53 protein-coding genes, 1 tRNA gene and 1 pseudogene (1 of these 55 running past the window's edge) are annotated in these 57,671 nt (G+C 45.9%); 26 read left to right on the top strand and 29 right to left on the bottom strand.

The features are described from left to right. The first annotated feature begins 389 nt into the window (after positions 1-389). Genes ACPEPR_RS09655 through ACPEPR_RS09630 form a run of 6 tightly spaced genes read left to right on the top strand, consistent with a single transcriptional unit; the run spans position 390 to position 5,063 of the window. On the top strand, positions 390-680 hold the full coding sequence (locus ACPEPR_RS09655) for a phenol hydroxylase subunit (protein ID WP_104489758.1): 291 nt from the start codon (positions 390-392) through the stop codon (positions 678-680). Positions 681-698: 18 nt separating this feature from the next. Beyond that, positions 699-1,703: an aromatic/alkene monooxygenase hydroxylase subunit beta gene (locus ACPEPR_RS09650; protein ID WP_104490776.1), complete on the top strand. Its 1,005-nt coding sequence runs from the start codon at positions 699-701 to the stop codon at positions 1,701-1,703. 11 nt (positions 1,704-1,714) lie between these two features. Continuing rightward, the gene (locus tag ACPEPR_RS09645) at positions 1,715-1,984 is read left to right on the top strand and encodes an MmoB/DmpM family protein (RefSeq protein WP_075168171.1); all 270 of its coding nucleotides are present in this window, start codon (positions 1,715-1,717) and stop codon (positions 1,982-1,984) included. Between the two features lie 59 nt (positions 1,985-2,043). Next, positions 2,044-3,570, top strand: a complete 1,527-nt coding sequence (locus ACPEPR_RS09640; protein WP_075168172.1) for an aromatic/alkene/methane monooxygenase hydroxylase/oxygenase subunit alpha — start codon at positions 2,044-2,046, stop codon at positions 3,568-3,570. 57 nt (positions 3,571-3,627) lie between these two features. Beyond that, positions 3,628-3,990: a phenol hydroxylase subunit P4 gene (locus ACPEPR_RS09635; RefSeq protein ID WP_104511304.1), complete on the top strand. Its 363-nt coding sequence runs from the start codon at positions 3,628-3,630 to the stop codon at positions 3,988-3,990. A gap of 11 nt (positions 3,991-4,001) precedes the next feature. Beyond that, positions 4,002-5,063 carry an NADH:ubiquinone reductase (Na(+)-transporting) subunit F gene (locus tag ACPEPR_RS09630; protein WP_160241156.1) on the top strand — a complete coding sequence of 354 codons (1,062 nt, stop codon included), beginning with the start codon at positions 4,002-4,004 and terminating at the stop codon, positions 5,061-5,063. 171 nt (positions 5,064-5,234) lie between these two features. Here ACPEPR_RS09630 and ACPEPR_RS09625 read toward each other — a convergent pair whose 3' ends face one another. Continuing rightward, entirely contained in the window at positions 5,235-5,429 is a 195-nt protein-coding gene (locus tag ACPEPR_RS09625) for a heavy-metal-associated domain-containing protein (RefSeq protein ID WP_005179178.1), read from the bottom strand. 152 nt (positions 5,430-5,581) lie between these two features. Between ACPEPR_RS09625 and ACPEPR_RS09620 the strand changes: the two genes are divergently transcribed. Both ACPEPR_RS09620 and cueR read left to right on the top strand, forming a co-directional pair. Then, on the top strand, positions 5,582-8,050 hold the full coding sequence (locus tag ACPEPR_RS09620) for a heavy metal translocating P-type ATPase (protein WP_005179175.1): 2,469 nt from the start codon (positions 5,582-5,584) through the stop codon (positions 8,048-8,050). Between the two features lie 72 nt (positions 8,051-8,122). Next, the gene (gene cueR, locus ACPEPR_RS09615) at positions 8,123-8,515 is read left to right on the top strand and encodes a Cu(I)-responsive transcriptional regulator (RefSeq protein ID WP_005179173.1); all 393 of its coding nucleotides are present in this window, start codon (positions 8,123-8,125) and stop codon (positions 8,513-8,515) included. Positions 8,516-8,584: 69 nt separating this feature from the next. Here the strand turns inward: cueR and ACPEPR_RS09610 are convergent, their stop codons facing one another. Then, a complete protein-coding gene (locus tag ACPEPR_RS09610; protein WP_005179171.1) occupies positions 8,585-9,217 on the bottom strand; it encodes a class I SAM-dependent methyltransferase in 633 nt (210 codons plus the stop codon). A gap of 233 nt (positions 9,218-9,450) precedes the next feature. Here ACPEPR_RS09610 and ACPEPR_RS09605 point away from each other — a divergent pair, with 233 nt between their 5' ends. Beyond that, the gene (locus ACPEPR_RS09605) at positions 9,451-10,518 is read left to right on the top strand and encodes a 4-phosphoerythronate dehydrogenase (RefSeq protein ID WP_423562363.1); all 1,068 of its coding nucleotides are present in this window, start codon (positions 9,451-9,453) and stop codon (positions 10,516-10,518) included. Next, positions 10,515-11,489 carry an EF-P lysine aminoacylase EpmA gene (epmA, locus tag ACPEPR_RS09600; protein WP_168406358.1) on the top strand — a complete coding sequence of 325 codons (975 nt, stop codon included), beginning with the start codon at positions 10,515-10,517 and terminating at the stop codon, positions 11,487-11,489. The genes ACPEPR_RS09605 and epmA overlap by 4 nt, the downstream gene beginning before the upstream one ends. Positions 11,490-11,586: 97 nt before the next feature. On the opposite strand, the gene ACPEPR_RS09595 is transcribed toward epmA, so the two are convergent. From ACPEPR_RS09595 to ACPEPR_RS09565, 7 genes are all read right to left on the bottom strand, one after another. Next, positions 11,587-12,819 carry a multifunctional CCA addition/repair protein gene (locus ACPEPR_RS09595; protein ID WP_104488290.1) on the bottom strand — a complete coding sequence of 411 codons (1,233 nt, stop codon included), beginning with the start codon at positions 12,817-12,819 and terminating at the stop codon, positions 11,587-11,589. 89 nt (positions 12,820-12,908) lie between these two features. Beyond that, a complete protein-coding gene (locus tag ACPEPR_RS09590; RefSeq protein WP_104488292.1) occupies positions 12,909-15,188 on the bottom strand; it encodes an NADP-dependent malic enzyme in 2,280 nt (759 codons plus the stop codon). Positions 15,189-15,323: 135 nt separating this feature from the next. Further along, positions 15,324-18,200: an EAL domain-containing protein gene (locus tag ACPEPR_RS09585; RefSeq protein WP_168398776.1), complete on the bottom strand. Its 2,877-nt coding sequence runs from the start codon at positions 18,198-18,200 to the stop codon at positions 15,324-15,326. A 160-nt stretch (positions 18,201-18,360) separates the two neighbouring features. Continuing rightward, the gene (locus tag ACPEPR_RS09580) at positions 18,361-19,077 is read right to left on the bottom strand and encodes a 16S rRNA (uracil(1498)-N(3))-methyltransferase (RefSeq protein ID WP_177155848.1); all 717 of its coding nucleotides are present in this window, start codon (positions 19,075-19,077) and stop codon (positions 18,361-18,363) included. Positions 19,078-19,101: 24 nt separating this feature from the next. Next, complete coding sequence (gene metF / locus ACPEPR_RS09575; protein ID WP_016659212.1) at positions 19,102-19,938, bottom strand: methylenetetrahydrofolate reductase [NAD(P)H]; 837 nt, start codon at positions 19,936-19,938, stop codon at positions 19,102-19,104. A 190-nt stretch (positions 19,939-20,128) separates the two neighbouring features. Further along, positions 20,129-21,511 (bottom strand): adenosylhomocysteinase, encoded by a 1,383-nt coding sequence (gene ahcY, locus ACPEPR_RS09570; protein ID WP_005179150.1) that lies wholly within the window; start codon positions 21,509-21,511, stop codon positions 20,129-20,131. 333 nt (positions 21,512-21,844) lie between these two features. Beyond that, entirely contained in the window at positions 21,845-22,357 is a 513-nt protein-coding gene (locus ACPEPR_RS09565) for a tetratricopeptide repeat protein (RefSeq protein WP_156189256.1), read from the bottom strand. A 236-nt stretch (positions 22,358-22,593) separates the two neighbouring features. On the opposite strand from ACPEPR_RS09565, the gene ACPEPR_RS09560 reads away from it, so the two are divergent. After that, positions 22,594-23,937: an amidohydrolase gene (locus ACPEPR_RS09560; RefSeq protein WP_160241160.1), complete on the top strand. Its 1,344-nt coding sequence runs from the start codon at positions 22,594-22,596 to the stop codon at positions 23,935-23,937. 434 nt (positions 23,938-24,371) lie between these two features. Then, positions 24,372-24,632, top strand: a complete 261-nt coding sequence (locus tag ACPEPR_RS09555) for a hypothetical protein (protein WP_005179143.1) — start codon at positions 24,372-24,374, stop codon at positions 24,630-24,632. 13 nt (positions 24,633-24,645) lie between these two features. Here the strand turns inward: ACPEPR_RS09555 and ACPEPR_RS09550 are convergent, their stop codons facing one another. The 3 genes from ACPEPR_RS09550 to lipA form a co-directional block, all read right to left on the bottom strand. Then, positions 24,646-25,032, bottom strand: a complete 387-nt coding sequence (locus ACPEPR_RS09550; protein ID WP_104484600.1) for a carboxymuconolactone decarboxylase family protein — start codon at positions 25,030-25,032, stop codon at positions 24,646-24,648. Between the two features lie 152 nt (positions 25,033-25,184). Beyond that, positions 25,185-27,758: an acyl-CoA dehydrogenase gene (locus ACPEPR_RS09545; protein ID WP_423562362.1), complete on the bottom strand. Its 2,574-nt coding sequence runs from the start codon at positions 27,756-27,758 to the stop codon at positions 25,185-25,187. Between the two features lie 453 nt (positions 27,759-28,211). After that, the gene (gene lipA / locus ACPEPR_RS09540; RefSeq protein WP_005179140.1) at positions 28,212-29,225 is read right to left on the bottom strand and encodes a lipoyl synthase; all 1,014 of its coding nucleotides are present in this window, start codon (positions 29,223-29,225) and stop codon (positions 28,212-28,214) included. Positions 29,226-29,438: 213 nt separating this feature from the next. Here lipA and sthA point away from each other — a divergent pair, with 213 nt between their 5' ends. Beyond that, entirely contained in the window at positions 29,439-30,854 is a 1,416-nt protein-coding gene (gene sthA / locus ACPEPR_RS09535; RefSeq protein ID WP_005179136.1) for a Si-specific NAD(P)(+) transhydrogenase, read from the top strand. Positions 30,855-30,985: 131 nt separating this feature from the next. Here sthA and ACPEPR_RS09530 read toward each other — a convergent pair whose 3' ends face one another. The 5 genes from ACPEPR_RS09530 to map form a co-directional block, all read right to left on the bottom strand. Further along, the gene (locus ACPEPR_RS09530; protein WP_423562361.1) at positions 30,986-31,951 is read right to left on the bottom strand and encodes a TauD/TfdA dioxygenase family protein; all 966 of its coding nucleotides are present in this window, start codon (positions 31,949-31,951) and stop codon (positions 30,986-30,988) included. A 205-nt stretch (positions 31,952-32,156) separates the two neighbouring features. After that, a complete protein-coding gene (locus ACPEPR_RS09525) occupies positions 32,157-32,291 on the bottom strand; it encodes a hypothetical protein (protein ID WP_005179131.1) in 135 nt (44 codons plus the stop codon). Next, positions 32,284-33,498, bottom strand: a complete 1,215-nt coding sequence (locus ACPEPR_RS09520; protein WP_423562360.1) for an MFS transporter — start codon at positions 33,496-33,498, stop codon at positions 32,284-32,286. Before ACPEPR_RS09520 ends, ACPEPR_RS09525 begins: the two co-directional genes overlap by 8 nt. 156 nt (positions 33,499-33,654) lie before the next feature. After that, the gene (locus ACPEPR_RS09515) at positions 33,655-34,713 is read right to left on the bottom strand and encodes an OmpW/AlkL family protein (protein WP_104473685.1); all 1,059 of its coding nucleotides are present in this window, start codon (positions 34,711-34,713) and stop codon (positions 33,655-33,657) included. A 319-nt stretch (positions 34,714-35,032) separates the two neighbouring features. Further along, on the bottom strand, positions 35,033-35,854 hold the full coding sequence (gene map / locus ACPEPR_RS09510) for a type I methionyl aminopeptidase (protein ID WP_075175260.1): 822 nt from the start codon (positions 35,852-35,854) through the stop codon (positions 35,033-35,035). 207 nt (positions 35,855-36,061) lie between these two features. Here map and rpsB point away from each other — a divergent pair, with 207 nt between their 5' ends. The 3 genes from rpsB to ACPEPR_RS09495 all read left to right on the top strand — a co-directional run bounded on the left by rpsB (position 36,062) and on the right by ACPEPR_RS09495 (position 38,374). Continuing rightward, the gene (gene rpsB / locus ACPEPR_RS09505) at positions 36,062-36,808 is read left to right on the top strand and encodes a 30S ribosomal protein S2 (protein ID WP_005179120.1); all 747 of its coding nucleotides are present in this window, start codon (positions 36,062-36,064) and stop codon (positions 36,806-36,808) included. Positions 36,809-36,950: 142 nt separating this feature from the next. Beyond that, positions 36,951-37,826, top strand: a complete 876-nt coding sequence (tsf, locus tag ACPEPR_RS09500) for a translation elongation factor Ts (RefSeq protein WP_005179118.1) — start codon at positions 36,951-36,953, stop codon at positions 37,824-37,826. Between the two features lie 65 nt (positions 37,827-37,891). Next, positions 37,892-38,374: a DUF3465 domain-containing protein gene (locus tag ACPEPR_RS09495; protein ID WP_075175261.1), complete on the top strand. Its 483-nt coding sequence runs from the start codon at positions 37,892-37,894 to the stop codon at positions 38,372-38,374. Positions 38,375-38,419: 45 nt separating this feature from the next. Here ACPEPR_RS09495 and ACPEPR_RS09490 read toward each other — a convergent pair whose 3' ends face one another. From ACPEPR_RS09490 to ACPEPR_RS09460, 7 genes are all read right to left on the bottom strand, one after another. Next, positions 38,420-38,881 (bottom strand): DUF962 domain-containing protein, encoded by a 462-nt coding sequence (locus ACPEPR_RS09490; RefSeq protein ID WP_423562359.1) that lies wholly within the window; start codon positions 38,879-38,881, stop codon positions 38,420-38,422. A 410-nt stretch (positions 38,882-39,291) separates the two neighbouring features. Further along, positions 39,292-39,903, bottom strand: a complete 612-nt coding sequence (locus tag ACPEPR_RS09485; RefSeq protein ID WP_005179113.1) for a septal ring lytic transglycosylase RlpA family protein — start codon at positions 39,901-39,903, stop codon at positions 39,292-39,294. A 292-nt stretch (positions 39,904-40,195) separates the two neighbouring features. Beyond that, entirely contained in the window at positions 40,196-41,197 is a 1,002-nt protein-coding gene (mltB, locus tag ACPEPR_RS09480; protein ID WP_423562358.1) for a lytic murein transglycosylase B, read from the bottom strand. A gap of 306 nt (positions 41,198-41,503) precedes the next feature. Further along, positions 41,504-42,154 carry a hypothetical protein gene (locus ACPEPR_RS09475; protein ID WP_163145606.1) on the bottom strand — a complete coding sequence of 217 codons (651 nt, stop codon included), beginning with the start codon at positions 42,152-42,154 and terminating at the stop codon, positions 41,504-41,506. Positions 42,155-42,174: 20 nt separating this feature from the next. Further along, on the bottom strand, positions 42,175-42,990 hold the full coding sequence (gene queF, locus ACPEPR_RS09470) for an NADPH-dependent 7-cyano-7-deazaguanine reductase QueF (protein WP_127799578.1): 816 nt from the start codon (positions 42,988-42,990) through the stop codon (positions 42,175-42,177). Continuing rightward, positions 42,990-43,763, bottom strand: coding sequence for an ABC transporter permease (locus ACPEPR_RS09465; protein ID WP_005179108.1), 774 nt, complete (start codon positions 43,761-43,763; stop codon positions 42,990-42,992). The genes queF and ACPEPR_RS09465 overlap by 1 nt, the downstream gene beginning before the upstream one ends. Then, the gene (locus tag ACPEPR_RS09460; RefSeq protein ID WP_005179107.1) at positions 43,760-44,695 is read right to left on the bottom strand and encodes an ABC transporter ATP-binding protein; all 936 of its coding nucleotides are present in this window, start codon (positions 44,693-44,695) and stop codon (positions 43,760-43,762) included. Before ACPEPR_RS09460 ends, ACPEPR_RS09465 begins: the two co-directional genes overlap by 4 nt. Before the next feature lie 180 nt (positions 44,696-44,875). Between ACPEPR_RS09460 and ACPEPR_RS09455 the strand changes: the two genes are divergently transcribed. Both ACPEPR_RS09455 and ACPEPR_RS09450 read left to right on the top strand, forming a co-directional pair. Then, positions 44,876-44,952: transfer RNA gene (locus ACPEPR_RS09455), tRNA-Arg, on the top strand. A gap of 548 nt (positions 44,953-45,500) precedes the next feature. Next, the gene (locus ACPEPR_RS09450; RefSeq protein ID WP_423562357.1) at positions 45,501-45,719 is read left to right on the top strand and encodes a hypothetical protein; all 219 of its coding nucleotides are present in this window, start codon (positions 45,501-45,503) and stop codon (positions 45,717-45,719) included. A gap of 101 nt (positions 45,720-45,820) precedes the next feature. Here the strand turns inward: ACPEPR_RS09450 and ACPEPR_RS09445 are convergent, their stop codons facing one another. Next, complete coding sequence (locus ACPEPR_RS09445) at positions 45,821-46,003, bottom strand: hypothetical protein (protein ID WP_005179103.1); 183 nt, start codon at positions 46,001-46,003, stop codon at positions 45,821-45,823. Between the two features lie 660 nt (positions 46,004-46,663). Between ACPEPR_RS09445 and ACPEPR_RS09440 the strand changes: the two genes are divergently transcribed. Next, on the top strand, positions 46,664-46,882 hold the full coding sequence (locus ACPEPR_RS09440; RefSeq protein WP_005179101.1) for a hypothetical protein: 219 nt from the start codon (positions 46,664-46,666) through the stop codon (positions 46,880-46,882). Positions 46,883-46,924: 42 nt separating this feature from the next. On the opposite strand, the gene ACPEPR_RS09435 is transcribed toward ACPEPR_RS09440, so the two are convergent. The 4 genes from ACPEPR_RS09435 to ACPEPR_RS09420 form a co-directional block, all read right to left on the bottom strand. Next, a complete protein-coding gene (locus ACPEPR_RS09435) occupies positions 46,925-47,215 on the bottom strand; it encodes a hypothetical protein (RefSeq protein ID WP_005179099.1) in 291 nt (96 codons plus the stop codon). 132 nt (positions 47,216-47,347) lie between these two features. After that, the gene (locus tag ACPEPR_RS09430; protein ID WP_423562356.1) at positions 47,348-47,698 is read right to left on the bottom strand and encodes a hypothetical protein; all 351 of its coding nucleotides are present in this window, start codon (positions 47,696-47,698) and stop codon (positions 47,348-47,350) included. 216 nt (positions 47,699-47,914) lie between these two features. Further along, entirely contained in the window at positions 47,915-48,610 is a 696-nt protein-coding gene (locus ACPEPR_RS09425) for a hypothetical protein (protein ID WP_016659195.1), read from the bottom strand. An 86-nt stretch (positions 48,611-48,696) separates the two neighbouring features. After that, positions 48,697-49,395: a putative quorum-sensing-regulated virulence factor gene (locus ACPEPR_RS09420; protein WP_005179094.1), complete on the bottom strand. Its 699-nt coding sequence runs from the start codon at positions 49,393-49,395 to the stop codon at positions 48,697-48,699. A 250-nt stretch (positions 49,396-49,645) separates the two neighbouring features. Between ACPEPR_RS09420 and ACPEPR_RS09415 the strand changes: the two are divergent. From ACPEPR_RS09415 to ahpF, 7 genes and pseudogenes are all read left to right on the top strand, one after another. Further along, positions 49,646-50,905 (top strand): annotated as a pseudogene (locus ACPEPR_RS09415) (alpha/beta hydrolase). Positions 50,906-51,080: 175 nt separating this feature from the next. After that, on the top strand, positions 51,081-52,334 hold the full coding sequence (gene glyA, locus ACPEPR_RS09410; protein ID WP_005179092.1) for a serine hydroxymethyltransferase: 1,254 nt from the start codon (positions 51,081-51,083) through the stop codon (positions 52,332-52,334). Positions 52,335-52,498: 164 nt separating this feature from the next. Continuing rightward, positions 52,499-52,903, top strand: a complete 405-nt coding sequence (gene rnk, locus ACPEPR_RS09405) for a nucleoside diphosphate kinase regulator (RefSeq protein ID WP_005179090.1) — start codon at positions 52,499-52,501, stop codon at positions 52,901-52,903. 231 nt (positions 52,904-53,134) lie between these two features. Continuing rightward, complete coding sequence (locus ACPEPR_RS09400; protein WP_423562355.1) at positions 53,135-53,923, top strand: tellurium resistance protein; 789 nt, start codon at positions 53,135-53,137, stop codon at positions 53,921-53,923. Positions 53,924-53,943: 20 nt separating this feature from the next. After that, positions 53,944-55,077: a toxic anion resistance protein gene (locus tag ACPEPR_RS09395; RefSeq protein WP_045794839.1), complete on the top strand. Its 1,134-nt coding sequence runs from the start codon at positions 53,944-53,946 to the stop codon at positions 55,075-55,077. Positions 55,078-55,120: 43 nt separating this feature from the next. Then, positions 55,121-56,035, top strand: coding sequence for a hypothetical protein (locus ACPEPR_RS09390; protein WP_180006399.1), 915 nt, complete (start codon positions 55,121-55,123; stop codon positions 56,033-56,035). 200 nt (positions 56,036-56,235) lie between these two features. Then, a protein-coding gene (gene ahpF / locus ACPEPR_RS09385) for an alkyl hydroperoxide reductase subunit F (protein WP_005179083.1) crosses the window boundary here: on the top strand, positions 56,236-57,671 show its 5' portion. 130 nt of this gene lie beyond the right edge of the window; only the first 1,436 of its 1,566 coding nucleotides appear in the window; the start codon lies at positions 56,236-56,238; its stop codon lies off the right edge, out of view.

Here is a 57,671-nt window from a genome sequence, read left to right as displayed (position 1 = left end):
ATCATCCATTTTGGCAAGTCACAAGCATGGATTGATCTTAACCAATTCCGACCATCGAGGTGAGGATTTAAAGTGCATAATCTTATACCTTTTAAATATAGTGCTCATAAATCAATAAGTTGAAATTTTAGCAATATACAAATGTCTAAAACTTCAGTATGCGTTTAAGTTCATCAAATGCTGAAATTCAGCAAAATATCTTTCAGCAAAACATGAAATTTCTCGTCCATCTCATCTCTGTATTTTTAAGCCAATTTAAATAAAAATATAAATATCAATTATTTATAAAAGTTGGCACGCCTTTTGAAATGCTTTAAGTAAATAAAGCTGCAAGCTCCGTGCTTGCCACACTGAAATGATTTTGGTGGCAATGAAAAAGGAAGGTCATGATGACGCACACTGCACGCCCAACGGCATTGACCAAATACATCCGGATTACCGGTGATCCACAGGCCAAATTTGTCGAATTTGATTTTGCCATTCAGGACCCGACGCTATTTGTCGAGCTGGTTCTGCCCCAGCAGGCTTTCCAGGAATTTTGTGCCATGCATCAGGTGGTGGAAATGAGCGCCGCACAACAGGCCTGGAATGATGCCCAGGAAGATAAATGGCGTTATGGCGTAGAACCGAGCATGGTGCGCCCGACACAGTATCTGTCAGATCAAGAAGATCAGTCTTAAGTCGATAAGGAGATAATGATGACTTTAGAAATTAAAACGTCCAGCGTTGAACCCATCCGCCAGACCTATGCCTATATTGAACGCCGTTTTGGCAACAAGCCGGCCACACGTTATCAGGAAGTCAGCTTTGATGTGCAGGCGGCGGCCAATTTCCATTATCGTCCGCTATGGAAACCGGAAAAAACCTTAAATGATCCAACCCATACCGCACTGCTGATGCAGGACTGGTATGCCTTTAAAGATCCGCGCCAGTTTTATTATGGCGCCTATGTGCAGCATCGCGCGCGTTTGCAGGATATTGCCGAAAGCAATTATGCCTTTTTTGAAAAGCGCGAACTGGTGGCGAACCTGTCCGAGGCAGTCCAGCAAAAACTGATGCAGTGCCTGTTGCCATTTCGTTATGTCGAACAGACTGCCAATCTGCACATGATGTCGGGCAGTGCCTATGGCTATGGCACGGTCATCACCCAGGCCTGTATTTTTGCCGCAATGGACCGTTTGGGCATGGCGCAGTATCTGTCACGAATTGGTTTGCTGCTCGATGGCAATCGTGGTGAGGCTTTGCAGCACGCCAAAACTGCCTGGATGGAAGATGCCGCCTGGCAGCCGCTGCGCCGTTTATGTGAAGTCAGCCTGACCGAGCAGGACTGGTTCAAACTGTTTTTATTACAAAACCTGATGATCGACAGCATGTTGCAGCAGCTGGTGTATGGCGAGCTGGATCAATGGCTGGTCGAGCAGGGCGCACGCGATATTGCCATGCTGACCGAGTTTATGCAGGACTGCCTGAACGATTTACGTAAATGGTCTGACAGTGTGTTTAAAACTGCAGTTGCAGAATCGGAACATAACCAGCAGCTGATTCAGGGCTGGATTGAAGAATTGCTGCCCCAAGTGGAACAGGCCTTTTCCAGCTGGGCCACGCTCGCACTGGGCAGTGCATCGGTGGAATCCGCCATGAACCTGATTCAGGAACGTTGCAAGAAAGCCGGTTTACAGCTTCAACACGCCTCAGCCGCATAAGGAGATGCCTCATGAGCTCAAAAGTTTATTTAGCCCTGCAAGATAACGACACTTCACGCTATATCGTCGAAGCGATTGAACAGGATAACCCGGATGCCAGCATCCAGTATTTACCGGCCATGATCCGCATTGAAAGCGAAACCGGTCTGATTGTACGGGCTGAAACCGTGTCGGAAAAACTGGGTCAGGATTGGGACATCCAGGAATTACAGCTCAACATGATTACTCTGGGCGGCAATGTCGAGGAAGATGATGACAGCTTCCAGCTGAAATGGAATTAAACAGACAACATGCCAAGGCCTGAGTGCCTGCACTGGAAAAATTGAACAGGATGATCAAGATGAATACACAAGCCAAAACTGCACAGAAAAAACTGAATGCCAAAGACCGTTACCGGATGCTGACCCGTGATCTGGACTGGGATTTTTCCTATGCCGACCGTAAAGCCGCATTTCCGTATGAAGAATTTGAAGGCATTAAAATTACCGACTGGTCAAAATGGGAAGATCCGTTCCGTTTAACCATGGATGCCTACTGGAAATATCAGGCCGAAAAAGAGAAAAAACTCTACGCCATTTTTGATGCATTCGCGCAGAACAACGGTCAGATGAATGTCTCCAATGAACGTTATTTAAATGCCATTAAACTGTTTTTAACTGCGGTTACACCGCTGGAATATCAGGCTTATCAGGGTTATGCCCATGTAGGCCGTCAGTTCAGTGGCATTGGTGCGCGGATTGCTTCGCAAATGCAGTCGATTGATGAGCTGCGTCATGTACAGACCCAGATTCATGCCATGAGCCATTACAACAAGTTCTTTGATGGCTTTCAGGACTGGGCGCATATGCATGACCGGGTCTGGTATTTATCTGTGCCTAAATCATTCTTTGAAGATGCGCGTTCAGCCGGGCCATTTGAATTCCTGTTGGCGATCAGCTTTGCCTTTGAATATGTGCTGACCAACCTGCTGTTTGTGCCGTTTATGTCTGGCGCGGCCTATAACGGTGATATGGCCACCGTGACTTTTGGTTTTAGTGCCCAGTCCGATGAAGCACGTCACATGACCCTGGGCCTGGAAATTGTCAAATTCCTGCTGGAACAGCATGAAGATAACGTGCCAATTGTGCAGGAATGGATTGATAAATGGTTCTGGCGCGGCACACGCTTATTATCAATTGTTGGCATGATGATGGACTACATGCTGCCAAATAAAGTCATGTCCTGGAAAGAAGCTTGGGAAACCTACTTTGAAGAAGCGGGCGGGGCACTGTTTAAAGACCTGGGCCGTTATGGCATCCGTATGCCGAAATATTCGGAAGTGATTGAGAAAGAAAAAGAGCATGTGTCGCATCAGGCCTGGTGGATTTTCTATAACTTTGGCCATGCAGCCGGTTTCCACACCTGGATTCCAACCGATGAGGAAATGGACTGGCTGTCGGCCAAATATCCGGACACCTTTGACAAATATTATCGTCCACGCTGGGAACTGGCCCGTAAGATGGAAGCCGAAGGCAAACGCTTCTATAGCGCCGGTTTACCTCAATTGTGTCAGGTCTGCCAGATTCCAATGACCTTTACTGAAATGGGCGGCGACCCGACCATGTTCAGCTATCGCGACAGCATCTATCAGGGTGAGCGTTATCACACCTGTTCCGATGGCTGCCACGACATCTTTGAACGTGAACCGGAAAAATATATCCAGGCCTGGCTGCCAGTGAACCAGATTTTACAGGGCAACTGTGGCGGGCCAGATCTGGAGAGCATCCTGCGTGATTATTATCACTTCAATGTCGGTGCAGACAACCTGGACATTGAAGGCTCGCCAGATCAGCAGCGCTGGAAAAAATGGAAAGGCGACGCCGCATAAAAAATGGAATCGGGTCATTGCTGCCAATGACCCGCTCAAGGAATTAGGAGATTTCTCATGACTGTACGTGCAATTCAAGACCATTATCAATTCGAACCGCGCGATGCCCAGCATCACTATGGCGACAACATGCTGTTGTATATTGGCTGGGATCATCACACCTTATATTGTGCGGCTCATGCCTTTGTGGTGTCACCGCAGCAGACCTTGCAGGATCTGATCGATCAGCAGATTCAGGCCGGTTTTCATCAGCATCCCGACTTTGAGCAGCTGGACTGGTCAACGGTGCAGTTTGTGTTAAACCATGAACCTTTACAGACCGATTTTTCCAAAACACTGGCCGAGCTAGGCTTTGACCACAAATCCCTGCTGCGTTTTGTCAGCCCGGAACTAAAAGGCTATCAGGATGCCCATGTTTAAGGAGAAAGCGCATGAGTTATCAAGTTACCATTGAACCGATTGGCACCACCATTGACGTGGAAGAAGACCAGACCATTCTCGATGCCGCCTTACGTCAGGGCGTATGGTTACCCTTTGCCTGCGGGCATGGCACCTGCGGCACCTGTAAAGTGCAGGTTACGGACGGTTTTTATGATGTCGGTGAAGCATCGCCGTTTGCTTTAATGGATATCGAACGCGAAGAAAACAAGGTGCTGGCCTGCTGCTGCAAACCGGAATCTGACATGATTATTGAAGCCGATGTCGATGAAGATGAAGATTTCATGGGCTATCTGGTGGAAGATTATCAGGCCACGGTGCTGGAAATAAAAGACCTGTCACCGACCATTAAAGGGCTGCGTTTACAGATTGACCGTCCAATGCAGTTTCAGGCCGGGCAATACATCAATATCCAGTTTCCGGGTGTTGAAGGCACGCGCGCTTTCTCGATTGCCAATGCGCCAAGTGAAGCCGGTATTATCGAGTTGCATATCCGTAAGGTCGAAGGCGGTGCAGCCACCCGTTATGTACATGAACAACTGAGTGTGGGTGAAGAACTGCAATTGTCCGGGCCGTATGGACAGTTCTTTGTGCGTAAATCCGATGATCAGGACGTGATCTTTATTGCTGGCGGTTCGGGTTTATCCAGCCCACAATCCATGATTCTGGACTTACTGGAACAGGGTGACAGCCGGATTATTTACCTGTTCCAGGGCGCGCGAGATTTAAGCGAACTGTATAACCGCGAACTGTTTGAGCAGCTGGTCAAGGACTATCCGAACTTCCGTTATATTCCGGCGCTGAATGCCGTACAGCCGGAAGATCAATGGACCGGCTTTAACGGCTATGTACATGAAGCAGTGGCGGATTATTTTGAACACAAATGCAGTGGTCACAAAGCCTATTTATGCGGTCCACCGGTGATGATTGATGCCGCGATTTCAACCTTAATGCAAAGCCGCCTGTTTGAACGTGACATCCACACCGAGCGCTTCCTGAGTGCGGCTGATGGGGCATCCGGTTCAGCCCGTTCGGCGCTGTTTAAGCATATTTAAGTTTAAGTGTGTTTTGTTTTTTTGTCCGGTTTCGAATGACCTATTGCATGTCCCGTTGTCCGTTATAGGTCATTCGTCTTTTGCCGCCTCCCTGATGCCCGCATCACGGAGGCGATTTTATTTGACGCTAGCAGTGTATTGGACAGTAGCGGTTTTGAGGGTGCCTGGAAATTATTGCACTTCTGGCGGGAAGCCATCTTCATTCAGCGCCGCCACCAGCTGATCTACGCTGGCACTGCTGTCGACGGTCACGATTTTACTGTCCAGATCAATGTCAACTTTGGCATTCGGGTCCACATCCTGAATGGTGGCTGTTACACCGCGGGCGCAGCCGCCGCAAGTCATATTGGCAATATGCAGTTTCATTAAGATGCTCCATGAGTCATGTGAAGATGTTTCCAGTTTAAAGCTTGTCATGATGGGAAGGTCAAGCCAAATTTTTATGCGCAGAGACTTGACCTTCCCATGATGTCAATCTGTATGCTGTAGGGAAATCCGGGTATTGGCCGAGGTAGGGCATGAGCATCTCAAATTCATCTGCTGTTTTTCGTGAAACATTGTCTATTCAGGGCATGACCTGTGCTTCATGCGTAGGCCGGGTGGAAAAAGCCTTAAAAAAAGTGGATGGGGTCGAGCAGGCCAATGTCAATCTGGCCACCGAACAGGCCGTGGTGGAATCTTCCGCACCACTTGACCGGGCTGCTTTGGTCAAAGCCATTGAGCGTGCCGGTTATGATGTGGTCGTCGCGGCACCCATCGAATTGTCAATTGATGGCATGACCTGTGCCTCCTGCGTGGCGCGGGTAGAAAAAGCCCTGAAAAAAGTGCCGGGTGTGCAGCAAGCCAATGTCAATCTGGCCACTGAGCAGGCCTGGGTCGAAGCCGATACTACGGTCAGTGCCGATAAACTGATTCAGGCCATCCGTAAGGCTGGTTATGATGCCCAGCTGCAGACCACGACCACCACTGAACAGGCGGATCAGAAAGCCAGCGAGCAGCAGCAACTAAAACGTGATCTGTTAATTTCCCTGGTGCTGGCCATTCCGGTATTTGTGCTGGAAATGGGCTCGCATTTAATTCCGGCTTTTCATATGTGGGTCATGCATCAGATCGGGCAGATGCCGAGCTGGCTGTTGCAGTTCGTGTTGACCACGCTGGTATTGCTATTTCCGGGCCGGCGTTTTTATCAAAAAGGCATTCCGGCCTTGCTGCGTTTCGCGCCGGATATGAACTCGCTGGTGGCAGTCGGAACCCTGGCCGCATACAGCTTTTCGGTGGTGGCGACTTTTATGCCACAGCTGTTACCGGAAGGCACGGTCAATGTCTATTTTGAAGCTGCCGCGGTGATTGTCAGCCTGATTTTGCTGGGACGCTATTTTGAAGCCAAAGCCAAAGGCCGCACCTCGCAGGCAATTCAGCACCTGATCGGCATGCAGCCAAAAACCGCCCGCATTGTACGTAATGGCCAAAGTGTGGAAGTGCCGCTGGCTGAAGTCAGCTCGGGTATGCAGGTCGATATCCGCCCAGGAGAGCGGATTCCGGTGGATGGGGAAGTGCTGGACGGCCGCAGTTATGTCGATGAATCGATGATTAGCGGAGAGCCGCTGCCAGTAGAAAAAATGGCAGGCAGCGCCGTGGTGGGCGGCACCATCAACCAGAATGGCAGCCTGAGCATCCGCGCAACTGCGGTGGGGGCAGATTCGGTGCTGGCGCAAATTATCCGCATGGTCGAGCAGGCTCAAGGCTCCAAACTGCCCATTCAGGCGCTGGTCGATAAAGTCACCATGTGGTTTGTGCCAGCCGTAATGCTAATGGCTGTGCTGACCTTTCTGGTCTGGCTGATTTTTGGTCCTGAACCGGCGCTGACCTTTGGTCTGGTCAATGCTGTAGCGGTGCTGATTATTGCCTGTCCATGTGCTATGGGGCTGGCCACTCCAACCTCGATTATGGTCGGCACTGGACGTGGGGCAGAAATGGGCATTCTGTTCCGTAAAGGCGAAGCCTTGCAGCTGTTACAGGAAGCGCAGGTGGTGGCGGTAGATAAAACCGGCACCTTAACCGAAGGCAAGCCGCAACTGACCGATTTTCATGTACAGGCCGGTTTTGAGCAGACGCAATTATTAAGCTGGGTGGCGGCGGTAGAAGCCAAGTCGGAGCATCCGATTGCCTTTGCTATTGTCGAAGCCGCGCAGCAACAAGGCTTATCTTTACCAGCTGTGAGCGATTTTGATTCGATTGTCGGGTCCGGCGTGAAAGGGCAGGTCAATGGTCAATGGCTGCATATCGGGGCCGACCGTTATATGCATCAGCTGGGTTTAAGTACCACAGCCTTTGATCAGGTTGCGGTACGTTTGGGGCAGGAGGGAAAAACACCACTGTATGTGGCGGTAGAGGATCAACTGGCGGCCATCATTGCCGTGGCCGATCCAATCAAAGACAGCACCTTTGCCGCGATTGAAGCCTTGCATCAGTTGGGCGTAAAAGTGGCAATGATCACCGGCGATAACCGGCATACCGCCGAAGCGATTGCCCGGCAGCTAAAAATTGATACTGTGGTTGCCGAAGTTCTGCCGGAAGGCAAAGTCGATAGCGTACGTGAATTGCAGCAGCAATATGGCCGTCTGGCCTTTGTCGGCGATGGGATTAATGATGCCCCGGCGCTGGCACAGGCCGATGTCGGGCTGGCCATTGGCACCGGTACCGATGTAGCTATTGAAGCCGCCGATGTGGTGCTGATGTCCGGCAGTTTAAAAGGCATTCCCAATGCGATTGCTTTAAGTCAGGCCACTATCCGCAATATCCGCCAGAACCTGTTTTGGGCCTTTGTTTATAACGTGGCCTTAATTCCGATTGCCGCCGGCGTGCTGTATCCGCTGTGGGGCATTTTACTGTCGCCGATGTTTGCTGCAGGCGCAATGGCACTGTCATCCGTGTTTGTGCTGGGCAATGCTTTACGCCTGAAGCGCTTTGCCGCGCCGCTGCAATAGCCGTTGGCGTCAGGACATTTTCGGTTTAAGATCGGAGGCAGGTCTTAAACCGCCGTATTGAGCGAGAAGCATGTGAATATTGGTCAAGCCGCAAAGCAGTCGGGCATCTCTGCCAAAATGATCCGTTATTATGAAAGTATCGGCCTGCTCACGGCTGCCCAGCGCAGTGCTGCCGGTTATCGGGTCTATTCCGAGCAGGATTTAAAAACCCTGAATTTTATTCGTCATGCCCGCGAGCTGGGCTTTTCTACCGAGCAAATGAAAGAACTGATTTCGCTGTGGAAAAATAGCGGCCGCCAGAGTGCAGAAGTGAAAGCGCTGACCTTAAAACATATTGATGAGCTGAACCAGAAAATCCAGCGTTTACAGGACATGGTCAATTTGTTGCAGCAATCTGCGCAGCATTGTCAGGGCAATCACAGCGCGGAATGTGCCATTCTGGACCAGATTGAAAAAGGCGGATAAGCCAGTAAGCAGCAGGAATCGAATTGCAGGAGGATGAATCAATGCAGATTCATCCTCCTTTTTTATGCTTTATTTACGGATTTGAATGGCAAACTGAATCACATGCGACTTCCCCTGATGCAGCTGTCCTTCATGACGTTCCACTTCACCGACAAAGAAATGCAGCAGATGATCTTGCTGGAAGATCTCTAGAAAATCACGTGGATCATACAGCATGTCAGGATTGCCCGGGCCACCGGTGGCATAGGCCAGTTGTGCTTTGGAATAGACCTCGCCAATGAACCAGCCACCGGATTTCAGGCTATGACGCACGCCGTGCAGTAATTTCTGCTGGGTCGGCTGATTGACATGACCAAACACGCAAATCGCATGCTGAAACTGGTTTTCCGGCCATTCTACCTGACTTAAATCCACCGCGGCGGTGTCCAAGGTCAGCTGTTTGGCCTGGGCATGTTTTTGGGCTTTTTCAAGCGCAACAGTCGAATAATCCCAGAGTAGTCCGGCAAACGGCAGTTGCTGTTCACGGGCGCGCTCGGCCAGATAAATCAGGTTACGGCCTTCACCTTCAGCAATGCCCAGCGTAGCGCCAGAAATCGCTAACTGCTGGGCCATCTGCTGAATAAAAACGTTGGCCGCTTCGCCATATAAATGATCGGTGCTGTGGTAGCGTTCATCCCATGGATTGCTAAAGCGAGGTGTCATATGCAGGCCCTTCATTGGTTAAAAATAAACGGGGGAGAAGATTAAGACTGGCCTTGACTATAACATATTATAAAAACATATATTGTTTTATTCGGCTTCGGCAAGTTGTATTTGGGTGAAGCCTGATGGGCCGGCTTTGCTGTGGTTAATATTCAGTGTATTTACTGCAATAGCGCTTCATCCGCAGGGCCTTCAGGCGTTATCATGGACAGATCAAAGCATTGGATTGCCTTATGAAAATTATTGCCGATGAAAATCTGGCCTTTACCGATTATTTTTTTGCCGAGTTTGGTGAAATCTCCCATCGTCCGGGCCGGAACTTAACTGCGCAGGACCTGCACGATACCGAAGCCTTACTGGTGCGCTCGGTAACCAAGGTCAATGCCGAACTGATCCAGCACAGCAAGCTGCGTTTTGTGGGCAGTGCCACCATTGGTACCGATCATCTGGATATTGCCGCGCTGGAACAGCAGCAGATTCGCTGGTCCAATGCCGCCGGCTGTAATGCACAGGCGGTTGCCGAATATGTGATTACCGCCTTACTGCATGTGCGTCCAGCCTTACTGGAAGCAGGCCAGCAGTTCTGTCTGGGCATTATCGGACTGGGCAATGTCGGTTCGCGTCTGGCGGTAATGGCGGAACTGCTGGGCTGGAAAGTAGTGGCTTATGATCCTTTGGTGCAACGTGAAAGTGTGCAGCAACTGGCATTGGCAGACGTATTGGCTCAGGCCGATGCCATTTCGATTCATGTGCCGCTGACCAAAACCGGTCCGTATCCGACCTATCATCTGTTCAATGCCGAAACCCTGGCCCAGATGAAGCCGGATGCAATTTTAATTAACTCAGCGCGTGGTCCGGTGGTGGCAGAGCAGGCATTAATGACCGATATCCAGCAGACCGGGCGTGCGGTGGTGCTGGATGTATTTGAGCATGAACCGGAAATTTCTGCCGAATTATTGCATCTGGTCACGTTGGTAACGCCGCATATTGCCGGTTACAGTCTGGAAGGCAAAGCCCGCGGCACACAAATGATTTATGCCGCTTTTTGTGAAGTCTTTGGGCAAGTGGCACATAAACGCTTTGAAAACCAGTTGCCGCCGTGCAGCGATTATTTTAGTGGTCAGCCGTTAAAAGCCGCACTGCAACAGCATCTGCCACAGATGTATGATATTGCCGCCGATGACGCAAAATTACGTGCCTGCTTAAAAGACGGCAAGGTCGATCAGCAGGCCTTTGACCATTTACGCAAGACTTATCCGCTGCGCCGTGAATGGGCTGCGCATGGAGGGCCCGCCGCATGAGCCTGAACTATCAGCCGACCTGTAGCCTTGAGGCCATGCGCGCCCGCGCCAAGATGTACGCCCAGATTCGCCAGTTTTTTGCTGAGCGCGAAGTGCTGGAAGTGGAAACGCCTATTTTGTCGCAGGCCGGTGTCACCGATGTACATTTAAGCTCGGTACAGGCCAAGCGTCATGTATTGGGCCAGCAGCAGACGCATTATCTGCAAACTTCGCCTGAATTTGCCATGAAACGCCTGCTGGCCAGTGGCAGTGGCCCGATTTACCAGATCTGCAAGGTGTTTCGTGATGATGAGCACGGCCGCAAACACAATAGCGAATTTACCATGCTGGAATGGTATCGCCCGGGTTTTAGCCTGAAAGAGCTGATGTTTGAAGTCACCGATTTACTCAATCTGACCTTGGCACAGCGTTTTGGTGAAGTACGTCCAACGGTACTGAGTTATAAACATGCTTTTATGGATCGGCTGGATCTGAATCCGCTGCAAGCGACATTGCAGGAACTGAAAGCCTGCTGTCAGCGTGTCGGGCTAAGCCTCGATTTAGGTGATGATCGTCTGGGCTATATCGACCTGTTGTTCTCGCATATGGTTGAGCCTAGTCTGGGCTTTGACACGCCGGTATTCCTGACCGATTTCCCGCCGGAACTGGCCTCACTGGCCAAAACTCGTGTCGATGAAGATGGCGAACTGGTTGCCGCCCGTTTTGAGCTGTACATTGAAGGGCTGGAACTGGCCAATGCCTATGATGAACTGGCTGAGGCCGAGGTGCTCCGTGGCCGTTTTGAAGCCGACAATCAGGAGCGGGAAAAACTGGGCTTGCATGTGATGCCACTTGATGAATATCTGCTCAGTGCCTTGCCTCAGATGCCGCCATGTTCAGGTATTGCGCTGGGTATTGACCGTTTATTGATGATTGCCACCCAGCAGATGCGTTTGGAACAGGTAATTACTTTTCCGGCCGAACGGTCTTAAGGCGGCTTCATCCAGATCAGCACAGGGGGATGATTCATCCCTGATCAACAAAAATACCCGTGCACGACACGGGTATTTTAAATTTTATGACTCAATTTTAGCTTGCGGCGGTATATTCTGCTTTCAGCACTTCAATCGCTTTAATGCGGCGCTGAATCAGCATTTCACCAATATCGGGGCCTTTAATCTCAGGCGGTAAATCCTGCGCTTTAATGCCGCGCACCACCTGCATGGCTTTGAGCACATAATCGGCCTGCGGATAGTCCCGATCTTCCATGCCTAAACGGCCACGCGAATCACATTCACAGGCCTGAACAAAGGCTTCTACCCGTTCCGGGCGACGCAATACATCCAGACGCTGTAGCAGACGCCATAAGGTGCCCGGTTTTAAGGTCAGGGCCTGATGGCATTTTAAATGTTCCTTGCACACCGCCAGTGCCAGCTGTTTGGTATAGGTCGGCACTTTCAGGCGGTCACATAGGTCAGTAACCGGCTGAATACCACGTTCTTCATGCATGATATGACGCGGTAATTCATCGGCTGGGGTCAGGGCCTTGCCCAAGTCGTGCACCAGCACGGCAAAACGCACATCCAGACTGTAATTCTGGCGGCAGGCCTGTTGCAGGGACATTAAGGTATGCACGCCGCAGTCAATTTCCGGATGATATTCCGGGCGCTGTGGAATCCCAAACAGGGCATCAATTTCCGGGAACAAGGCTTTTAAGGCACCGCAGCGACGCAGCACTTCAAAGTATTCATCGGCATGATCTTCCTGCAAGGCGCGTGCAGTTTCTTTCCAGACCCGTTCCGGGGTTAAGGTATCCAGCTCGCCAGATGCTGCCAGCGTGCGCATCAGGGTCAGGGTGTCATCGGCCACACGAAAGCCCAGCGCTTTATAACGCGCAGCAAAACGGGCAATTCTGAGTACACGTAATGGGTCTTCAACAAAGGCGTCGGAAACATGACGCAGCACTTTTTGCGCCAGATCCTGCTGTCCACCATAAGGATCATAGACCTGGCCGTTTTCATCCATGGCCATGGCATTAATGGTCAGGTCACGACGGATTAAATCTTCTTCCAGCGTGACATTGGGTGCAGTATAAAACTCGAAACCATGATAGCCCTGACCGGCTTTACGTTCGGTACGGGCCAGTGCATATTCTTCTTTTGATTCAGGATGTAAAAACACAGGGAAGTCTTTGCCCACGGGCTGATAGCCTTGGGCCAGAAGCTGTTCGGGTGTTGCCCCGACAACCACATAATCTTTTTCGTGATAGGGGTGCCCCAGCAAATGATCTCGCACCGCACCGCCTACTAAATAAACTTGCATGAAAAAACCTCTATTCTTGAGGTCATCATGCAACAGAATAGAGGTTTTCTCAAGTCAGAATGCCGAGCTTTTCACTCGGCATTCAGTTTTTATAGCGCGTCTTGTTCCGCTTGCTGAATTTCTGCCACGGTTAACGCAGTCATATTCACCACACGACGGGTGGTCGCTGTTGGCGTTAAAATATGTACCGGTTTCGCTGCGCCCAGCAAAATTGGACCAATGGTCACGTTGCTGCCTGAAGTCGATTTCAACAGGTTAAACGAAATATTGGCTGCATCCAGGTTCGGCATAATCAGCAGGTTAGCTGAACCTTTGAAGCGTGAGTTCGGGAATGCGAAATGGCGAATATTTTCGTCCAGTGCCGCATCACCATGCATTTCACCTTCCACTTCAAGTTCTGGTGCAATCTCAGACAGAATATCAAACACTTTACGCATTTTTTGCGCGCTGGCATCGTTCTGGTCTGAACCAAAGCTTGAATGCGACAGCAGGGCAATACGTGGTGTTACACCAAAACGGCGTACTTCTTCAGCGGCCAGAATGGTCATTTCAGCCAGCTGTTCAGCTGTCGGATTACGGTTGATGTAAGTGTCGGCAATAAACAGGTTACGATCTTCCAGCATCAGCGCATTCAGAGTGAAGAAAGTATTGTGACCTTCTTTCAGACCAATAATATTGCTGACGAAGTCTAAGTGAATGTCGTAGCTTGAATAAGTACCACATAACATACCGTCAGCCAGACCGTGTTTCACCAGCATTGCGGCAATTAGAGTCGAACGGCGACGTGCTTCACGCTGCGCATATTCAGGCGTTACACCTTTACGCTGCATGATGCTGTAGTAATCATCAGCGAATTTTTCGTAATCCGGGTTTTTCTCCTGATCAACAATAGTGATATTCACACCATGTTCCAGACGTAAGCCCAGTTTCTTGATATTCGCTTCAATAACCGCGGTACGACCCACCAGAATCGGTTGTGCCAGACCTTCGTCCACTGCAATTTGTACTGCACGTAAAACGCGTAAGTCTTCGCCTTCTGCATAGGCAATGCGTTTCGGATCGGTTTTCGCCTGCGCAAAAATTGGTTTCATCATAAACGCAGAGTTATATACAAACTCTGACAGACGTTGATGATAAGCCGAGAAGTCCTGAATTGGACGTGTTGCCACGCCTGAATCCATCGCTGCTTTGGCAACCGCTGGAGCAATTTCAAGAATCAGACGCTGATCAAGCGGACGTGGAATTAAATAGTCACGACCAAATGAAGCAGATTTCTCACCATAGGATGCCGCATCTGCTTCTATGTGCGCCATACGTGCAATCGCGTGTACGCAGGCAATTTTCATTTCTTCGTTAATGGTGGTTGCACCGACATCTAGCGCACCACGGAAGATGTACGGGAAGCACAGCGCGTTATTCACCTGGTTCGGATAGTCAGAACGTCCAGTTGCCATAATCACATCATCACGTACTTCGTGGGCATGTTCAGGCAGAATTTCCGGATCCGGGTTAGCCAGAGCGAAGATGATTGGATTAGCCGCCATCTGCTTGACCATTTCTTTGGTCAGAATACCGGCAGCAGAGAGACCGAGGAACATATCGGCACCGGCAATTACATCGGCCAGTTGGGTTGCTTCAATATCCTGTACGTAGCGTTTTTTCGACTCATCCAGACCTTCACGTTTGGTGGTCAATAGACCGCGTGAGTCCGCCACAATAATATTTTCTTTTTTCGCACCCAGGGCACAAAGCAGGTCCAGGCACGACAGGGCAGCAGCACCGGCACCTGAAGCCACAATCTTGATTTCGGCAATGTTTTTGCCGTTCAGTTGTAGCGCATTCAGCAGCGCAGAACCGACGATAATTGACGTACCATGCTGGTCATCATGGAACACCGGAATGTTCATGCGTTCACGCAGTTTTTGCTCAATGTAGAAGCATTCTGGTGCCTTGATGTCTTCAAGGTTAATCCCGCCAAAGGTTGGTTCGAGTGCAGCAACGATATCAACGATTTTGTCTGGATCATTTTCAGCGATTTCGATGTCAAATACATCGACGCCGGCGAATTTCTTGAACAGAACGCCTTTACCTTCCATAACCGGTTTAGACGCTAAAGGACCGATGTTCCCTAAACCTAGTACAGCGGTACCGTTACTCACCACGGCAACCAGGTTGCCACGTGCTGTATACAGTGCTGCAGTAGAAGGATCTCGCTCAATCTCTAAACATGGTGCCGCGACACCAGGTGAGTATGCAAGCGCTAAGTCACGTTGGTTGACCAGCTGCTTACTTGGGGTAACGCTGATTTTACCTGGAGTAGGAAATTCGTGATAATACAAAGCCTGCTGTTTTAATGATTGATCGTCCATCTGAATCTCGTATGTTACTGTGTCCAGCGATGCTGGCGGTTTGTGCTAAATCTGCTCGAATATACCATTACTTACGCACTAAGCACAGTCAAAGCTGCGCATTTTTAGAACAAACTTAGAAGTTTAAGCTATAGATTAAGATTCACTAACAATAAGTGGTGTCTGCATTTTTTCACTCAGGAAGCGGGTCGCATCCTGTTGTGGCAGCGGTTTGGAGAATAAAAAGCCCTGGGCGATGTCGCAATCGAGCTTTCTGAGGTACTGAAGTTGATGTTCAGTTTCAATACCTTCAGCGACAATGGTCATGCCCATGGCTTTGCCCATGGCAATCATGGCACTGACAATGGCTTCCTGCTTGCTGTGGCCAATCTTGGACACAAAGCTGCGGTCGATCTTTAAAACATCTATAGGAAAATCGGTTAAGTAAGAGAGGGAAGAATAACCGGTACCAAAATCATCCAGCGAAATATGAATATGGCGCTTCTTGATTTCTTCCAGAATATATTTGACCTCGTCGGTATTTTCCAGCAACGACGATTCAGTAATTTCCAGTTCCAGGCTTTCACCGGAAATATGATAGGTATTGAGCGCCTCATCAATATCTTCCAGCAAATGTCCGCGTTGTAGCTGCTGCGCCACAATATTGACCGAAACCCGGATGTTATCAAAGCCCAGTGCCTGCCAGTCCCGAATCTGCTTGGCGGTTTGCTGAATTACGATATGGCCAATCTCTGAAATCAGGCTGGTTTGCTCGGCAATTGGAATAAATAAGCCGGGTGGAATCAGGCCTTTTTCCGGATGGTTCCAGCGTACCAAGGCTTCAAAACCGGAGACCTGCTGATCATGGAAATTGATTTTTGGCTGGTAATAGACGATCAGCTCATCATTTTTAATGGCCTGACGTAAATCGCGCTCAATGTGCACGTCCTGCTCTAACAGCTTGGTGGTTTCCAGCGAATAGTATTTGGTGGTATTGCCACCCAGACGCTTGGCTTCCGACAGCGCCTGTTCGGCACAGTTGTTTAAATAATCCAGCTGCCGGCCATGTTCAGGATATAAAGACACGCCCATCGACAGGGTAATAATATGGTCCTGACCCTGGATATTAAACGGCGCCGAGAAGGCTTTGGTAATACGTTCGCAATGCTGCTGCACCGATGGGCGAATATGTGACAGCTCATAAATAATGGCAAAGTCATCGCCATTTAAATGCGCCACCAACAGCGCTTCGGCATTAATGAGGCGTAAACGCTGTGCCACCTGTCTTAGCAGTTCATCGCCGCCATTATGGCTTAAATATTCATTCAGCACCCGGAACCGGTCGATGTTCAGACGAATCACCGCCAGTTGTTTAATCGAATCCTGATGGGACACCAGATACTGATGCAGCTGATAATTATAATAAAACCGGTTAGGCAGATCGGTCAGCGTGTCATAATTTTCCAGATAGGACAGGCGCTGTTCCTGCCGGCGGCGCTCGGTTAAATCCGAGACAATCCCGACATAATGGGTAGAGCGGTTCTGCTCATTGCTGACGGTATTCATGTGCAGGCGGATGGTCAGCTCTTTGCCCGACAGGTATTTTTCATCCATTTCGCCATCATATTCGCCTTCTTTGAGCAGTTGCTTGACAATGGCATTGTGCATACTGCGCTGCCGTGATTTGTAATTGCTGGCAATATCAAACAGATGTTTGCCAATAATCTGCTCGCGACTAAAGCCGGTCAGCTGTTCAAAGCACGGATTGACCTCAATATAACGCAGGTCCTCATTCAGAATAAAAATCCCTTCTGCTGCCTGCTGTAGTACGCTGGCGGTCAGTTTCAGGCGTTCCTGATCAGTTTTTTCCTGATGGATGTCACGGCGGATACCGACCATGCGTAATGGACGCCGGGTTTCGGGGTCACGCTCAATCACACGGCCAACATCATGTACCCAGACCCATTTGCCATTGCTTTGCTGTACCCGGTAGGTCACTTCATAGCGGTCGGTCTGGCCACGCAGATGCTGCTTCATGGTGTTACGAAAATGCGCCAGATCATCCGGGTGAATCAGTTGCTGCAGTTTGTGATGATGGGCTTTGGAGCCGGACATTTTCAGCTGCTGGTGTTCATTGGTCAGGGTAATCAGGCGATGCTTGATGTCCCAATCCCATGGTTTTAACCCGGCCACTTCATGCGCCAGCACCAGATTGGCCTGTTGATCTTGCAGGGCTTTATGGATTTGCTCCAGATCAAAGGTCCGCTCTTTCACTTTCTGTTCCAGCATCTGGTTATTAAACTGCAACTGCTGCTCAATGTCTTTGGAGCGGTTCATTTCCGTTTGCAGTTGCTGGCATAGCTGGTCGGTCCAGGCCACTTGCTGTTCGGCCTGTTTTTTCAGCTGATTATTCTTGAAATAGACGCTAGATAGCCGGCGATGCATGTGCATGGAGGTATTGGCACAAATCAGCAGACAGATTAAGGCAAAGTTGGTGGCCAGATAAAACAGCGGTTCGGTGTTGCTGTTAAAGAACAGTGGGGAAATTAAATACGGCACAATGGCCGGAATAAATACCAGCGAAAAATAGCTCAGGCGCTGGGTTAAAAAGGTGAGGGCAAAGGTCTGGCTAATAATCACCAGCAAAGCCGCCAGAATAATGGCCTGATAGGTGCTCATCTCCAGACTGTACTTCGGCAGGAAATAGTACAGCAGGGCAATGCCAATACCAAGGCTAATACCAACCAGCAGGCATACCAGCTTGATCCAGCGATGTGCCATTTGAATACTGTATTGACCGGGCTTAAAGCGCATTTCATTAAAGAACAGGCAGCCGGCCAGCCCCAGTTCACTCAGCAGGAACCAGGCATTAAATGCGAAAGTTGAAAAATTAAAAGAGTAGTGAAAAATAAAATAAATATAAAAACAGAGAATGAGGATGCTCAGCAAAAAGAAGCGCATCAGCCGGATTGTATTGGTGATTTGGGCAGCATACAAATACTGCTCCATGAGCTCATGCTGATGGTCTGACATATATCCCCAAAACCCTATAAATTACAGAGTATGTAAAAATCCATTTTATTTTATGAATAACCTGATATTAGGTGAAATTGTAAAATAATATTTTGAGATTAGTCAGTAAACTTTAAAAAAGCAATCATCTGACTCAGCATTCAGCTAAAAATAAGACGAATTACACGCTGAAGTTAAAATTTAAAATTGAAAGTGCGACCACAGGCGCAGTTTCAGTTCTTAACACGCGCTCGCCTATACACCAGTTCACAAAACCTTTCGTATTTGCGCTACTGATTTCAGCCTCGCTCAGGCCGCCTTCAGGCCCAATTAACAGGGCAAGTTCTGGCGTGGCATTGTGTAAGACATTCACTTCATCTTTGTTGGGTGCTAATACCAGTTTAGTCGCTGGCAGATTGGTGTCGAGCCATTTTTCCAGCGGCATCGGCGGGAGAATTTTAGGCACAATATTTAACCCACATTGCTCACAAGCAGCAATGGCGATACCTTGCCAGTGATCCAGTTTTTTCTGGTCACGGTCATATTTTAGACGCATTTCACAGCGTTCAGAGGTGAGGAGCTGAATCTCGGAAACGCCGAGTTCCACAGCTTTTTGAATGGCATAATCCATCCGGTCGCCCTTACTCATGACCTGACCGAGCAGGGCCTTGAATTTAGGTGTACGGTTGCCCGGATTAAAGCTGTTGACCATCACCGTTGCTGTTTTTTTCTGGACGTCGGTAAGGGTCACTTCATATTCGCCACCTTGTCCATTGAACAGGGTGGCTGTGTCGCCCACTTGTGCGCGCAGTACTTTACACCAATGGTGAAACACGGTTTCGGTCAGCGCGAGCTGCGTATCAACCGTTAATTCAGCTTCAATATAAAAACGTGGCATAAAGTACAACTCGCAAAAAAGAAATTAGGCTAAACCAAGATCAGTCACAAGCTGACGGGTAGGCTCGGTATTGTTCATGGTGTAGAAATGCAGACTTGGCGCACCACCTGCAATCAGGCGTTCACAGAATTTCAGCACCACTTCATGACCAAAGGCTTTAATCGATGCCGTGTCATCACCATATGTCGCCAGTTGCTTGCGAATCCAGCGTGGAATTTCAGCACCAGTACTATCGGCAAAGCGAATCAGGTTGCTGGCATTGGTAATTGGCATAATACCCGGCGCCACCGGAATATTGACACCGGCTTGCTGAATACGCTCAACAAAGTAGAAGTAGGCATCCGGATTGAAAAAGAATTGCGTTAAGGCTGCATTGGCGCCGGCATTTACTTTTTCAACAAAATGCTGAATATCTTTATCAAAGCTTTCCGCTTGTGGGTGCATTTCCGGATAGGCAGCCACTTCAATATGGAAATGATCACCGGAATGTTCACGAATAAAGCGGACTAGATCCTGTGCATATGGCAATTCACCCAAGCCAACCTGACCGGATGGCAAGTCACCACGCAGTGCCACAATACGGTCAATACCTTGTGATTTGTACAGGTCCAGCAATTCGGCAATACGGGCTTTATCATCACCAATACAAGACAGGTGAGGCGCAACCGGTGTGCCTTTGCCATTGAAGTCGTTAATGGTCGATAAGGTACGTTCACGAGTTGAACCACCAGCGCCATAGGTCACCGAGAAAAATTCTGGATTTAAAAGCTGAAGCTCTTGGTGTACGGTCTTGAGTTTTTCTGCACCGGCATCAGTTTTGGTTGGGAAGAACTCGAATGAAATCGGAATCTGTTTTGACATGTTGAAATCCTCTTTATAAATACTTTTTATTCACCCTCTCCCTGACCTCTCCCAAAGGGAGAGGAGTATTCATTACTGAATAACGCAGAGTCTTGGCTCAAATGACTTAAATTTCACAAGTAAAACTCGTAATGTAAATGATTTGAGAGTTCACCCTCTCCCTATGGGAGAGGGATGGGGTGAGGGCTAATTAATATTTATAAGCATCCGATTTAAACGGACCTTCAACCGCTACACCTAAGTAGTCCGCTTGTTCTTGCGTCAATTGCGTCAGAACGCCGCCAAAACCTGCAACCATTGCAGCTGCAACTTCTTCGTCCAATTTCTTCGGAAGCAGTTCAACGCGAATCGCGGCTTGTTTTTGATCTTCAGGAAGATCAGCAAATTTCTCAGCGAACAAGTGCATTTGACCTAAAACCTGGTTGGCAAATGAACCGTCCATCACGCGTGATGGGTGACCTGTTGCGTTACCCAGGTTCACTAAACGACCTTCAGACAGCAGGATCAGGTAATCGTTTTCATTTTCTGAACGATACACCTGGTGAACTTGAGGTTTCACTTCAACCCACTTGTAACCACGTAGGTAGTTGGTGTCGATTTCAGTGTCAAAGTGACCGATGTTACATACAACAGCACCTGCTTTTAATGTATCCAGCATGGCAGCGTCACAAACGTGGTAGTTACCCGTTGTTGTTACGATCAGGTCAGTGTTTAAAAGAAGGTCAGCGTTAACGTCTTCTTTCTTGCCGGTTTGAACACCATTTTTGTATGGAGAAACCACTTCATAACCGTCCATGCAGGCTTGCATTGCACAGATAGGATCGATTTCAGAAACACGTACGATCATGCCTTCTTGACGAAGTGATTGCGCAGAACCTTTACCTACGTCACCGTAACCAATGACCAGCGCACGACGACCAGATAAAAGCATATCGGTTGCACGTTTGATGGCATCGTTGAGTGAGTGACGGCAACCGTATTTGTTGTCGTTTTTAGACTTGGTTACTGAATCGTTTACATTGATTGCAGGTACTTTCAGAGAACCGTCTTTCCACATTTCAAGCAGACGTTGTACACCTGTGGTGGTTTCTTCAGTAATACCGTGGATTTTCGCCAAAACTTCTGGGTATTTTTCGTGAACAAGTGCAGTTAAGTCACCGCCATCGTCCAGAATCATGTTGGCATCCCAAGGCGTGCCATTCACGTTAATTTGTTGCTCTAAGCACCACACGTATTCTTCTTCAGTTTCACCTTTCCAAGCGAACACAGGAACACCAGACGCAGCAATGGCAGCAGCAGCGTGGTCTTGAGTCGAGAAGATGTTACAAGAGGTCCAGCGTACTTCAGCGCCAAGTTCAACCAAAGTTTCGATCAGAACTGCTGTTTGGATTGTCATGTGGATACAACCCAGAATTTTAGCGCCAGCAAGTGGTTTAGCCGCAGAGTAGCGTTTACGCAGACCCATCAGGGCTGGCATTTCAGCTTCTGCAAGTTTGATTTCTTTACGACCGAAGTCTGCTAAAGTGATGTCTGCTACTTTGTAATCAGTAAATGAAGCATTAACCGCGTTCATCACGATCTCCTTAATAAAAACAATTGATCATTCAGTTCGCGGATGCCGTTGTTGATCAAAGCGGATGTTTGACCGATGGTCGAGCCTAGCGCTTTTACATTTCGTACCTGTAAAACGTCGCAGCATCCCTCGACTAGCGCAGTATTGTACTTGGAAATTGCCCAGAGTTCCAATCTGAAATTGTTGAATATCTGGCTAAACTGTTCCGGTTTCTCGCTGTAGTGTTCTTTGATATCCAAAACAATTAAAAATTCCGGCTAATCCAGCGCCTATCTCCATGCATCAATATAAAAAAGCCCATCATCTGATGAGCTTTTCATCGGGTTGAGTGGGTTACTCGGCAGCTTTGGCTTTTTCGGCCCAGTAATCTGCCTGTGCTTCATTAATTTCGACTCCCAGGCCATGTTCATAAATACAGGCCAAATCACGCATGGCCTGTGCATCGCCCAGTTCAGCGGCTTGTTGAACCAAATTTACCGAGGTCGGAATATCTTTTTCTACCACATTCCCACGACGATAATAGCCAGCCAGCTCCAGAATTGCGCCTGCATGTTTCTGTTCGCTTGCTTGTTTCAACCAGTAATAGGCTAACTCAAAGTGAGTTTTGGAATCTTCAGGATCATCTTCCTGCACGTCTTTGGCATAGACGGTATAACCTTCGCCCAACCAGTACATGGCTTCCAGATGACCATTTTCAGCGGCTTTTAAGGCCCATTCTTCAGCCAGCAGGTTGTCATCTTCATGCTCGCTTTGCATATACAATTCAGCCAGCTCAAACTGGGCATCGGCTTGGCCTGCAAGCGCACGGTTAATCAGGGCGGGAGGAACAGTGATGGCGTCCGACATGGTCATATCCAGAAAATATTTGCTATAAGCCTAAAAGGTCTGCCGGAAAAAAGCCAATCTGAAATGAAATGTTTTGAGTCATAGCGCAAAATTGCTCGCTAAATTGTGGTAATTTTTAACTTTTAAAATATCAAGTATAGTGCAAATGACTATATAAAATTACAACAATAGCCTTGTATTTTAACCCTAAATTCTCCGAAGATAAGATTTTAAACGGTTATAAAAATGGAGTTTCCATGCAGCTCACTAAAACCTGTCTTAGCTTGGGGTTAGCCATGAGTATCTCTCAGTTTGCTTTTGCAGATTGGGTGGATGATGCCGCTACAAAAGTCGAGCAGCATACCATTCAATTGCGTCATCATATTCACGCCAATCCTGAACTTGGCAATATGGAATTTAAAACGTCGGAACTGGTGCAAAAAGAATTACGTTCTTACGGCATTGAAGTGAAAAAAGGCTTTGCCAAAACCGGTGTGATTGGCGTATTAAAAGGTGCAAAACCGGGCCCGATTATGGCCTTGCGTGCCGATATGGATGCCTTGCCGATGGAAGAAAAAGCCCAGGTACCTTTTGCCAGTAAAGCCAAAGGTATTTATCAGGGCGCAGAAACACCGGTTGCGCATGCCTGCGGACATGATACCCACACTGCCATGCTGTTAGGTGCGGCCAAGGCACTGGCAGAGAATAAAGATAAAATTGCCGGAACCGTGGTCTTTGTATTCCAGCCTGCGGAAGAAGGTGGTGCCGATATTGATAACTTCCTGAATGGTGATCAGGTCGGTGCACGTAAAATGATTGCCGATGGCGCACTGAATAATCCAAAACCTGAAGTGATTTTTGGGATGCACGTGATGGCAGGTATGCCAAGTGGCAATATTTTCTATAAAGATGGTGTGGCTTTAAACAGTGCCGACAATATTCGAGTGACTTTAACCGGTCAGCAGGTACATGGTTCAATGCCGTGGAAAGGACGTGATTCTATTGTCGCCGCGGCTGATATTATCCAGAATTTACAGACCATGGTGTCGCGCCGTGCCGACTTGAGTAAAGGCATGGGCGTGGTCAGTATCGGGCAGATTCAGGGTGGTACCAGTGGTAATATCTTGCCTGAACAGGTTTCGATGATCGGAACCATTCGTTCCAATCATGAAGATATCCGTCAAAGCATCTACAAAAACCTGCCAACCATGATTGATCACACCGCGCAAGCCAATGATGTAAAAGCCAAAGTGGAAATTTCACCGTATGCGCCGGTCACCACCAATGATAAAACCTTAACTGAATTGATGGCGCCATCTTTAATTCAGGCCGCGGGTGAAGGTAAGGCGCATGTTTTAGAACATAACCAGAGCGCCAGTGAAGACTTTTCTTATTATGGCCAGCTGATGCCATCTTTATTTGTATTCCTGGGTGCGACACCGGCTGATCAGGATATGAGTAAAGCCGCACCGAACCATAACCCATACTTTATTGTCGATGATAAAACCTTAAAAACCGGGGTAGAGTCGCATATGCGTTTTATTCTGGATTATCCAAAAGTTGCCAGCCAGGTACAAAGTGCATGGAAGGCGAAAAAATAATACTCTTGAATATATAAATCCCAAGAGCGAAAAAACGGAGCAGATCGGCTCCGTTTTTTATGGCTCATAGATAGAACAATCAAATATCCGCTTTGAAATATAAAATTGAGCAGGAGAGAGTTAGGTAATAACGATGGAAGTTTAACGGAACCCATATATCAAAATAGCCTAAGTTATTTAATCTCTTTTACCTCTCAGAACCTGATCATGCGTTAATTATAAAATGAAGATTAAATATTCCTTGTTTGCGTCTGTTATGACTTAGAGAGAAAACCAGGATAAGGGAGTTTTTGATTTATCAGAGGATGGATAACAGCAGTCGATGTAAACCAATTCATCTTTAATTTAAATTACTTACAAAAATAGAGTTGAGCGGAGCCGTAGCATTTTTTAAGTTAGACCCATACAACGGAACAAAAAAAGAGAAGAAAAAAATGGTGAACTTTCTAACCGCAGAAGATGCAAAAGTGCTTTCGGCGCATGCCAATCTGGACATCAACCTGTATAAAGCGCGTTTAGCCAGTTTAATTGAAGAGAATGCCAAGCAGGGCAACACTGCAGTATTTACGGTATTGCCCAAACATTTGCCTTTGGAAGAAATTCGCAATCTCTCTGCCGAACTGACCCAGCTTGGTTATCAGGTGCGTTTTGAGGTCAGTGAATTCTTTTACAGTTTTAATGTGTACTGGATTTAAACTCGTCCGAAATTTACGAGTTGGCCTGATAGTCCTGAATGACTTCTAACGCCGCACGGAAGGCCTCTTGCGTAGCCGGTGCGCCGCAATAGGGCAGGCTATGTAGCAGCACTTCCTGAATTTCTTCCACTGTCGCGCCATTATTTAAAGCCCCGCGTACATGACCTTTTAATTCAGTCGGGCTTTTGAGCGCAGTTAAAAAGGCAATTGTCACCAGTGAACGATATTTGCGCGGCAATACATCTTCACGTTGCCAGGTAGAACCCCAGGCATGTTCATTAATCCAGTCCTGCAAAGGCTGGGTAAACGGCACGGTATTGTCCTGCGCACGTTTCACAAAACTTTCACCCATGACTTCTGTACGTACTTTTAAACCATTGTCATAATCTTGTTGTGACATCTTGTTTCCCTCAATATTGTTTTCGATGTAGCTTAACGGCTTATGTAGTCTATACCATTGGAAGATGGTCGTAGAATGCCTGTTAGAAGCCTCGTCTCCAGTCCATAAAAAAAGTGGCCCGAAAGCCACTTTATTCAATATTCAGCATATAACTAAAAACGGATAAACGGTTCCGGATCCTCTTTATGATGATCTGTGGCCAGTTGTGCGGTGCCACCGGTTTTCGGTTCTGCCGATGCTGCCGGAGGATGAGCTTCCGTATCGACACCTAAAGGTTCAATTAAATGCGGATTGTCTAGTGGCAGGGTCTGTTCCAGCTGCATATCGAAAATATCGGTCAGAATACTGTCAAAGCGCTGCGCGTTATAACTGAGTAGCTGGCTAGCTTCTTCGGGTTGAATCGCGCCGGTATTTAGGGCATCGGCAATGTGTTCTTCAAAACTGAGGCCATCAAAACTGCCTTTGGCTTCAGCTTTTTTAAAGCGATCCCACAGCGGTTCAATCTCGGTTAAGCTCTGGAAGGTACTTTCCATCCGGCCAAAGACATCATCCGGGTCCGTGTTATAGAAAACATGCTGTTTCAGCTGCTGGCGAAAAGCATTGTCCTGCATCATGCTCATGGCCACATCACGTTTCAGCTGATCGCTTGGTGGCTGCAAGGCACGGCCCCACGGGAAGCAGATCAATTTCACGACGCCAGCCGCCAGCTGCATAGGGAAATTATTGAACAGTCCAAAGAAGGCTTCTTGTGCATTAAACAGTGCTTTGTCTAAAGCCAGTTGCGCATGCAGTTGCTCATCTGCGGTTTTTTGCCCATGTGCATAGTATTTTAAGATGGCGGTGGCAATAAACAGCTGCGCATGAATATCGGCCAGGCGTCCGGACAGCATTTCCTTGCGTTTAATATCACCGGCCAATAAACCCAGACACATATCGGCAGTCAGGGCAAAGGCCGCACTAAAACGGTTGATGGTTTTGTAATAAGGCCGGCTAAATTCATCGGCTTGTTGCGGAGCATCGGATGAACCGCCAAACCAGCCAAAGGCAAATGCGCGCGCAGTCCGGTTAAAGGTATAACCGAGATGATGGTAGAATAGTTCATTAAATTGTGTCAGCGCGGCATCTTTATCAGGGGCTTGTAGCAGTTGTAATTCTTCATACAAATACGGATGGCAACGCATCGAACCCTGGCCAAAAATCATCAGCGAGCGGCTTAAAATATTGGCCCCTTCAACGGTAATGGAAACTGGAATGGCCTGATAGGTCAGCGCCAGAAAGTTCCGTGGACCCAACTGGATGGCGCGGCCACCGACCACATCCATACCATGATTAACCACACGGCGCATAGACTCTGTGGCATAGTACTTGGCCATCGCGGTCATCACGGCAGGTTTGCCGCCCTGATTCAGTCCACAGGTCACCAGATAGCGAAAGGCTTCCAGCATATAGGTTTCACTGGCAATATCACTGGTGACTTCCTGTACGCCTTCAAATTTCCCCACCGACAACTTGAATTGCTGGCGGATTCGCGCAAAAGCACCGACATTTAAATAGGTCATTTCCCCGGCAGCGGTTGACAGTGCCGGTAAGGAAATCCCGCGACCGACGGCCAGACATTCCATTAACATGCGCCAGCCTTTACCGGCATTTTCCACACCACCGATAATCCAGTCGAGTGGAATAAACACATCCTGACCTTCGACCGTGCCATTCATAAATGGTGAACCGGGATGATGGCGCGGCCCGACTTTCACTCCGGCGTGATTGGCCGGCAGCAGCGCACAGGTAATGCCGTAGTCGGTTTTAGTCTTATCGCCGAGTAAGCCTTCCGGATCATACAGTTTAAAAGCCAGACCAATCACGGTGGCAATGGGTGCCAATGTAATCCATCGTTTGGAGAAATTCATTTTCAGACCCAGTACGTGCCGGCCTTCAAACTGGCCATAGCAGACCACGCCAGTATCGGGGATGGCACCGGCATCGGAGCCGGCTTCCGGGCTGGTCAGCCCAAAGCAGGGAATTTCTTCGCCTTTGGCCAGACCGGGCAAGTAACGTTTTTTCTGCTCATCGGTACCGTAGTGCAGCAGCAACTCACCCGGGCCTAAGGAATTGGGCACCATACAGCTGACCGCGGCGGTTAGGGAGCGTGAGGCAATTTTGCTCATAATCCGGCTTTGCGCAAAAGAACTGAAAGCCTTGCCGCCGTATTCCTTGGGAATAATCAGGCCCAAAAATCCATGGGTTTTAATAAACTGCCAGGTTTCAGGAGATAAATCTTTGTGCTTATGATGGATTTCCCATTCATCCAGCATGTTGCACAGCTGTTCCACTTCATTGTCTAAAAAGGATTGTTCCTCCGCACTGAGCGTAGGATAGGGATATTGCTCAAAGGTATCCCAGTTGGGCGCACCCATAAACAGCTCTTTTTCCCACCAGCTGGTGCCGGCATCCAGCGCTTCACGTTCGGTGCTGCTCATGCTTGGCATGGCTTGTGACAAAGCCTTATAGGCGGGCTGGGTGATGATTTTCATGCGCAAGGCATCCACCATCACAATTATGCTTAGCACAATTAAAGGAATGCCTAAAATTAAGGACCAGGGATTAATAAAGGCAGAGACAATACTGACCGCGATCAGGGTCATGGCACCGCTGTTGCGTGACAGCTGAAAATAGAAAATCGCCCACAGTGTAAAAACAAGAATGACGATACTGAGTATAAAAAGCATTATTGTATTTCTCCCGGCTGCTACAGCATCACCGTGCCTGCAAGGAAAAATGAAAGAAATACTGCTTCATTTTGTCTGAAGTCATCCGGTGGAGGCTGTTCTTGGAACGTCGGTATCGTTTTTTTAAATATCAAGACCATCAAAACGATTGCTAAAAACAAACTCTATAGATGAGATTGGTTGAAAAATGATCGCTATTCAAGTAAGAACGCGCAACGAAATGTGAAGATAAGTAAGGGTTTAGCAGCTAGGTCAAAGAAGGATAGAAATTTATTTCTGATTTGAATAGGGTATTTTTTTAAAGACGAGCCGTATTTGGGTCTAAGAGGAAATAGATGATCTCTCTGGGCTAAAAATTCTGATCCGAGGACGATGTAAAAATTTAAGTAAAAGATGACCTTGTAAAAAAGCCCCGAATCCGGGGCCTTGTTTTCTAAGCTTAGTTTTCTCAGCTTATGCTTCGATGGTTTGTACACTAATTTTCTTGGCAGGATCAGTCTTGCGACGTACTGCTGGAACTGGCTCGCCGTAGTATTGACGGTCTGCAAAATAACTTGAACGCACCATTGGTGCAGACCAGATATTTTTAAAGCCCAGTTTGCGGCCATGTTCTGCATAACGCTCAAATTCTTCTGGTGTTACAAAGCGGTCAATTGGTGCGTGCTGTTTTGATGGCTGTAAATATTGGCCAATGGTCACATAATCTACATCATGTGCTCTCAGATCATCCAATAATGAAATCACTTCTTCTTCAGTTTCACCAATACCCACCATCAGGCCACACTTGGTTGGAATTTCTGGGCAGTATTCTTTAAACATTTTCAGCAGGTTTAAAGAGTGCTGATAGTCTGAACCTGGACGCATGGCTTTATATAAACGTGGCACGGTTTCAATATTGTGGTTAAACACATCTGGCGGACATTCAGTCATAATGCGCAGCGCAATATCCATACGGCCACGGAAATCCGGAACCAGAATTTCCAGCAGGGTATTCGGACTTAAGGCACGGGCTTCTTTAATACAGTCAACAAAATGCTGTGCACCGCCATCAAGCAGGTCATCACGGTCTACCGAGGTAATGACCGCATATTTCAGACCCAAGTTGGCAATGGTTTCAGCCATATGACGCGGTTCATCCGGATCAAGTGCATTCGGACGACCATGGGCAACGTCACAGAACGGACAGCGACGGGTACAAATATCACCCATAATCATAAAGGTTGCAGTACCACCACCAAAACATTCTGGCAGGTTCGGACAGGCTGCTTCTTCGCAAACGGTATGCAGTTTTTGCTGACGCAGTGTCGATTTGATCCGTTGAACTTCTTCTGGTGCCGCCATCTTGACCCGAATCCAGTCCGGTTTGCGCGGCGTTTCAACCGTAGGCACAACTTTTACAGGAATACGAGCGACCTTTTCTGCGCCACGAAGTTTAACACCCTGTTCTGGTTTACGGTTTTCAGACATATTCAACTTTTCCACTGTTTTGACGGGGGAGATATTCGAAAAATAGCGCCTCCATTATAACGGACTTGGGTGCAAATAGGAAAAAAACGATATTCATTTAAAAAATGTGGCTATCACGCAATATATGCTAGGTAAATACAGAAAATCATGATGTTTTCAGTCATAATATGCATATGAGATATAAACAGAATAGATTAGTTTAAGGAGCGTTGAATGCCACGTAAAAAAGAGGTGGTTGCCGGAACTTTCGTTAAATATGATGCGGTGGTCCTAGGTTCTGGTCCTGCAGGTGAAGGCGCAGCAATGAAACTTGCCAAATCAGGCATGCGTGTTGCTGTGGTGGATATGCGTGAGCAACTCGGCGGTAACTGTACTCACGTGGGCACAATCCCAAGTAAGGCGCTGCGTCAGACGGTATCCAGTATTATCCGTTACCAGCGTGATCCGATGTTCCAGAAAGTGGGCGACTGGAAACAGTTCACCATGAAACAGGTGCTGCGTAATGCACATAAAGTGATTCAGCAGCAGGTCGATACTCACTCACGCTTCTATGACCGCAATAAAATTGATATCTATCACGGTCGTGCCTATGTGCAGGACAAAAATACCGTGCTGGTATTCAGTCCGGAAGGCATTAAGGAAACCCTGATTTTTAAACAGCTGGTGATTGCAACCGGTTCGCGTCCGTATCGTCCGGAAATTTTAGATTTTAACCATCCACGTGTATTCGATTCAGACAAGATTCTGGATCTGGATTTCTCGATTCAGAAAATCATCATTTATGGTGCCGGTGTCATTGGCTGTGAATATGCCTCGATCTTCATTGGTCTGGACCATAAAGTCGACCTGATTAACACCCAGCATAAATTGCTCAGCTATCTGGATGATGAAATCTCCGATGCCTTGTCCTATCACTTGCGTGAACAGGGCGTGTTGATTCGTCACAATGAGCAGATTGATCATTTGGAAACCTTTGATGATCACGTAGTGCTGCATTTGCAAAGTGGCAAGAAAATCAAAGCCGATGCCATCTTGTGGTGTAACGGCCGTTCAGGCAATACCGATGGTTTAGGCCTGGAAAATGTTGGCTTAAAACCAAACAGCCGCGGTCAGCTGACGGTAAATGAGCAATATCAGACTGAAGTAGAAAATATTTTCGCTGCTGGTGACGTGATTGGCTGGCCATCTCTGGCGTCTGCTGCCTATGACCAGGGTCGCTGTGCAGGGGCCAACATGAGTGGCGAAGAAAATGTGGCACCGGTGACTGATATTCCAACCGGTATTTATACCATTCCGGAAATTTCTTCAATTGGTAAGACCGAGCAGGAACTGACTGAAGAAAAAATTCCGTACGAAGTGGGTCAGGCTTCTTTCCGTCATCTGGCACGTGCGCAAATTACCGGTGATACGGTTGGTGAACTGAAAATTCTGTTCCACCGTGAAACTTTAGAAGTATTAGGTGTACATTGCTTCGGGAATAACGCGGCAGAAATTATTCACATTGGTCAGGCGGTAATGAACAGCCCGAACAATACCATCAAGTATTTTGTAGAAACCACATTTAACTATCCAACGATGGCAGAAGCCTATCGTGTGGCGACCTTAAATGGTATGAACCGTCTGTTCTAAGCGGTTGCTCATACTGAAAAACCCGTAAACACAGTTTGCGGGTTTTTTATGGTTAGATAAAAAGGATAAATATCCTGCAGTCAAAGTCCTGAACATCGGTGCATATTCAGTATCTCTAGTTCAGTTCCTGCTTAAAAAGGTCGGCTTCCGGCAAGGCTGATACGTTTTAACAAACGGCGCTGCTCGGCTGGAAATGGACGGCGGGAATGCAGGGTAGCCTGATTATCCCAGAACACAATATCACCGACTTCCCACTGATGCTCATAGGCAAATTCTGGTTGAAGCAGATGGGCACGTAACTGGGCAATCAGTTCGCTACCAGCCTGATCTTCATAGTTTTCCAGTTCCACTTCGGTATGGGTATTGAGCCACAAGGCTTTACGCCCGGATTCTGGATGGGTGCGCACCAAAGGATGTGGATAGGCATAGCTTAAAACCGGTTGATCTTTAAAGCGATACAGCGGACTGTTGCCATAAACGCCGTCTTGCGACGAGGCTTGGGTTTTCTGCCGGCGAACAAAAGGGTTGTAAGTAATTAATTGTAGCTGGTTGATATGTGCCTGAGTGTCGGCATCTAGGGCATTATAAGCTTTGATGGTATTAATCCAGCTGGTCTGGCCACCATTTTGTGGCAGTTCAATAGCATAGAGCAAAGAGCCAAAGGAGGGCAGCGGTGTCCATTGATGATCGGCATGCGGGCTTAATTCACCATGACCAGTATAATCGCCTTGTCCTACTGCATTGGAAACAGGCACGATATCGGGTGGTACACCGCTATCATCCTGCGCGGCCAGTACAGGCGTGTCGGCAGCGGGACGGAAAATTGAACCGAAATAGGTGGCAAAGGCCAGATACTGTAAATCATCCAGCTGTTGCTGTTTGAAAATTAAAACTAAATGTTCTGCCAAGGCCTGTTTCAGCCGGAAAATGGTTTCACCCGATTGAGCCTTGCGCGCATCTAATCCATACACCACCGCACCAAGAGCCTGGTCAGTGTGTGGAACAATACGGATTTCGCTGCCGTCCTGAAATTGATCGGCCTGATGCCAGCGCGGTGCATCATGAATGGCTTGGGAAAGTGGGGTCAGACTGGTCATGTTTAAATTTTTCTCTCAGTGTTATTGCCTCAAGAAAATTTAGAAAAAACCGCAGGCCAAATAAAATCAGAAGAAATGCTAAACTTATGAAAAGGCTATAAAAATAATTAAATATATGATTTATATTCTTTTAATTAAAACAGCAAACCAAATAACTGAATTTGCTGTTTCGGGATTTGCTGTTGATGCTGCGAGTTTTTAAACATCAATGTGCACAAAACGCCTGATTAAAGTATTCAAACAGCTGCGGGGTTTTCATCCATAACAGCAGCGATAAAATAAAAAAGCTGATGATGCACAGGCCAATCAGAATTTTTAACAGCGACATTGAATTAGTCATGCACCACCGCCTGTTCATTCACAAAGAAATGTACCCAGACGCCAAAAGCACTTAGCGCAATCGAGAACATCCAGATGGCATTATAGTTACCGGTTAAGTCATGGTTCAGGCCACCCAGCCAGCCACCGAGGAACGAACCAACCTGATGGGTGAAGAATACAATCCCACTGAGCATGGTCAGATATTTCACCCCGAACATATTGGCTACAATGCCATTGGTCAGTGGCACGGTCGATAACCATAACAGTCCCATAATGACACCAAAGCCATAAATTGTCCAAGTACTGAGCGGTAACAGTAAAAAGGCGATAATGGCAAGACCACGCAAGCCATACAGCCACATCAGTAAATGCGGTTTGGAATATTGGTCCCCCAGCCAGCCAGCCGTATAGGTGCCGACAATATTGAATAAACCGACTAAAGCCAGGAAGATGGTGCCGGTGGTGGCGTTAAACCCATGATCAATTAAATAACCCGGTAAATGAATACCAATAAACACCACCTGAAAGCCGCAGACAAAAAAGCCCAAAGATAAAAACCAGAATGGCTTGTGGTTTTTGGCAATCACCAGAATCTGCTTAAATGTTAACGCCGGCTGCGGTTTGGTGGTCGCTGCATTCGGGTCGGTATACATCGGTGCTTTTAAAGTCCATGCCAAAGGAATTAGCAAGGTCATTAGAATGGCGCTAACCACCAGTGCACCTTTCCAGCCTAAATTCTGCAATAACAGCAGTGTGGTCGGCAGCATAATAAACTGACCGAAAGAACCTGCCGCACTGGCAATTCCCATCGCCAGACTACGTTTTGAAGGATGTGCAGCCCGGCCAACTGCAGACAGTAAAATCGGAAAAGAGGTGGCAGAGAGCGCCAGACCTAAAATTAAACCGGCACTTAAATTCAGCAGCCAGCCAGTCGAGCTGACCGCCATCAGCAATAAACCCAGTGCATATAAGGCTCCACCAACGGCGACCACAATTTTACTGCCATATTTGTCGGCAAAGGCGCCGGTAACTGGTTGTACCGCACCCCAGATCAGGTTTTGCATGGCAATGGCCAGACTAAAGACATTGTGCCCCCAGCCAAATTCATGGCTCATTGGCACCAGATACAGGCCAAAGGCATGTCGTACCCCCAATGACAGCGCCAGAATAATGGCACTTCCCATCAGCATATAAATCAGGGCTTTGGAAAAACGGGTATCTGACATAAAAAGTCCGGCAGCCAGGAAAGACCTGCTTATGTTAGTAGATTGCCGCGCGGGAGGCGATAGAATAAAAATTAAATAAAAGATAAAATTTTTTTATGGCTGCATCAAAAAAGACAGCCCGAAAGGCTGCCTGATGATGGACTAAAAAATTGAAGCCTAGAAACGGATACCAATACCGGCATAGGCCAGAATCGGATTCACTTCAATATCGGCCTTAGAACGAATAAGTTCGCCATGTGTGGCATCGGTCACGGTAATGGTGGTGTCATTTTGCAGATGTGCATAGGACAGCGAACCAACCGCAAACCATTTTTCATTAAAGTCATAAGTAAAGCCTGCTGTGATTACTGGAGCAAAGGCATCTGTTGCTTCAACTTTGACTTTAGGATTGGCTTTGTCATTCGGTGACCCATCTAGTGATGCTCCGGCTTTATTATCCAGAATATTAGCGATCATATGTCCTGCAGCAATCAGGTCTTTTTCAGTCTGTGGATTAATTTCCAGTTCATTAAAATAAGCATACATTAAGCCTACGCCAACATAAGGACGGAATTTATTTACGCCAGTCTTGCCAAAGTGATACTGAAATTCAAAAGCAGGCGTCCATGCCCGAGCTGAAGCGGCAGGGCCATGTGCTTCTAAATCCGTAATAAAAATATCATTGTCTAACTCAATGGAGCCCACAAGTGGGGAAGCTATAGCACTGAATGGAGCATATATTTTTCCCTTACCTTGTAAGTCTACTTTAGGTGGAATGCCAGCTTTCATTTCAAACGAAATATTATCGGTAAAAAAATAGTTGGTCATAATGCCTAAAGTGGTAACATCATCAGCCTCTAATCCAGTGCCTGGATTCGTCCAGTTCTCTAGGCCATAAACTTGTGCTGTACCGCTCATGAACGCAGGTAAGGTACTATCTGGATTGATGCCATTAATTAAATCAATTAACCAATTCGCTAAACCAGATGAATTTTCTACGCGGTTATCAATGACTGCCTGCGATGAAATTTCTCCAACGTCAGACTGTATTCCTTCATAGGCAGCAGTATTAACTTTGAATGGCTGCGCTTTACCTTGTGGCATCACATGTAAAGCACCCACTGATACAGAAAAACGTTTAAAACCATCACCATCTTGCAGGCTAAAATACGGTGAGGCATAAGAAACAGCAGGTAAGGCCAATAGCGTGCTGGCAAATAATAAGGTCTTCTTCATATAAGGGACTCCATGTCCAATTTGTTGCTCGTTTTTATAAGGGCCATTATTTAATAGTTAGATAAAGCAAGACTGTTGTTTTTGAAGAAGATTGTTTTATTACATTTGTAACATTCTTGAAATAACTTTGCTGCTCTGTGACTTATTTATGACTTGTGTAGCTAGAAATGGTAATACGGTTTTTAGGGATGAAACCTGAATATTGATATAAGTATTTGATTTATTTATTTTAAGTTGAAGTTTTAGGCGATAAAAAAGGCCACATCAATGTGACCTTTCTGACAATTTTTTTAGTTTTTACGCCAATGACAGCTTATGACTAGAAACGTGACAAGTCTTCTTCAGGACGTGCAGTCAGGACTTCCAGACCGTCTTTAGTCACTAAAATAGTGTGTTCATATTGCGCTGAAAGTTTGTGATCTTTAGTCACCACAGTCCATTTGTCGCCCAGTAATTTGGTTTGCCAAACACCCGCGTTTACCATTGGTTCAATGGTAAAGGTCATGCCTTCTTCTAAAATCATGCCGGTATCTGGTTGGCCATAATGCAGCACTTGCGGTTCATCATGGAAGGTTGTTCCAATGCCGTGACCGCAATATTCGCGCACCACACTAAAGCGCTCAGATTCGACATATTTCTGAATGGCATGGCCAATATCACCAATGGTCGCGCCCGGTTTTACAACTTCCATACCGCGGTACATAGCTTCCTGTGCTACTTTGCATAGACGGTTGGCAAGAATAGAAGTTTCACCACCAACGATGTACATCATGTTGGTATCGCCGTGGTAACCATCTTTAATGACCGTGACATCAATATTCAGGATATCGCCTTTTTTTAATGTCTTGTTTTCAGATGGAATACCGTGACACACCACGTGGTTTACCGAAGTACAGATGGTATGCTGGAAGGCTGGACGACCTGGGGCTGCACCATAGCCCAGGCAGGCTGGAATGGCATTTTGTACATTGACAATATAATCGTGACAAATCGTATCAAGCTCAAGTGTGGTTACACCCGGTTTGATATGTGGCTTGATCATATCCAAAACTTCCGCTGCCAGTCGTCCCGCTACCCGCATTTTCTCAATTTCATCTGCGGTTTTAATTAATCGACGAGGCGCTTGATAAGTACTGTTCATGATCTCTAAAAACTTTTGGAAATTTATATGTGACTATGGTATAAATAGCCGCCCATTTTATCAAATGCTTTTTCGTGAATAAATTTCGCGGGCATTGTGCGATGGGGCAACAAAATCCGCACATATATCGTCACATTACTCTGGGTGCCCTTTGGGGTGGAGAATGCGGATATATGGAGGCCTAACCCAAACTTTAAGGTAAAGAAAATGGCAGATTACAACGTAAGCATGCGCGACCTTCTACAAGCTGGCGCGCACTTTGGTCACCAAACTCGTTTCTGGAACCCAAAAATGCGTCAATACATCTTTGGCGCGCGCAACAAAATTCACATCATCAACCTTGAGCACACTGTTCCTGCGTTAAATGATGCTTTGAACTTCGCTAACCAATTAGCAAGCAAAAAGAACAAAGTTTTGTTCGTTGGTACTAAACGTGCTGCTTCTAACATCATCCGTGAACAAGCTCAACGCGCTGGTCAACCATACGTAGATCACCGTTGGTTAGGTGGTATGTTGACGAACTGGAAAACACTTCGCCAATCTATCAACCGTTTAAAAGATCTTCAAACTCAATCTACTGACGGTACTTTCGCTAAGCTGACTAAACGTGAAGCTTTAGAGCGTAGCCGTGAGATGGAAAAACTTGAACGTGCTTTAGGCGGCGTTAAAAACATGGGTGGTTTACCTGACGCATTATTCGTAATTGACGTTGACCACGAAGCAATCGCGATCAAAGAAGCGAAAAACCTAGGTATTCCTGTAATCGGTATCGTTGATACAAACTCTAACCCAGACAACGTAGACTACGTTATTCCGGGTAACGACGATGCGATCCGTGCAGTAACACTTTACGCTTCTGCTATGGCTGATGCGATCATTGCTGGTAAAGAGTACGCTCAAACCCAAGCAAATGCTCAAGCGAAAGGCGAAGAAGCTCCAGCTTCTGAGGCTTAATGCGTTTTTGACGCAAGCTTGTCATTTTTGCGACATGTGATGGTGGCAAAGTAAGCGTCATGTATGCAGGCGGCCCATGAGTATCCTCTGGGCCGTTTCTGTTCTAAAAAGAATTCATTTTCTACCGAATTAGGAGATTCACATGACTGCTATTACTGCAAGCATGGTTAAAGAATTGCGTGACCGTACTGGTTTAGCAATGATGGAATGTAAAAAAGCTTTGACAGAAGCGGGTGGTGACATCGAATTAGCGATTGACAACCTTCGTAAATCTGGTCAAGCAAAAGCTGCTAAAAAAGCAGGTAACATTGCTGCTGACGGTGCGATCACAATCGCTCAAGAAGGTAACAAAGCAATCCTTCTAGAAGTAAACTGCCAAACTGACTTCGTTGCTAAAGACGAAAACTTTGCTGGCTTCTCTGCGAAAGTTGCTGCTGCTGCACTTGCTGCTGGCGAAACTGACGCTGCAAAAATTGCTGAACTGAAACTTGAAGATGGCCAAACTGTTGAAGAAGCGCGTATTGCTCTTGTTCAAAAAATTGGTGAAAACATCCAGGTTCGTCGTGCGCAAATCATTGAAGGTGAAAACCTTGCAGTTTACAAACACGGTCTGAAAATCGGTGTTGTTGTTGCTTACACAGGTGAAGCTGAAACTGGTAAAGGTATTGCAATGCACGTTGCTGCGTTCAACCCGGTTGCAGTAACTGCTGAACAGGTTCCTGCTGAGCTGATCGCGAAAGAGAAAGAAATTGCTGAAGCAAAAGCAATCGAATCTGGTAAGCCAGCGAACATCGTTGAAAAAATGGTAACTGGTTCGGTTGAAAAATACCTGAACGAAGTTGTTCTTGAGCGTCAAATGTACGTAATCGACAACGAGAAGAAAGTTGCTGATGCATTGAAAGCTGCTAACACAACTGTTGCTCAATTCGTTCGCTTCGAAGTAGGTGAAGGTATTGAGAAGAAAGCAGAAATGAGCTTCGCAGAAGAAGTTGCTGCTGCTCAAGCTGCTGCAAAATAATTTATTTTGCGAAAAAGCCCCGTTTCGGGGCTTTTTTTATGACCAAGACAACAACAGGAAGAACAATGTCGAAGAAAACCAATATGGGCATTGGCGCAGTAATTGCGCTGCTGGTTGCGGCTTATTTAGGTATCGACCTGCAACCGCAAAACTCCGGTTCAAATACCTTCACTCAACAGCAGTCTGAAACCACACTGCAAGCTCCCGTTCAGGATGATACCGCCAAAATTGCCCAAGCCTTTCAGCAACGAAAAAATGATGTACAGGTACAAGCTACTGGTACAGTAGTGGCACTGTTAAGTGATGACAATGAAGGTTCGCGCCATCAGCGTTTTATTCTGGAACTTGGCAATGGGCAAACCTTGCTGGTTGCCCACAATATTGATTTGGCTCCACGCATCGACCGTCTGCAAAAAGGCGATACTGTCGAGTTCTTTGGTGAATATGAATATACCGACAAAGGTGGCGTGATTCACTGGACCCATCATGATCCGCAAAAACGCCATGTTGATGGCTGGTTAAAGCATCAGGGAAGCATCTATCAATAAGCCCTCCAGCACTGGAGCAAAATGCTTCCTGATGTGTAAGCGTCTTTAGGTTTGGACATCCAGATGCGTGGTGTGCTGGCGAGATTTCCAGGATGGTAAAATCTTGCCTAAATAGGCATCCATACACCAGAGCGGTCCAATCAGCAGGAATTGCAGATCTTTAAAGAACGATGGTTTTTTGCCTTCGACCTTATGGCCATAGAACTGTCCAATCCAGGCAAAAACAAACAGCGCAATATAAAAACCAACACCAACCGGTAAAATCCAGATTAACCAGGCCATCACCAGAGTCAGTGCTGCCATGGCCACGGCCAGTACCAGATCCAGGCGTGCATAAAAAATAAAGGCCAGCACCACTAACAGGGCAGTAAGCAGGGCGCTGAAATGCGCAATGATGCCAATAATGGAAAAATAGATGGTCGGTACACAGACCCAGTGAATCAGTTTATTGGTCTTGTTTTGATGACTTTCGCTATATTCATCCAGCCATTCTGAAATTGTTTTCATGCAGCACTCCTTTTGCATTATTTTTCTGAGTTTTCAAGAATGTTCTCACTATAAACGAGAAACAGAAAACGGTCAAAATTGGCCGGCAAAAATACCTGAAAATCTCAAAATGAGGGAAATAGGGAAATTCCTGTATAAAGGAATAGGGCTAAATGCGCATAGGATGCGTTTTAAGCGCAGAAAAAAATAAAAAGCTACCTAAGGATTCAAAAAGGATGAAAAGCACGCTAAGCGTGGAAATGAATGCAAATCTGTATTTTTAGAACAGATCATTCACTTTGATGACCAGATCAGCGTATTTAAAATCCAAAAAATGGATAGGGAAGTAAGCGTCTTTCCCTGAATTTGGGCATTAAAAAAGCCACCTGAGGTGGCTTTTGGGTCATATGGTGCAGGAGCTTAAACGGGTATTAGGAGTTTGGACCATCTACACGTTCAATGCTGACTTTGGCTACGCCGGCATTGGTAATGCCTAAACGTTTCGCAGCACCGTAAGATAAGTCAACTACACGGTTACCATGGAATGGACCACGGTCATTAACCTTAACGATTACGCTTTTGCCATTGTTCTTGTTGGTCACACGGATATAGCAGTTCAGTGGCAGGCTGCGGTGTGCTGCAGTCATGGCGTTCATGTCGAATGTTTCGCCGCTGGCAGTTTTACGACCGTGGAACTGACGACCATACCAGGAAGCCATACCAGTCTGGCTGAACTTACGAACAGTATTCGATGCTACGGTGTTTAACTTTTCAATGACAGAAGGCTCTTCTTCTGGGATTTCAATTTTTGCAGCGATGGTTTCGCGGCGGATTTTATCGCCAGAACGTTCTGTAATTGAAAGGCTATTTAAATTAGAGAAGTGAGTATTAAAGCTTTGTGCTTCTTTGTTCAGCACACGGGCAGCCAGGCTAGAACTTTCATTGTCGTTATTGAACGATGATGACTGTACCATTTCGGCTTGCGACTGACTTAAGGTAAATACCGTCGACAGCGCCAGTAAATATTTAATTGAAGAATGCATATGTTTAAAACTCCTGCAGCTTGATGCCGTGAATCAACCCTAAGTGGTTGATATAGCAGACATCATGCCTGTTATTTCACTTTTGCAACCATATTTGACGAAATGGATAATATTCATCGTTTACTAAAGGTGTCTAGTCTTTACACGGAAATAACGACAAAAAATACCAAACTTTTACCTCTTTTGGTTAAAAAATAACCAATATTGTAACAAAGTGTGTGAAAAATCGTTTTTGTGCGCAAAATCTCGTAAAAAAATCTTGACTTTGTAACTTTTGAGTAAAAATAAGTTCTTATCGACTGACAATTTCAGTACCCAATAACCAGAGTGCAGTGGCATACATACGGCTGCGGTTATAGGTGGTAATCACCTGAAAGTTTGGATAGGTGATGTAATAAATTGGACCATAATTTTCTTGTAATTGAATGACATTGACCAGATCGAGGTCATCAATTTTCACAATCGGATTCAGCGGACTGATGCCCTGATTTTTCAGCACACCATACGGGGTAGGCAAGGTTAGATCTTTGGCAATCACTGCATCTGGAGTTGAGCCGCTATAACGGGCAGGGAATGCAATCGGCTGATTACGCTGCCAGCCATGCTGGGCCAAATAGTTGGCAATCGAGCCAATCGCATCTACTGCTGAATTTCTTAAATCAATATGTCCGTTGCTATCATAATCGACGCCAAATTTAGGAATATTGCTTGGCATAAACTGCGGATAGCCAATTGCACCGGCATAGGAACCGACCACAGAATGGGTGGCAACGCCATCTTTATAGCTCCAGGCAATTAGTGCAGACAGTTCGCTCTGGAAATATTCGGCCCGGCGTGGATAGCCAAAACCTAAAGTGGCCAGCGCATCCCGGGTAATAAAAGAGCCTTTATTGGAACCAAAACCGGTTTCAACGCCTAAAATCCCCAGAATAATCGCTTGCGGCACGCCAAACTGCTGTTCGGCACGATTCAGGGTATCGGCATATTGCTGTTTGAAACGCACACCACGTTGAATGGTGCTTTCAGCCAGAAAATTGGTTTTATAGGCATACCACGGTTTGCTTTCACCGGGACGATTCATGATGTTGATAATATTCGGCAGATTTTTGGCACCGCTCATGGCGCGATCAATTTGCTCGGAACTGAGCCCATACTGCTGCATGGTTTTTTGCTTAAAGTTCGGATAGTCCGGATGGCTGAGGAAGTCATTGGCCTGAACAACACTGGATAAGGAAAGAGCACCAACAAGTAAAGAAAGACGCTGTAATTTTTTATAGAAATAACGATTCAACATATTGGTTCAATTTCCCAATGTATTATCAATTTAGTGACAAAAAGCAGATGGTGTTTAAAAATTAAAACAGGTTGAGCAAAAGTGTCGATTTAAAAAGACAGTTCACACAGGCAATTAAGATAACATTCATTCTGGCGCTACAGGCAAGCGCATATACAAAAAGTGACAAAGCCTGTCTAAAAAATGCGCGCTGTTTGTAACAAAGTTCAACCGAGGCTTCATCATCCCTTCTTTATAGAGAAATGTTGCGGGAAAAGTGGCATAAAAAAACCTGACCGGAGTCAGGTTTATTGAAGGTGTTTCTACTTATGCATGAAACAGGGTGTCGTGATATTCCGCCAGCGCGACCAGTTCATCTTTGGTCAGATTTGGAATAATTTTATCCACCGCAATATGTACAGCTTTAATAACCGCAGCTGAGCCAATATCAGCTGCTTTACGTTTGATCATGCCCAAATCGAGGGTTTTATTAAAGTCATTCATAAAATGACGCACAGTAGCTTCAGCAAACTGTTTATACAACTCGGCCAAAGCAGACTTGTTAATGTCATTGCCGGCTTTAATTTCGGCATAGGTGTTTTTTAGATTGGTCACCAGGCTGGCATCTAAACTTTCACCGACACGCGTATTGCCGTCTACATCTTTAAATAGGCTGCGTTCAGAAAATTCAATTGATTGCTTGACCACATCGTTCGGGGCTTTACTCAACAATTGCTTGAGTAACACCGCTACGGTGGATTTGACATAACCGGCCAGTTTTTCCGCAGTATCGCGTTTGTCACTTGGCGGGAAACGGCGGACAAGCTCGGTTAAAATGGCATCAATGATTTCATCATTAATCATTAATGCTGTTTTATCACGTAATGGATACAGCGGTTCGCTTGAATTTTTTTTCTGCTGCGCAGTTTGAATGGTATTTAAAAGTTCCTCGGAAGGAATAAAACCAAAAAATGGCATCTGTTAACCTCAATGTTTTTTTATTGTCGCGCTAAACGAATAGGGCGAGGCATCCATGTTAAATCCGATACACGACATGGATTAATGTCTAATCCGCCACGACGTGTATAGGTGGCATACACCATCAGTTTTTCAGGATTCAGGTTTTGCCAGATGTCGGCAAACATCTGTTCAACACATTGCTCATGAAAACCGTTATGCTGACGGTAAGAAATAATATAAGCCAAAATACTGCGATAACAAGGTTTTTTACCCTGATAGCGGATAAAAACTGTGCCCCAGTCAGGTTGACCGGTGACCGGACAGTTACTTCTCAGTAAATGTGAATACAATTGTACTTCGACCTGTTCGTCTTGCTCGGCATCGTGCTGTAATAAGGACGCATCCGGATGATTTTCCAGTCGGGTCGGGCTTAAGTCATCAATACATATGCCTTCAGGATGGCTAATTGCCAGATCATCGACAGATAACAGTTCCAGATTGACCTGTGCCTGTGCCGCGGCTGATAAATCCTGCTCGACGGTATTGATCAGCGCGTCTGTTGAAGCAAAGGTGCTAAAGTTCAAACTGTTGAAATACAGCTTTAAAGATTTCGACTCGATTAAATTTGGTGAGGTGGCAGGCAAGTGAATCCGGCCAATAGCAACTTGCGGAACGCCGGCTGCATTTAACCAAGACATCTCAAAGACATGCCACCAGTCTTTACCTTGTTGAACACCAGCCACATGCGCATATTTTTCCCGCGCTTCAGCACGCGCAATCGGAAACAGCACATCAGGTTGATAAGTTGTAGGGTACTGAGTGTCTTTACCCAATAAAGAATTTTCTACGCTCATTATTCACGCATTCCTGAACCACGGGAGAGTAAATGATAGGCAATGCCATATAACACAGCACAGCATAATGTAATCACGCCTAGGGAAACGGTCACGTTGACATCGCTATGTCCTAAAATGCCATAACGGAAGGCGTTGACCATATACACCACAGGGTTAATTAAAGAAAGGTTTTGCCAGAACGGCGATAATGCACTAATTGCATAGAACACACCACCTAAATAGGTGAGCGGTGTCAGCACAAAGGTTGGAATAATGGAAATGTCATCAAATGATTTGGCATAGACCGCATTAATAAAACCGCCTAAAGACAGTAATAATGAAGTGATCAGGACGGTATAAATGGTCACAAACCAGTTGGTAATGTACAGGTCGGTGAAAAACAGACTCATTAAGGTCACAATAATGCCGACCAGTACGCCACGACACACTCCACCCAGCACATAGCCCCACAAAATGGCATGTAATGGCACCGGACTCATGATCAGTTCTTCAATGCTTTTCTGGAATTTGGCACTAAAGAAACTAGAGGAGACGTTGGCATAACTATTGGTAATGACCGCCATCATGATCAGGCCGGGCACAATAAACTGCATATAGCTAAAGCCGCCCATTTCCCCAATACGTGAACCGACCAGATTACCGAAAATCACGAAATATAGACTCATGGTGATGGCCGGTGGTAACAGGGTTTGTGGCCAGATCCGCATAAAACGGCGGATTTCCTTATGAACCAGCGTATACAGCGCAACTCTTAATTGATTAAAGTTCATTGCGCGACTCCTGCAAGATTTTTCTCTACCATCTTCACAAATAATTCTTCAAGACGATTGGCCTTGTTGCGCATACTGCGCACCTGTACCCCTTGTGATTCCAGTAACTGGAACAGCTCATTCACGGTATGGGCCTTGTCCATAGTCACTTCCAGGGTCAGCGGATCGACCAGATTAAAACGTACCCCGATAATATCCAGATGAATGGGCTGAATCGGCTGAACTAGATCGAAAATAAAGGTTTCTTCATTCAGCTGGTTCAGGAAGCCTTTCATGGTGGTGTCTTCTTTAATCACACCGCGGTCAATAATGGCAATCCGGCGGCACAGCATTTCCGCTTCTTCCAGGTAGTGGGTGGTCAGAATAATGGAAGTGCCACTATTGTTCATTTCAATCAGGAAATCCCACATCGAGCGGCGCAGTTCGATATCGACCCCGGCGGTCGGTTCATCCAGAATCAGCAATTTCGGTTCATGCATCATGGCGCGGGCAATCATCAAGCGGCGTTTCATCCCGCCAGATAGCATTCGCGCTTGCGTGGCACGTTTATCCCACAGCCCCAGTTTTTCTAAATACAGTTCGGCGCGCTGCTGCGCCACTTTTTTGGGAATACCGTAATAACCGGCCTGGGTCACCAGAATATCAAAGGTTTTTTCAAAATGACCAAAGTTAAACTCTTGTGGTACCACGCCCAGACACTGTTTGGCTTGAGAGGGATGGGTATCCAGATTGTGGCCAAAAATTTCCACGGTACCCGAGGTTTTCTTGGTTAAGGAGCTAATGATACTGATCGTTGTAGATTTGCCTGCACCGTTGGGACCCAGCAGCGCATAAAATTCACCTTCAGGTACGGTCAAATTGATACCTTTTAAGGCCTGAAACCCGTTGCGATAGGTTTTAGACAAGTCTCTTAACGTCAATGCATCAGTCATGAAAATCTCGCATGGTGTAGGGAGAGGCTATTGTGAGCGATATTGCCCAATAAACCAAGTAATCTACCGGGAATTCTGCATCGTATATTTGGAACGATTGCTTAAAGCATAAGCATAAAAATAAAGAACTTATATATAGTTGCTTTACCTTGTGCATTTTTTTGTTATGATGTGCGACGCGCGCTCGTAGCTCAGTTGGATAGAGTACAAGTTTCCGAAGCTTGGGGTCGTGGGTTCGATTCCCGCCGGGCGCACCAAATTCTGATCCATAAAAAACTATAAAAATTACCAAGATTCAATCATTTAAAACTCTTTACTTCAGTTTTGAACCAAAATCCTTTCCATAATCTGGCTTGAATAACGAATGCTGAACCATCATCGAAGGGCAATGCTTATTGGTTTGCCTTTCTATCTGTGGTTAAAAAGTAGTCATAGGACTGCATTTTCTTTGTATTTTTATCTTTGTTCTGATTAAAAAATATCACTTTTAGGTTTTTACAGCCTCATCACCGGCAAAACAGAAACATCCGCTTTAAGCTTTACATGAGGACAGAAAGGCTGAATAAAAAATCTGTTTAATCAGAAAAATCTCGTCACTACATCAGATCAGTTTAGTAAAATATAGAAGCACCTAAATTTAAATAATCTATATGATTTTAAAATGTTTTTTCTTTATATGACTGGCATTGAGATGGCATATTAAAAATAAGCATAACTGTCGGATGAATTCGCCATAGCCGGAAGCGATTTTTCAGCCTATAAATGTCGCAGGGTAAATTATTAAAACACCATAAGAGTCAGAACAATGGGTTATATCGTTAAATTAATTCCTGAAGAAGTCTATTTTGTGCCGAATGATCATGAAATTGGCATGACAGAATCGCGTGAAAAAGCAATTGCAGAGGGTCTGTTTTTTGAATATGCCAATGCGCGGGCAAAAGTCAGGCTGTTTAATAAAGACCTGGTTGAAAATATTGATTACATCATTGAATCGACCAGCAAAGATCCGGTGCAACTTAAGTAAAGCTAGACATAATCCAAGAAAAATAGTCAAAGAAAAAAGGACGCTGAATTGAGCGTCCTTTTGATGAATAGGGGATCAATGAGTCGTATCTAGCTTATTCATTATGGATGATTCGGTTCCTGATACACAATCAGGGCCGTTAAAATAGGAACTGCGAAGGCTGGAATTAACAGCATAATCCAGTACTCGACGCTTGGCATGTTGCTCAAGAATTGATACACGATAAAACCTAGACCTAAAACTGCAAACAGGCAGAATGCAAACAGAATAATAAATTTTTGCATCTTCAATTCCTCTTTTTAATTTAATGTCTCAAGTCCACTATAACGGATAACGCAGAATTTAGAAAAAGACTTATGTTTCATTCTGTTGCCGGCGATTATTTGCTATCAATCTAGCGATAGAGCAGGGTGAAAATGAGAGCAGATGCGCTGAGAAAAATAAGGCTGAATTTCACGACAGCAATATAATAAGCCTGATTAAGTTTTGTTCAATAGGCTTTTTGCTATACAAATGCTGAGAAATGTTAGAAGGCTTGCCAATCCAAGCCGAAGGGGACTATAGTGAACCTACAGTAGGTCGCAAAACAAAGACGCTACGATGTAGTTGGACGGATCAATGACAGCTTGTTGAGTTTGTAACTCCGGTTCAAACAATAGATCTAGCACTAGCCTTCCAACATAAAAAAGCTCGCAGCAATGCGAGCTTTTTCTTGCTTAAAATCACGATGAATTGAGCGTCACATTGAGCAAATTGTTAAGAATAAGAAAAATCGGATAAAATGTTAAACCATAAAAATCAATAACTTATTTTTAATAATACTGACCTAATAAAGCATAGAATTAACATTGTCAAACAAATTAACAACTCTGTTTAGTCAAACTTGAATCAGCTATGCTATAACAAATTGTCTTCAAGAAAACCAATGATAAGAGGAAATAACCATGAGCCAATTAATTGATATTAAAGTAGAAGATCAGTATCAGCACCGTTATGATGCCAAAGCACAGCTGCGTCAGATTGCTGAAAATGCCAAAACAGCTGAATTGCCGTTATTTAAGAAAATTGACCATATTATTGTCGAGGATGAAATTATCCTGCCAAGTATTGAATTATTTTTTGAAAGCCAGAAGAGCAATAATATTTATAAAATTATTGAATAGAAAGAAACTTAGCATTTGCTAAGTTTCTTGTTTTAAGCTGGCCTAAGCGGTTTCAAACTGATTCAGCACATGCGCCAACAGTTGATAAAGCGCCAGACGATTTTTATTGGCCTGCTCAACTTCTGTTTTATTTAAGCGGATTTCTTTTTTCAAACGACCTTGTGTACGTTGTTGTACACAGACATGCTGCGAAGATACCGGATCATTTTTAAGCGTTAATTGGGGGCCTTGATGATAATGAAACAAGGCATGCAAACATTGATCCAAGCTCGGATAAAAATGAGAAATGGTTAAGGCGGTGAGGTTCGCAGACTTAGGGATATGCCGACTCATACGTCTTTACTCTTTATTTATAAGTGACCTGATTCTAAAAGACTTGTGCCCATTTTGCATGCATAAAGTTGTAAAAAGCGATGCTTGATCTTCAAGGACTTCAAAACAGGTGATGATTTCACTCTAACCGCTTTAAATCAGGCCGACATCAACATCGTATTTATGGAACTCCTGCAAAATATTGCGCAGCATCTGTTGGGCGGTTTCATCTGTGGCGTTCAGGATGATTTCCTGATTGCGAGTGCTGTCGAAGCATTCAATCGCCTGAATCAGCCAGCGCTGTTCATGTTCGGTGCTGTGAATGATGATACGGCGGGGCTGTAACTGTGCGGAAACCTGACGTGGAATGACATGGGTAATGGCCAGCTGAATCTGCTTGAGTTCGTCTTTAGGACTTAAAAAGGTGATGACCCAGTTACCAACTTTGCTGAGTTGCATCGGATTATCAAAGGGTTCAAATTGCAGGTAGTGCAGGGCAGACATGCTTCATTCCCAACAGAATACAGAGCTGTTGTTATGCCGTGCTGTGGTCAATCTCACTATTGGTCTTAAGTCTTAGTGTTTTAAGAAAGGATTGCTTATTTTTAATTGTTTTTCTAAAAGCTGAACAATAACCGCTATTTATAAAGGTTTTTAGCGTATATAAAGAAAATTCTTAGATGAAAAAAGACTTAAATCGAAGCAAAATTATATGAATCTTCAGGTGCTTTGCAGGCTCTGCAGCGAAAAGTTAATCTGCTGTAAAGCATGGTTCAGTTCTTTTGGTGGCAAACGCGATTCCTGTAATTCGGTAATCCACTGCATTTGACACAGTTTCAGGCTACGAATATCTGGTGCGGCCTGAATGCGGAGAATAAGCTGCTTGGCCATTAGTCCACAATAGCGCTGTAACAAGCTAGCCATTAATTGCTTGGTGTCTTCAAAGCTCAAGGCAACCAGCGGTTCTGGCTCTGGCTCCACTTCTGGTGGTACTTCAATTTCCAGGACCGGAATTTCTGGAGCAATCGCGGCGGGTTCGGCTTCAGCCACTTTGGCCGCTGAAGACGGGGCAATAATATGTTCGACCCATTTTTCCACCAGTTTTGGTACCGGCGTATTTAAGGTGGTTTTAATTTCTGAACGTAGGGTAGAGGCTGCTTCACTTTGCGGTTCGGCTTGAGCTGGCACCAAAATTTCTGCTTCGGCTGGCTCGGTCGCAGCAGAGCTGATTAAACCCATCTCCAGCAATTGTTCAATTAATTCTGGCGTAGCAATACGCTGTTTAAACTGGTCGCCCAATTGCTCGAAATCTTCGGTTCCAATTAGCACCAGAAGACGGCGTTGACGTGCATTCAATTGCCGCTGGCGTTGTTGCAGGGCGTCAATGCCCAACTGTGTTTTATGATAATGAATCATGCCTTAATTTATTCCCCAAATAAATTAAGGCTGACTATAAAGAATGAAAATTACACTAATATGAAGGGTTTATGACATTGTTGGGCTTAGAGTGTGACGATGTTGGCGTTCTCAAGGGCTTTTCTTAAATAAGGGTCAAGTTCATCCTGACGCAGCAACCATTGGATATAATCATTTGGTAAATCGGCAATGGCCGTACCACGATGCTTACCAAAACTCATGACGCGTGGAATACGGGCGTCTTCAGATGCAGCATATAAGGCTTCAATACTGTCAATTTGCAGATGATGCACAATATGCATCAGGATATTGGCGGTCAAAATAATATCCATATCGGCCCGATGGGCTTTTTTAATCATATCGCGGGCTTTTTCGCTGCCTTTGCTGATCATGTAAATTAAGGCAGAAATGTTGTGTGCTTCAACATCTGGCCAGACCAGACGCGCCAGAGCAAGGGTACAAATCGCCTTAATATGAGAAGTATCAACACCGCATTTTTGAATAGCGCGAATGTCATAATCAATATTGTGACCAATGATATACAGCGTTTCTTCAGGTAGGCAGAAGCTGGTGTAATGCGGCTGATCAATCAGGTCGGATTCCAGAATATGATGCACGGCCATCGCGGCATAGGAAATTGGTTCATCGACCTGATAAAACTGGTCAAAAATTTGCGATTTATCCAGGCTGATTTTGCCCTGTTGTAATTGAATGGGCGCATAGGCAACTTCGATCGGATAACCATTCAGGGTATGGGTTTCAGTGTCGAGAATAATCGCGTGCATGTGCTCATTCGCTTGTTAAGGGATTTAAAAAGCAATCTAACACTATCATGTTGAAAGTTACAGGGCTGTCGGGCGAATAATCGGCATTTGTGGGCCGTTCAGCTTATCTATTTTAAAGATAAGTGACTCTATTTTAATACATACACTTATATATTAATTGCACTGATATTGCCTGAGCGCAGCAAACAGCGTAAAAGTGAAAATTGCGAAGGACGCAACTTTAGAATAATACCTGTATAAGGATAATCAGATGAGAAAAATATGGCTTAGCGTGGCGTTGGCCAGCAGCAGTTTATTTTTAACGGCATGTAATGATGACAATGACAACAGCGCAGTCATCATTGATGATGGTATTCCGAAGCATAATATTAGCCAGCCAGTAGTAAAAGCTGAACTTTATTTAGACCAGGATTCCAATGCGAATATGGTCTTACAGTCGGTTAGTGCTTCACAAACCTTGATGACGTATAAAATGCTAGGAGTGAATGGGCAGGAAACACAAGCTACGGCCTTGCTGTTTGAACCCAATCAGCCTAAACCGGCTGGTGGATGGCCCATTGTGGTCTGGGCACATGGCACCACGGGCGTCGCCGATATTTGTGCACCAAGCCGTCAGGGCCTGAAAGGCAATGAATATTTTATTGAGCGCCTGCTGGCTGAAGGTTATGCTGTAGTCGCTCCAGATTATGAAGGGCTGGGCGAACCGAGTGGACAAGAGTTGCATCCGTTCTTGAATTTAAAAAGTCAGGCTTATTCCATTACCGATGCGGTTGTGGCGGCACATCAACATTTCAACAATAGCACTGAAACACGCTGGACCGTGGTCGGTCATTCCCAAGGTGGACAGGCGGCTTTAGGTGCAGCGCAATATGCATCCCGGGCGCAATTAAATTATAAAGGTGCGGTAGCCATAGCACCGGCATCTTCCCTGAGCATGATTCTTAGCGGTGGAGAACAGCAGGCAGCAGTAGAACCGGATCTGAGCAAAAAAATACAGATTCTGGCTCCATTAGATACTTTCACTGCATTAATTACGGCAGGTCTTAGAAATAGTCATCCAACCCTGCAATAGTCTGAAGTGTTCAAGAACCCGACAGACCTGCTCGCGGCAGAAGCCGAGTCGCTGTGTAATGCCGATCTTGGCGCAGCATTTGGTGGAGAAATGGTGAAGTATGCACAAACCTATGGCAACTTGGCCGCTTATCCACGTACCCAGACCGACTTTATGACTACGGTTCCTGAAATTAAAGATTTCCTGACTCAGGAATCACAGCCATTAACCGTTAAGATTTCAACGCCTGTGTTTATTTATCAAGGCTCTGCCGACCCGACCATTCCAAAACAGGTCACTGATTTTCTGGTACAGTCTGCACGCCAGCAGGGAACCAGAATTCATTATGTCACCGATCAGGACTTACCTATAGATCAGAAATGGGATCATGGCTCTGTATATGTCGATAATTGGGATGAGATTGTGGCAGATGTGAAATCGATCATGCCTACCCAATAATTTTTTCAATTCCGGTAAAGATAGAATTAATGATATAGCTCATGTTTTTATAAAAACATGGGCTATTTTTATGCAAAACTGATTAAAGTTGATGGGTAAAAAATATAAAGTTCATGTTACAATATGCGCCAATCTTAGCACGGCTTAAAAGCCCTACATGAATAGGACCTCGCTAATGTTTGCCAATATCTCTATTGCTGACTTTGATCCAGATTTAGCTCAAGCAATCTCTAATGAAGATGCGCGTCAAGAAGCGCATATTGAGCTAATCGCTTCAGAAAACTATTGCTCACCTGCAGTAATGGAAGCTCAAGGTTCAAAACTGACCAATAAATATGCAGAAGGCTACCCAGGCAAACGCTATTACGGCGGTTGTGAATATGTAGACGTTATTGAACAATTGGCTATTGACCGTGCTAAAGAACTCTTTGGTGCTGACTATGCTAACGTTCAGCCGCACGCAGGTTCTCAAGCAAACTCTGCAGTTTACTTAGCATTACTGAACCCGGGCGACACAGTTTTGGGTATGAGCCTGGCTCACGGTGGTCACTTGACTCACGGTGCAAAAGTTAGCTTCTCTGGTAAAACATATAACGCGGTTCAGTACGGTTTAAACCCTGAAACTGGCGAAATCGACTATGAAGAAGTTGAACGTCTGGCTTTAGAACATAAACCACGCATGATCGTTGCTGGTTTCTCTGCATACAGCCAAATCGTAGATTGGCAGCGTTTCCGTGACATCGCAGACAAAGTAGGCGCTTACCTGTTTGTGGATATGGCACACGTGGCTGGTCTGGTTGCTGCAGGGGTTTACCCGAACCCGGTACAAATTGCTGACGTCACTACAACCACTACCCATAAAACACTACGTGGTCCACGTTCTGGTTTAATCCTGGCTAAAGCCAACGAAGAAATCGAGAAGAAATTACAATCTGCTGTGTTCCCAGGCAACCAGGGTGGTCCATTGGTTCACGCGATTGCTGCAAAAGCAATCTGCTTTAAAGAAGCAATGGCGCCTGAATACAAAGCCTATCAACAACAAGTTGTGAAAAACGCACAAGCGATGGCTGAAGTGTTAATCGAACGCGGTTACGATGTGGTATCTGGCGGTACGAAAAACCACTTGTTCCTGTTATCTTTAATTAAACAGGACATCACCGGTAAAGATGCGGATGCTTGGTTAGGTGCTGCTCACATCACTGTGAACAAAAACTCTGTACCAAACGATCCACGTTCTCCATTCGTCACTTCTGGTATCCGTATTGGTACACCAGCAGTAACCACACGTGGTTTCGGCGAAGCTGAAGTACGTGAACTGGCTGGCTGGATCGCTGACATCCTAGACAGCAAAGGGGATGAAGCTGTAATTGCTGATGTCAAAGCAAAAGTTGAAGCTGTTTGCGCGAAATTCCCGGTTTACGCGAAATAAGCCCGCACTTGAGAAAAAGCTCCCTCAAGGGAGCTTTTTTTATAGGTGCTAAAAAAAAATTGCAATTATTCAGCCGGATTAAATTCTGCTATAACAGTTGCATAGCACTTGTGAAATAGATCAATTATTTTTATTTTTGGCTGATAATGATAAAGGAACAAAGAATGGATAAACCGACAATTATTTTGTCTGAACAAGACTTGCACCGTTTAGAAACCATGCTTGAACATCAGTCTAAACTTACCCCGACCATGGAACATCTGGAAGATGAGCTGGCGCGTGCCGAAGTGGTTGCACCGCAAGATGTGCCAAGCAATGTGGTGACTATGAATGCCCGCGTGCTGGTGACCATCGCACCTTTCCCGGAACCAACCGAAATTACGCTGGTGTATCCGCATGACTTCCGTGGCGATAAAGGCCAGGTCAATGTACTGGCACCTGTCGGGGCGGCTATTTTAGGGCTGGCTGAAGGGCAGGAAATTGAATGGCCACAACCGGATGGTCATATTATGAAAGTCCGTATTGATAAAGTGTTGTATCAGCCGGAACGTGAAGGTGATTATTTATAATCTCCGCTGCGCGAAAAATTAAAGCCCTCAGTTGAGGGCTTTTGTGTCTTTGCAGTTTGGCTTAAAAATTTGATAAGTATGCGCGAAAAGGAGAGGATTCACTCTCTGTCATTGATCAGTAAAATATTGTTAATTTTAAATATTCCGCTTTTACTGCATTTGCAAAAAGCTACAGCTTGCTTTATATAAAAGTCTTAGTATAAAAAATGATTTGATCAAGCTGATGATGTTATGCCGCAAATAGATGTGTTAGAACCATTAACAGAGCTGGAGCTGAACCGGGATACCATTCTCGCGATCAAGCGTCATGAGCTGGTGCCGGTATTAAATGACCAGTACAAATTAAATCATTATGCCGATGCGCTCATTCAGTCGCAGGCAGTGCTGTTAAACGGTATTGATCCGCACATGACCCAGCAACTCAGTCAAACCATTGAAGAACTAATTCGCATGCTGGCGGATTCCAAAAAATATCTGAAAAAACGCAAATTTAATGCACTGCAAAAATGGCTGGGGATTGATCTGGAATATGGTTCCAGCCAGGTGGAATATTATAAAAAGTTGGACCGCTTACTCGATCAGGCCAATCATTTAAGCCAGAAATTACAGATTGAAATTCAGAAATCCCAGGCGCGTTTTCAGCAGTTACGTGGCTTAAGAGAGCAGATGGCGCAGCATATAGTGGCCGCTGAGGAGTTTTTGACTGAATATCCGAGTTTTGTGAAACATCAACATCCTTTAGATAACTTCTCGGAACGATTATCTAAAAAAATAAATACACTGCGCACACTGCAGGCGAGTAATGATATTGCCATTACCCAGATGCAGCTGAGCCAGCAGCTGTCATTTACCTTGTTGGACCGGTTTAAGGAAGCGCAGCAGGTGCTGATTCCGGCCTGGCAATATCATGTCAAACAAAGTCAGCAAAGCAGCTCGACAAGTGAGCTGGAAAAGCTTGATAATAGTCGGGAAAATCTGATTAAAACGCTAAAAAAATCACTCGAAAACAGCTCTAAATAGAATCAAATATAAGGTGACGTATGACCCATCCTGAACAGGTAAATGCTGTGGTGGAAGCCACAACCGAGGAAAATCAGCAGAAATTCCAGGCGCTCAATTTACAGGAAATTGGCTTGCAGCCGTCCGATTTCAATGAGGTCATGGCCGCGCGTAAAGAACTGGCCGACTTAAGCCATAATTCGGTGGCGGAATATGGGAAAAATATTGCCACCAAAACTTCGACTTATACTGATGAACTGCTTCATCTGGTGCAGAATAAAGATCTGGATGCGACCGGGCAAAAGCTGAATCAGGTGGTACAGGTGGCGCAGCAGTTAAATACCAGCAGTATTCTCAACAAATCGAAAAGTTCCGGTTTTTTTGGCAGCCTGATCAGCAAGTTTAAAGGTGCCAAGCAGAATTTTGACCAGCACTTTAACAGCACCAAAGAACAGATTGATGTACTGGTCAAGGAAATTGAAACCTCGCAAAACGGCTTAAAAACCCGTGTCGATACCCTGGATAAAATGTTTGAAGGCGTGCAGGAAGAATATAAACAGCTGGGGATTTATATTGCCGCTGGTCAGCTCAAACAGCAGGAAATTCAGCAGCAGATTGGCCAGTTAACCACGCAGGAACAGGACCAGAGTACCACCCAGAAAGTTTATGATTTAAATCATCTGGCCAATAATCTAGAAAAACGCGTCAGTGATTTACAGGTGTTGCAGCAATCGGCCATGCAGACCCTGCCAATGATCCGGATTATCCAGTCCAATAACCTGATGCTGGTCGACAAGTTTTATGCAATTAAAAACATTACCTTACCGGCCTGGAAAAACCAGATTAGTCTGGCAATTTCCTTAAATGAGCAAAAGAACAGTGTGCAGCTGGCCAACAGTATTGATGATGCCACCAATGAGCTGCTACGCCGTAATGCCGACCTGTTACATCAGAACTCGGTCGATACCGCCAAAGCCAACCAGCGTTCAGTGATTGATATTGAAACGCTTGAACATGTGCAAAACACCCTCATTAAAACAGTCAATGATGTGATTCAGGTGCAAAAAGAGGGAATGCAAAAGCGTGCCGAAGCAACCACGCGTTTACGTGTGCTGCAAGATAACCTGAATCATCTGGTGCTTGAATCAAGTTCGAGCGGTTCCAATCCTTCCTGAGTAAACTCTGGCTCGGGAGTATTGCAAACGTAAGGAGAATACATTGCCCTTAGATGATTATGCGGTACCGACCGAGCACATCAATAGCGGTGTGCTGGCGCTGAAAAAGCGCCAGCGCAATCTGATGTTGCTGGGTATAACCTCCAGCACGGTGTTCATTGCCTCCATTATTGCTTTTTTTGTACAGCAAGATTTTGTCTATGGCTTTTTTGGCCTGACCACACAGGTCGAACAGCTGCACATTCCCTTAAGTGTTGATGCAAACCTGGCGATTTTAGAGCAGCAACCGGATTATTTTCTGGGGCTGTTGTCCTGGTTTGGCTGGCTGTTTCTGAAATTATTGCTGTCGTTTATTGGCGCCTTTTTTGTGGTGCATTTTCTCAAGAAAATCCGCTTTTTCTATGTGCGCTTTCAGTCCTTTATCCTGAAGTTTGTCGGCTGGTTAATTGCCTTTATCATGCTGTGGTCAGGTCTGACCTATCTGCAATATGACCTGAAAAATGATGACTATGATGCGCAGCAAAAAATTGTCTATTACGACAAGCAGCTGGCAGAAAGTGAGCTGGCGCGTTATCTGGCAGATGCACCGCTGGATACACCCGTCAAATCCTATTTGCTGGCGCAAACCGCTTTGTTGCATCAACCACCGGATAAAGCCGCAGCCATTCCGCATGTGTTAAATCTGGTCAAAGCAGAGCAGCAGAATCCGGACTTTATTCAATATGGCTTTAAACCGGAACAGCTCTGGTCAATGCAGCAACAGGTCTATGGCAAAACCCTGACCCCAATGGCAGAAAGCGTGAATAAACAGGTGATTCAAGCCGAGCGTTTAAGCCAGTTTGTACAGATTCTGGTGATTGCAGCGGCGATTGTGTCGGCCATTTTCAGCCTGATTTTCTTTGTGTTGGCACAGAGTTTTAAAAAGCGAGCATTAAGAATTGAGCAGCGGATTTTTTAATGCTGATGATGAGGCTCCTGTGGGAGTCTTTTTCTGGTAGATGATTTCTATCGCGTTGTTACAATTTAGATTAATCTATCCATAAAAGATAATGATTTATAAAAACGATCATTAATATAAAAACAAACTGTTTTATCTATTTTTAAATTTGGCCTATGATAGCAGTATTGAAAAATTTGACTCCTTAGGAGACGTTAGCAATGTTAGATCAAAATACTACAGCCCAATTAAAAGCCTTGTTAGAACGCCTTGAAGGTCCAATCGAATTAGTGGCCACTTTAGATAGCTCTGACAAATCAGACAAAATCAAAGAACTGGTAACTGAAATTGCCGCCCTGTCTGATCAGGTGACTGCACGCTTCGATGGCAACAACAAACGTGCACCAAGCTTTGGTGTCGCCAAAGCCGGTGAGCAACCGCGTGTATTCTTCGCAGGTTTGCCAATGGGCCATGAGTTCACCTCTTTGATTCTGGCATTGTTACAAACTTCAGGTTATGCACCAAAAGTGTCTGATGAAGTGCTGGCTTCTATTAAAGACTTGGGTATCCAATCGGATTTCGATGTATTCGTATCGTTAAGCTGTCACAACTGTCCAGACGTGGTGCAGGCATTGAACCTGATTGCGATTTACAACCCGGGTACTACTGCTACCATGATTGATGGTGCATTCTTCCAGGATGAAGTGGAAGAACGCAAAATCATGGCGGTACCTATGGTATTCCAGGACGGTAACCACATCGGTCAGGGTCGTATGACACTGGAAGAAATCATTGCCAAATTAGACACCAACTCTGCAGCCAAAGAAGCTGAAAAGTTAAATGCCAAAGCGGCCTTTGATGTCTTGGTGATTGGTGGTGGACCTGCCGGGAACACTGCAGCGATTTATGCAGCACGTAAAGGCATTAACACCGGTATCGTGGCGGAACGTTTTGGCGGTCAGGTGATGGACACCATGGACATTGAAAACTTCACTTCAATCAAGAAAACCCAAGGTCCAAAATTTGCCGCTGAAATGGAAGCACACGTACGTGAATACGGTGTCGACATCATGAACCTACAACGTGTATCTGACATTAAAGGTGCAGATGAAACCGCCAATGGTTTAGTTGAAGTGACCTTGGAAAACGGTGCCAAGCTGGAATCGAAAACTGTGGTGCTTTCAACCGGTGCTCGCTGGAGAGAGATGAATGTCCCAGGTGAAGCAGAATACCGTACCCGTGGTGTGGCGTATTGCCCGCACTGTGATGGTCCTTTATTCAAAGGCAAACGTGTTGCAGTTATTGGTGGGGGTAACTCGGGTGTGGAAGCCGCGATTGACCTGGCGGGTATTGTTGAGCATGTGACGCTGGTGGAATTTGATACCAAGTTACGTGCCGATCAGGTATTGCAAGATAAACTGAACAGCTTGCCAAACACGACTGTCATCAAAAATGCACTTTCAACAGAAGTCGTGGGTGATGGTTCACAAGTGACAGCGCTGAAATATAAAGACCGTGCAACAGATGAAGAGCATACGGTTGAACTGGCAGGGATCTTTGTACAGATTGGTTTATTGCCAAATACCGACTTCTTGAAAGAAACAGCAGTTGAGCTGAGCAACCGTGGTGAAATTGTGATTAATGACCGCAACGAAAC

This window comes from Acinetobacter sp. AND/436, from assembly GCF_049546925.1.
Lineage (GTDB): Bacteria > Pseudomonadota > Gammaproteobacteria > Pseudomonadales > Moraxellaceae > Acinetobacter > Acinetobacter indicus.
Note: the sequence above shows the minus strand (reverse complement) of the source record. Positions and strands in the feature narration are given on the sequence as shown.

Coding starts and splice junctions, on each gene's coding strand:
- ACPEPR_RS09515 (WP_104473685.1), bottom strand. CDS start 34,713: ATGAAGAAGACCTTATTATTTGCCAGCACGCTATTGGCCTTACCTGCT.
- map (WP_075175260.1), bottom strand. CDS start 35,854: ATGAACAGTACTTATCAAGCGCCTCGTCGATTAATTAAAACCGCAGAT.
- ACPEPR_RS09605 (WP_423562363.1), top strand. CDS start 9,451: ATGAAAATTATTGCCGATGAAAATCTGGCCTTTACCGATTATTTTTTT.
- glyA (WP_005179092.1), top strand. CDS start 51,081: ATGTTTGCCAATATCTCTATTGCTGACTTTGATCCAGATTTAGCTCAA.
- ACPEPR_RS09565 (WP_156189256.1), bottom strand. CDS start 22,357: ATGTCGGACGCCATCACTGTTCCTCCCGCCCTGATTAACCGTGCGCTT.
- ACPEPR_RS09620 (WP_005179175.1), top strand. CDS start 5,582: ATGAGCATCTCAAATTCATCTGCTGTTTTTCGTGAAACATTGTCTATT.
- ACPEPR_RS09460 (WP_005179107.1), bottom strand. CDS start 44,695: ATGACTGATGCATTGACGTTAAGAGACTTGTCTAAAACCTATCGCAAC.
- rpsB (WP_005179120.1), top strand. CDS start 36,062: ATGGCAGATTACAACGTAAGCATGCGCGACCTTCTACAAGCTGGCGCG.
- ACPEPR_RS09580 (WP_177155848.1), bottom strand. CDS start 19,077: ATGCCACGTTTTTATATTGAAGCTGAATTAACGGTTGATACGCAGCTC.
- ACPEPR_RS09530 (WP_423562361.1), bottom strand. CDS start 31,951: ATGACCAGTCTGACCCCACTTTCCCAAGCCATTCATGATGCACCGCGC.
- ACPEPR_RS09445 (WP_005179103.1), bottom strand. CDS start 46,003: ATGCAAAAATTTATTATTCTGTTTGCATTCTGCCTGTTTGCAGTTTTA.
- ACPEPR_RS09640 (WP_075168172.1), top strand. CDS start 2,044: ATGAATACACAAGCCAAAACTGCACAGAAAAAACTGAATGCCAAAGAC.
- rnk (WP_005179090.1), top strand. CDS start 52,499: ATGGATAAACCGACAATTATTTTGTCTGAACAAGACTTGCACCGTTTA.
- tsf (WP_005179118.1), top strand. CDS start 36,951: ATGACTGCTATTACTGCAAGCATGGTTAAAGAATTGCGTGACCGTACT.
- ACPEPR_RS09545 (WP_423562362.1), bottom strand. CDS start 27,758: ATGCTTTTTATACTCAGTATCGTCATTCTTGTTTTTACACTGTGGGCG.
- ACPEPR_RS09550 (WP_104484600.1), bottom strand. CDS start 25,032: ATGTCACAACAAGATTATGACAATGGTTTAAAAGTACGTACAGAAGTC.
- ACPEPR_RS09630 (WP_160241156.1), top strand. CDS start 4,002: ATGAGTTATCAAGTTACCATTGAACCGATTGGCACCACCATTGACGTG.
- ACPEPR_RS09635 (WP_104511304.1), top strand. CDS start 3,628: ATGACTGTACGTGCAATTCAAGACCATTATCAATTCGAACCGCGCGAT.
- ACPEPR_RS09475 (WP_163145606.1), bottom strand. CDS start 42,154: ATGCCATTTTTTGGTTTTATTCCTTCCGAGGAACTTTTAAATACCATT.
- ACPEPR_RS09525 (WP_005179131.1), bottom strand. CDS start 32,291: ATGACTAATTCAATGTCGCTGTTAAAAATTCTGATTGGCCTGTGCATC.
- ACPEPR_RS09450 (WP_423562357.1), top strand. CDS start 45,501: ATGGGTTATATCGTTAAATTAATTCCTGAAGAAGTCTATTTTGTGCCG.
- ACPEPR_RS09520 (WP_423562360.1), bottom strand. CDS start 33,498: ATGTCAGATACCCGTTTTTCCAAAGCCCTGATTTATATGCTGATGGGA.
- ACPEPR_RS09655 (WP_104489758.1), top strand. CDS start 390: ATGACGCACACTGCACGCCCAACGGCATTGACCAAATACATCCGGATT.
- ACPEPR_RS09650 (WP_104490776.1), top strand. CDS start 699: ATGACTTTAGAAATTAAAACGTCCAGCGTTGAACCCATCCGCCAGACC.
- ACPEPR_RS09490 (WP_423562359.1), bottom strand. CDS start 38,881: ATGAAAACAATTTCAGAATGGCTGGATGAATATAGCGAAAGTCATCAA.
- ACPEPR_RS09435 (WP_005179099.1), bottom strand. CDS start 47,215: ATGAGTCGGCATATCCCTAAGTCTGCGAACCTCACCGCCTTAACCATT.
- ACPEPR_RS09610 (WP_005179171.1), bottom strand. CDS start 9,217: ATGACACCTCGCTTTAGCAATCCATGGGATGAACGCTACCACAGCACC.
- ACPEPR_RS09420 (WP_005179094.1), bottom strand. CDS start 49,395: ATGCACGCGATTATTCTCGACACTGAAACCCATACCCTGAATGGTTAT.
- lipA (WP_005179140.1), bottom strand. CDS start 29,225: ATGTCTGAAAACCGTAAACCAGAACAGGGTGTTAAACTTCGTGGCGCA.
- epmA (WP_168406358.1), top strand. CDS start 10,515: ATGAGCCTGAACTATCAGCCGACCTGTAGCCTTGAGGCCATGCGCGCC.
- ACPEPR_RS09585 (WP_168398776.1), bottom strand. CDS start 18,200: ATGTCAGACCATCAGCATGAGCTCATGGAGCAGTATTTGTATGCTGCC.
- ACPEPR_RS09495 (WP_075175261.1), top strand. CDS start 37,892: ATGTCGAAGAAAACCAATATGGGCATTGGCGCAGTAATTGCGCTGCTG.
- ACPEPR_RS09485 (WP_005179113.1), bottom strand. CDS start 39,903: ATGCATTCTTCAATTAAATATTTACTGGCGCTGTCGACGGTATTTACC.
- ACPEPR_RS09395 (WP_045794839.1), top strand. CDS start 53,944: ATGACCCATCCTGAACAGGTAAATGCTGTGGTGGAAGCCACAACCGAG.
- ahcY (WP_005179150.1), bottom strand. CDS start 21,511: ATGAACGCGGTTAATGCTTCATTTACTGATTACAAAGTAGCAGACATC.
- ACPEPR_RS09560 (WP_160241160.1), top strand. CDS start 22,594: ATGCAGCTCACTAAAACCTGTCTTAGCTTGGGGTTAGCCATGAGTATC.
- ACPEPR_RS09425 (WP_016659195.1), bottom strand. CDS start 48,610: ATGATTCATTATCATAAAACACAGTTGGGCATTGACGCCCTGCAACAA.
- sthA (WP_005179136.1), top strand. CDS start 29,439: ATGCCACGTAAAAAAGAGGTGGTTGCCGGAACTTTCGTTAAATATGAT.
- ACPEPR_RS09625 (WP_005179178.1), bottom strand. CDS start 5,429: ATGAAACTGCATATTGCCAATATGACTTGCGGCGGCTGCGCCCGCGGT.
- ACPEPR_RS09645 (WP_075168171.1), top strand. CDS start 1,715: ATGAGCTCAAAAGTTTATTTAGCCCTGCAAGATAACGACACTTCACGC.
- queF (WP_127799578.1), bottom strand. CDS start 42,990: ATGAGCGTAGAAAATTCTTTATTGGGTAAAGACACTCAGTACCCTACA.
- mltB (WP_423562358.1), bottom strand. CDS start 41,197: ATGTTGAATCGTTATTTCTATAAAAAATTACAGCGTCTTTCTTTACTT.
- ACPEPR_RS09555 (WP_005179143.1), top strand. CDS start 24,372: ATGGTGAACTTTCTAACCGCAGAAGATGCAAAAGTGCTTTCGGCGCAT.
- ACPEPR_RS09400 (WP_423562355.1), top strand. CDS start 53,135: ATGCCGCAAATAGATGTGTTAGAACCATTAACAGAGCTGGAGCTGAAC.
- ACPEPR_RS09465 (WP_005179108.1), bottom strand. CDS start 43,763: ATGAACTTTAATCAATTAAGAGTTGCGCTGTATACGCTGGTTCATAAG.
- ACPEPR_RS09430 (WP_423562356.1), bottom strand. CDS start 47,698: ATGTCTGCCCTGCACTACCTGCAATTTGAACCCTTTGATAATCCGATG.
- metF (WP_016659212.1), bottom strand. CDS start 19,938: ATGTCAAAACAGATTCCGATTTCATTCGAGTTCTTCCCAACCAAAACT.
- ACPEPR_RS09595 (WP_104488290.1), bottom strand. CDS start 12,819: ATGCAAGTTTATTTAGTAGGCGGTGCGGTGCGAGATCATTTGCTGGGG.
- ACPEPR_RS09590 (WP_104488292.1), bottom strand. CDS start 15,188: ATGGACGATCAATCATTAAAACAGCAGGCTTTGTATTATCACGAATTT.
- ACPEPR_RS09440 (WP_005179101.1), top strand. CDS start 46,664: ATGAGCCAATTAATTGATATTAAAGTAGAAGATCAGTATCAGCACCGT.